This is a genomic window from Pigmentiphaga litoralis (assembly GCF_048632615.1).
Lineage (GTDB): Bacteria > Pseudomonadota > Gammaproteobacteria > Burkholderiales > Burkholderiaceae_B > Pigmentiphaga > Pigmentiphaga litoralis_B.
In genome coordinates, this window is record NZ_CP184479.1 from 4,713,892 (window position 1) to 4,771,562 (window position 57,671).

Below are 57,671 nucleotides of genomic sequence, written 5' to 3' on the forward strand. Positions count from 1 at the left end.
TTCGGGGTCCAGGTCCACACCTACCTGCGCGCCCAGGAACTTGCGCCAGGTTTCGGTATCCGGCGCCTTGGCCGGATCGCCCCATGAAATGAAATAGAAGGCCGTGTTGGTGTCGTCCATCGGAACGTTGATGTTCGCAACGTTGTACAGGTTGTTGGGTGGAATCAGCACCGTGGCGGGCGCCACGAACACGGTGGACCGCACATAGTTGTTCTCGGACGCCTTGGTGATCGGCCGACGGATCGCGGCGTAACGAAAGCCGTAGGTGCCCCACTGCACCTGCATGCGCGGCGCCTTGTCGGTTGAAGGACGCAACCAGTTCTTGCCTGTTGCTTCGGCGCCGCCGACCCGCGCGGGCAGGAAGTCGGAAGAGTGCAGGCTGTCGCTATGGGCGGAGTCGATGGCGCCTTCAAGGATCTGCGCCCAATTGCAAGGGATCAAGATCTTGGCGATGCTGACCTTGGTGTCCCTGGTCGGCGCCCAGGGCGGCGGCACGAATTCGGGCACGTTGTCCTGGGGGCCCATATAGGCCCACACACAGCCGCCCCATTCCTGCACCTTGTAGGCCTTGTGCTTGACCTTCTCGGTCATGGCGCTGGCCGACGGTTCGGACACCATTTCGATGACCGTGCCTTCCACGTCCATCTTCCAGCCGTGATACAGGCAGCGCAGGCCGCATTCCTCGTTGCGCCCGTAGACCAGCGACACGCGGCGGTGCGGACAGAACTCATCCATGACCCCCACGCGACCTTCGGTGTCGCGAAACACCACCAGGTCTTCACCAAATACCCGTGCCTTGATGGGCGTGCCATCGGGCTCGCTGACTTCTTCGCTCAGGCAGACCGGCGTCCAGTGCCGGCGCATCAGCTGGCCCATCGGGGCGTTGCCCTCGACACGGCACAACAGATCGTTTTCTTCAGTGGTCAACATGTCTCGCTCTCACCAGGTTGTTGCGGTCCGGTCCGGCAACCGGAACAGGCATATTCATTAGATATCTAATTAAATTGAAGTGTAGGGGACGCCGGCGCGTTTGTCCACCTGGCTGGCGTCCCCCGCTGTCGCCAAGGCGACGCGGCTTACTCCGCCTTGATGCCAGCCGCCTTGATCGCGCCTTCGTAGCGCTTGCCTTCCTCGGCAATGGCGGCGGCGTAACGATCCGCGGGCCCGCCGACGGGCTCGATGCCCAGCGTGTTCAATTGCTTGATGACCTCGGGAGTCTTGAGCGCGCGCGTCACCTCGGCATTGATGCGCGTCACCGCATAGGTTGGCGTTCCTGTTGCCGCCAGCACGCCCACCGTTACCGCGAAGTTGAAGCCGGGAATGATTTCCGAGATCGCCGGAATGTCCGGGGCCAATGCCGAGCGCGACGCCGAATTGGTCGCCAGGATTTTGACCTTGCCGTTCTCGGCAAAGCCCGACAGCGAAGGCAGCGCGGCAAACACCACGCCTACCTGGTTTCCCACCAGCGCCGGCACCGACTGGCCCGACCCACGGAAGGGCACATGGTTGATCTGCAGGTTCAACGCGGCCTTCATGGCTTCCATCGTCAGGTGATGGCTGCTCCCGATGCCAGACGATCCATAGTTCAGCTGACCCGGCTTGTTTTTGGCGAGCGCAACGAACTCCTGCAGCGTGTTGACCTTCAGTTCGGCATTGGCCGCCAGGAACAACGGCGACGTGGCGACCAGCGATACGGGTATGAAGTCCTTGGCCGGGTCATACGCCAGGTTCTTGTAGATGGCCGGATTGATGGACATCATCGATCCGTCGGTTACCAGAAAGGTATAGCCATCGCGCGGCGCGCTCGTCAGCGTCTGCGCCGCAATCACACCGTTCGCGCCCGGCTTGTTTTCGACGACGACGCTCTGGCCCATGTGTTCGGTCAGCCGCTGCGCCACCACGCGGGCCACCGTGTCGGGCAGACCGCCCGGGGCGTAGGGAACGACGAAACGGATGGTGCGGTTGGGGTAGCCGGCGGCGTCATCCGCGGCCGATGCCGGGGTGGGAGCGAGCGCCGCCATGATGCCGGTCAGCGATAGCGCCAACGCCAGAGCTTGCGCGCTTGGCCCGGCACAGGATGTCTGGCAATGCGCTCGGGCTGCGGCGTCGCGGCGTGTCGCGTCGGCGCGAGCGAAAGCTGCCGGCCCACTGGCCGGCGTTGGCGTGCGTGTCATCGGGATGTCTCCTGCTGTGTTTGTCGTTATGGGCCGCGGCGGTCATGTCGCGCGCGTGCTGAGCCAGATGGACCAGCGGCGCGCGCCGGCCATTCAACCCAAAGAGCGTCTGGCAAATTTACTTAGCTCTCTAATATAGATTAGGAGGGCCGGCAGCGAGGTGTCAAGCCGGCCGCGCCGGATGGGCGAGGGGAGTTACCCTTGCCGGCGGCGCCTGCGCGCCCATTGCCGCCGTTTATAGTGATTGCCTTGCAGCAGACCGGCTATGCTGTGGCCGGTCCGGCCGGAACTGCAGCGCAACCTGTCGACTTCCCTCTATACGAACGCCTTGCCAAGCATGAATTCAAACGAAGAAACGCGAAAAGTCCTCGACCATTGGCGCGAGGCCGTCCCCGATGATCGGCTGGCCCACCTCGTGAAAGACGCGACGCGCGCGTTGGTGCGCGGGCTGCAGATGCGGCTGACGGAACATGATGTGTCGTTCGGGCATTGGGCCTTTCTGCGGATCTTGTGGGAGTCCGACGGGCTGACGCAACGGGAATTGAGCGAGCAGGCCGGTGTGCAGGAACCAACCACCTATTCGGCAATGAAGGCCATGGAAGCGCTGGGCTACGTCGAGCGCAAGCACCTGCCAGGCAACAAGAAGAACGTGCATGTCTTCCTGACGCGCAAAGGCAAGGCACTGAAAAAGAAGCTGGTGCCGCTGGCCGAAGAGATCAACGACATTGGCACCCGGGGCTTGAAACCCGCCGAGATCACCACGGCGCGCAAGGTGTTGCTGACCATCATCGCCAACCTGGCGGAAGACGAAGCGCACGTGAACAATGCCGAGCGGCGCATGCCGTCAACGCGCGAGCTGTCGCGGCGGATTGCGGAGAGCGGCGACCTCTGACTGCGCGGCGCCGTGCCGCATCCTTCAAGTGCCTGGGCACGGCGCATTGCGGTCGCGTTCAGTTGCTCCCGGCCAGCCCGGCCGCAGTGACCGATTTGGCAAAGCGCTGCATTTCCTTCTGGATGTGCGCGGCATAGGCCTCTGCAGGCATGTCGGCGGCCAGGATGCCCAGTTCGTTGAAGCGGGCCAGGGTGTCAGGTTGCCTGAGCGCATCGGCCAGCGCATTCGACAGTGTGCGGATGACCTCGGGCGGCGTGCCTTTCGGGGCAATGACGCCGATGTCCGCCGACAGGTCGTAGCCGGGCAGTCCGCTTTCGGCGATGGTCGGCAACGAAGGTGCCTGCGGCGCGCGCTTCGATGTACTCACCGCAATCATGTTGAGGCGCTTGCCCCGCACAAACCCTTCGATCGAGGGCAGGCCGGCAAGGATCATGTCGACCTGTCCGGCGACGACCGGACCCGACGGCTGTTCCTTGAACGGGACGTGCAGCATGTCCATGCCTGTGGCGGCCTTGAGTTCTTCGAAAGCAATGTGGTGCAAGGATCCCACGCCGATCGTGCCGTAGGTGTGCTTGCCCGGCGCGGCTTTCACCATGGCCACCAGTTCCTGAAAGGTCTTGGCGGGCACATTCGGGTTGGTGACCAGGAACAGCGGCGCCACCCCCAGCATTCGCACTGGGGCAAAGCCATGGGCGGCATCGTAGGGCAGCTTCTTGTACAGGGTGGGGTTGATCGTCAGGGGACTCAGGTCCAGCAGCAGGACCGTGTAGCCATCCGGCGGCGCTTTTGCCACCGATTCCGTGGCGATGATGCCGCCGGCGCTGGGCTTGTTCTCGACGACCACGGCTTGGCCCAGGGACGTCGTCATGTGCTGCGCGACGATGCGGGCGATGACGTCGGGCAGGCCGCCGGTGGGCGCCGCGACAACCATCTTGATGGGCCGGGTGGGAAAGGCAGCGTTCGGTGACGCGGCGAAGGCGGGTGCCAGCGCAAGTGTGAGCAATGACGCGCCAAGGGCGCGGATCCAGGGCAGGGCAGACGGCATGGTGGATCTCCGGCAAGAAGCATCGGGCGCCTGGAAAGCGTCAGGCGGGCTGTTGAAGGCGCAGGTGCGCAAGCACGTCCGCCAGCGGCATGACGTCGGCGTATTTGGCCTGCAGGTCGAACAGGCTTTGTTCGTGCGACGCCCGGGATCGGTCGCCCACGCCTTCCCGGACGACGATCGGCCGCAGACCGTTCTGCACGGCGTCCACGACGGTCGCTCGCACGCAGCCGCTGGTCGTGCAGCCGGTGACGATGACGGTGTCCACGCCCTGCGAGATCAGCCGCGACAGCAGGTCGGTGCCGAAAAAACAGGATGCGTACTTCTTGATGAGTATCGGCTCGCCGGCCCGGTAATCCAGGCGCGCATCAAGCGCCACGTCGTGACTGCCCGCGCGCAAGGTGGTCGACCCCTTCATCTTGAGGCCCCACATGCCTGCGTCGGCCAGCCCGGCGTCGTCGTAGGCCGTCGTGGTGAACATGATCGGCAGGCCGGCTTCGCGCATCAGCGGAATGAGTTGGTTCGATGCGTCGATCTGCCCGTCCAGGTTCGCGCCCAGCGGGCGGCTGGGATCGGTGAATCCGTTGATGAGGTCGACGACAACGAGGGCGGCCCGCCGTCCGAATCCCAAGGTCTGGCCGAACCCGCGTTGCTCGAAGAAGGCCTCGTCGCCTGCGGCCGTGGTCAATGTGGTCATTGCTGTTCCTGTTCGTGTTCCTGCGCCGCCTGGGCGGCGCCAGGAGCCATTACAGACGCGACGGCGAGAGGCGTCCAATACGCTTTTGCGCTGGGAGCCATACGGCAAAGCGCAGAGCAGGGACGGTCAGGGTGACAGCACGAACGGTCCGAGCCGTTCCCGGATCATGGCAAGACACTGAACGACCAGGGCGTCGCGAAAGTCGCAGGAACCGTCCGCATCGGCATCCGCGCGCCGCCGCACCAGGCACAAGGTCATGGACATGGACGGCACCAGGCGGCGCGCGACGAGTTCTCCGGTTTCCAGCTCGCGCGCAACGGATCCATACGGAATCACGCTGGCAGCCAAGCCGCGCATCAACAGGTCGCGTATCCCCGCAATGGATTGGGTTTCATACGTGACCCGGCACGTCAGACGATGGGATGCTGCCGCATCCACCAGCAGCCGGCGTCCCACGTCCCGTTCGCCACCCATGGCAAGGTCGAAGGACAACGCATCTTCAAGCATCATGCTCGTGCCCGGCGGTGCGCGATCGGCCCGCACAACGAAGGGAATCTCTTCTTCAAGCAAGGGGTGGACCGCAAGACCAGGCCTGGCCGGGGCGCAGTACGCCAGGGCCAGGTCGATCTCCTGGCGTTCCAGCGCATCGACCAGAAGAAAGCTGGGTTCTTCGCGCAACTTGAGTGCCTGGCCGGGCGCGGCGCGCGACGCCCACACCATCAAGTCCGCGCCGATCAGGTGGACGAGGCTGGCGGTCAGTCCCAGCTTCACGGGACGCGCGTCGGTCCCCTGCAGTTCCCTGATGTCGGCCTCGGTCCGATCCAGCAGGGCAAGGACGTCCTGGGTGCGCTGGTAAAGCAGTTGCCCTGCCGGCGTGGCGTCCACGCCGCGTGAATGGCGATGCAGCAGCGGAACGCCCAGGTGGGCTTCAAGCTGCCGAAGTTGCGTTCCCAGCGCGGGTTGCGCCACGTGCAATTGCTCGGCGGCACGCGTAATGTTGCGGGTCTCAACCACCTTGGCGAAGTAGGTCAGCTGGCGAAGGGTAAGCATCATGGTGCCGTAAGTGCCCGAAGACCGCATGGTAGTGCACCGGAACCGGCAACGTACGACGCGTGGCGCTAAGGCAGATCGATGTCCTGCATCAGATACGACAGCGTTTTGCCATGCGCATCCAGCGCGAGCGAGATCGTCACGCCGCCGCCCAACGCATTCTGGATGACGAAATTGAGCGCCCTCAATTTTGGCAGCGCGTAGCGCGTGACCGGCCCGGCGGCCACATGGGCATATGCGGCGGCCACGCGGTCGACGGTCAGGTCGCGCTCCAGCCGCTGCCACGCGGCGTCGTCGTAGGCAATGACGGACACATTGGACGTATTGCCCTTGTCGCCCGCGCGCGAATGGCCGAGTTCCAGCACCTTGGTCATGACGAGGCTCCTTCCATGACGATTTCCGGCCGCACGTGTTCACGCGGCAACAGCAGTGACTTGACGCCGATCACCTGGCGCACGGCATTGGTGCCGCCGCCGCCCCGGCGGGGCCGTTGACGTTCAAGGTCCTGACTTCGAAGCCCACCGCTTCGGCGGCTTTGCGGTCCGGGCTGCGGGCGGCGACGCGCAGCCTGACTTCGTAGGGCTCGGGGCGGCCGGGCGCGTCGCCATGCAGGCTGGACACGCCGATGTAGTCGACGCGAATCTCGGGATAGCTGAAGCCGCGCAGCGCCAGCCGTTCGCGCACGATCTGCTCCGACAGGCGTGCTCGGGCCAGGGCATACGGACCGGCATAGCCGACCTCGCCTTCACCGATCCAGCCATCGTGGTAGCCGACAACCACCTTGTAGGTGCCGGTGCGTGACCGGGCGCGGGCGCCCGCCATGCGCACGCGGTCCGGTCCAAGCTGCTCGAAGCTCGCGTCGGTGATGTCCAGCACGCAGTCCGGCGTGATGTAGCGGGCCGGGTCGTGCAATTCGTATAGGGCCTGTTCCGTGCAGGTGGCGACGTCGAGCCGGCCGCCGGACCCCTCGACCTTGCCGAAGATGACCTGGCCGTCCTGTGTCACGTCGGCATAGGGAAAGCCCAAGCGCGCCAGGCCTTCCACCGGCTTGCGCGGAAAGTCCGCGAAACAACCGCCGGTCAGCTGCGCGGCGCATTCCAGCAGGTGTCCGGCAAAGGTGCCGGCGGCCAGGTTGGGCAGGTCGTCATAGGACCAGCCCAGGCCATGCAGCATGCATGCCAGGAACAGGGAAGGATCAGCAACGCGGCCTGTCACCACCACGTGTGCGTCGGTGTCGAGGGCTGCCCGGACGATGTCGGCGCCCAGGTAGGCATTGGCGGCCGCCAGTCGCGGCAGCAGCGATTCGACAGGCTCGCCGCTTTCCAGCAGGGGCAGTTGCGGATTCGCGCGGATGATCTCGGTGACGTCATCGCCCACGACCGCGGCGACGCGGGGCGGCGTCAGGCCCACGGCCTGCGCTTCTTCGCGGATCGCGCGGGCCGCGGCGATCGGATTGGCGGCCCCCATATTGGTCACGATGCGGATGCCCCGGCGCAGGCACTCGGGCAGAACCAGACGCATGCGTTCCCGCAGGAAAGGGGTGTATCCCGCGGCCGGGTTCTTCAGCCGCGCCAGGGTTTCGCGGGCAATGGTGCGCTCGGCCAGACATTCGAACACCAGATAATCGATGTCGCCTTTTTCGGCCAGTTCGAGCGCGGGCTCGAAGCGGTCATCGGAAAAGCCCGAGCCCGCGCCGATGCGGATGCGTGGTCTGCCTGTCATGCGGTCACTCCGGTTGGATGCCAGCGGCTTTGATGATCCGCGCCCACTTGTCGGTTTCGGATGCCTGGAAACGGCGCAGCATCTCGGCGTCGCCATACGACACTTCGGTGCCGGTCTTTTCCATCAACTGCTTGAGTTCGGGCGACCCCATGGCCTGTTTGAGCAGATCGGCAAGCCGAGCCGCGATCTCGGGTCGCGTGTTGCGGGGCAGATAGGCAGCCGTCCAGTACGACATCTCGTAGCCCTTGAGACCCGCCTCGTCCAGGGTGGGCAGGTCGGGAAGGATGTCGAGGCGCTTGTTGCTTGTCACGGCCAGGCCGCGCAGCTTGCCGCTTTTGACCGGGCTGAGCGCCGATGAGGTGTCCACGAACATCACCTGAACCTGCCCGCCGACCAGATCGGTCAATGCGTTGGGGTTGCTCTTGTAGGGCACATGCGTGATGTCTACGCCGGCCATTTGCCGATACAGCTCGGCCGATACGCGGGAGGATGAACTGCCGCTGCCGAAATTGAGTTTGCCCGGCTCGCGGCGCGCCTGCGCGGTGAACTCCGCGACAGTCGCCGCTGGAAAGTCCGGGCGCGTGACCATGACCAGGTAGCCCTTGCGCAGCAAGGCGACGGGCGTGAAGTCCTTGACCGGGTCGTAGGGCACATTCTTGAACAGGTGCTCGGCCGCGGCGTGCGTGCTGTTGGTGGTGAGGAGCATGGTGTAGCCATCGGGCGGCGCGTTCGCCACCGCCTGCGCCCCGATGAAGCTGTTGCCGCCTGGTCGGTTGTCGACCACCACGGTGACGTGATTGGCCTCGCTCATGGCCTGCGCCAGCGCGCGGGCGACTTGGTCCGTACCGCTGCCGGCCGCGAATGGCACGACCATCTTGATGGGCTGGCCGGCGGCGGGGTAAGTCTGCGCGAGGGCCGCGGGCGCGGCCGCCGCGGCGATGATCGCGGTCGTCACCGCGGATGTAAGCAGGGTGGTCAGCGGGATGCGAAAGGGGCGGGCAAGCGTGGGCCAGGTCATCGGGCGGTCTCCTAGAGCGTGACGGTAGCCAGCCAGGGAAGGGCCAGGTCCGCACGGATTGTGCACGCAGTGTAGGAAGCGCAGACTGATAGGTGAAGTGAATTTATCGCATTGATTTGATGCGTTTTGGACATCCATGCCCGTCTCCCGCACCGCGTTGACCGTCAACGAACTCGAAGCCTTCCTGTTGCTGGCGGATACCTGCAGCTTCCGCCAGGCTGCCGACCGGTTCCATGTGTCGCAGCCCGCGCTGAGCCGCATCATCCAGTCGGCCGAACGCAAGCTCGATGCGCGCCTGTTCGACCGCAGCACACGCCACGTGGCGCTGACGCCGTCGGGCGAAGAACTGCTGCCCATCGCCCGCCGGATCGTTGCGGAATTCCACGACTCGCTCAGCGACCTGTCGGAGTTCGTGGCGGGCCGCAAAGGGCGGATCACCATCGCCTGCCTGCCGTCCGCCGCCGCGGCCTTGCTTCCGCGCGCGATGCTGGCGTTCGAGCGGACCCATCCCCGGGTGACGCTGACCCTGGTCCCGATGTCGGACGAATACGTGCAGGAACGCGTGGCCGACGGGCGCGCGGACTTCGGCATGTCGGTCGCGCCTGCCACGGCCGGGCCGGTAGCTTTTGAGCCCGTCGCACAAGACGACTTCGTGCTGATCTGCAGCGCGGAAGATCCGCTGGCCAAGCGCGCCCGGGTGGACTGGCGCGTGCTGGCCAGCCGCCCATTGGTGGCCAGCGGGTCGTCCAGCAGCATCCGTCCCCTGGTGGATCGGGTGCTGGCCGAGACGGGGCTTGCCATCTCGCCGAAGTACGAAGCGACCAATATTTCGGTGGTGGGCGCCATGGTGGCGGCGGGGCTGGGCGTGGCGCCCGTGCCGCGCTTGGCGCTGTGCCTGATGGACGTCAGGGGCCTGGCCGTGCTCAAGCTCGGCCGGCCTGCCGTGCATCGCGAACTGGGCATCCTGACGCGCAGCGGACGGTCGCCGTCCGCCGCGGCATCGGCATTCCTGGCGACCCTGCGGTCGGAATCGGGCACGCGCCCGACGCTTTCTGGGCCGGATATTTCGCTGCGCGGAACGCGTCCGGTGCGCGATTGACGCAGCGCGGGCCCTTCCTAGGATGGGACAGTCGAAGGTCCGTCCAGGGCCCGCCGATGACTTGAATCCCGACGACCCATTGATAACGATAGACGGAGACCCCCGTGACCTACCTGTTCGCCCAACGCCGTGTTGCCTGGGCTGCGATGGCGCTTGCCGCCACAGCCCTTCCTTTTTGCCTTGTGACGACCGCGGCTGCGGCTGATTTTCCGGCGCGTGCCGTGACCCTGGTCGTGGGCTACACGCCCGGCGGAGCAATCGATCAGTCGGCCCGGCTGGTGGGCAGCGAACTGGCCAAACGGTGGGGGCAACCGGTTGTGGTTGACAACAAACCGGGCGCCAACGGGACCATTGCCGCGGGCACCGTGGCGGCAGCCAAGCCCGACGGCTACACCTTGCTGGTAACCGCGACCAGCCACAATCTCAACAAGTTCGTGAACAAGAACCTGCGCTATGACGTGACCACGTCCTTCACCCCCGTGGCCCTGACGGTGGAGGTACCCAACATCCTGGTCGTCAGCGCGGCGTCGCCATATCGGAATGTTGGCCAGCTGTTGACGGACATCCGCGCGGGGAAGAAGCCGTTCAGCTATGCGTCGCAAGGCATAGGCGGCGTGCCGCATCTGGCCGGCGAACTGTTCAAGCTGCGTACCCAAACCGACATTCTTCATGTACCGTACAAAGGCGCGGCGCAGGGCATGACCGACCTGGTCGGCGGCGTCGTGGACATGTCGTTCCCGTCACCGGCGTCGGCCACGGCTTTCATCGCGCAGGGCAAGCTGCGGGCGCTGGCGGTGGCGTCCAATCAGCGCATTGCGCAGCTACCCGACGTGCCCACCTTTGCCGAGGCAGGGGTGCCGGACTACGTGATCAGCACCTGGCATGGCATCCTGGCGCCCGCGGGCACCCCGCCCGATATCGTTGCCAAGATCAACAAGGACGTCATCGAGATCGTGCAGTCGCCGGAGTTCGCGAGCGCGCTGCAGGCACAGGGCAGCATCCCCGCGCCACCGCTCAGCCCGTCGGCGTTTGGCGCCAAGCTGGCCAAAGAGCTGAGCGCGTTCGAAACGATCTCGAAGAAGGTCGATCTGAGCGGCAATTGACATCGCTCGGCTGGGGGTCGGTACATACCCCTAGCCGTCACGTGTGGCGTTTGAAAGGAATTCGAAAGGCGCGCGTCCCTACAGTCATCCCCACCAACACAACGATAACGAGGGGACGATGATGAAACGACGCATGGCAATTCTGTCTGGGGCCGCAATGCTCGCCACCGTGGCCGGACTGGCGGCGTGTGGCGGGGATGGCGATGACACCCCGAGCACGCCTGATCCATTGGCCAACGCACCAACGCAAGTGCGGACCACCTGGTTCGGCATCAGCAACTGGCATTACCAGATCGGCGACAAAGGCTTCATCCTGGATGGTGAAGTCGTCAATTCCGGCCGCGCGCCGACGCCGGCCGCTGTCACCAAGGCATTGACCGCGCTCAAGAAGAAGGGGTCGGTCGACTTCTTCCTGGTCGGCCATGAACACGGCGATCATGCCCTGCAGATTCCCGAGTATGCCAAGCAGACCGGCAAGATGGTCTACGCGCCTGCAGCCGTGTGCGCCGCCGTCGTGGCCTATGGCAACCCGGCGTCGCAGTGCACGACGCTCAAGGGCGGCGAGACGATCAAGATCAATGACTTCGTGACCATCCGCAGCGTGCGCTGGTTGCACAGCCTGGATTGCGGCGAAGTCGGCAACGGCGTGGCGGGCGTCGAGACCTTCGGCTTCCTGATCTCCACCAAGACACGCGACAAGACGATGAACGTGTATGTGTCGGACAGCGGCGCGGGCGGCGTGGATCTCTTCATTCCGCGCGTGACCGGCAAGGGCACGGCCGCCGAGGTGGTGTATGGCTCGCCCTTCTCGAATCTTGCGGACGCCGTGCGGCAATCCGGGTCGCCAACCATCGATCTATGGCAGGGCGGCCCCGAATCACGTGTCGTGAATCAGGCCAGGGTGCTCATGCCCGCCTTCGGCATCAAGTATTTCCAGCCGCATCATCTCGGCACCCGGGCCACGCTGGTGGACGGCGTGAGCGTGGGCTACAAGCTGGAATACGGCCTGCACTTCCCCTACAACACGTCCGAAGTGCCGAAGCTGACCGACTACCTGAAGAGCGTCAACACGCTGGCCTTGAATCCGGTCAACTACTTCGACGCCTGGACGTTGACCAAGGACGGCTTCACGACAAGCGACAACGCGGTGGTCAAGGCGGACTATGGCTTGCCCGCGACCGGCCCCGGCCCTGGCAAGCAAGGTCCCAACCCGCGGTCCGGGCAGCTGGAGTGCACTGGCGACTGAGTCTGCGATGCCGCGGATCGCGTCGCAGTCCGGGCCGGATGCGCCCGCGCCGCCGGATGGCGCGGGCATTTGCGCTCTGATCGCCGAAGACGAAGCAGCGCTTGCCGAGGGGCTTGCGAAGGCGCTGTCGGCATTCGGCTTCGCGGTACGCGTGGTGGGCGATGGCGGCGCCGTGTGCCCCGCGCTTGCGGTGGGAGGCGTCGATGTACTGGTGCTGGACCTTGGCCTGCCCGTCATGGACGGCCGCGCCGTTCTGCACGCCTTGCGCGCGGCCGACGTGCGAACTCCCGTGCTGGTGCTGACGGCGCGGGACGCCCTGGCCGAATGCGTCGACGTGCTGAATGCGGGTGCCGATGACTTTTTGTCGAAACCGGTGGCGTTGCTCGAGCTGGCCGCGCGGCTGGTGGCGTTGGTGCGGCGTGCGCGGGGGTGGAGCGGGTGGCGCTGGCCTGCGGGCCATTGGTGCTGGATACGCTGCGGCGGCAGTTCACGCTCGATGGCCGGCCGCTGGAGTTGCCCCGTCGCGAATACGCCCTGTTATCCATGTTGCTTGCCAGGCAGGGTGAGCCGGTCGCCAAGCATGAGATCCATCGCGATGTGTTCGCCGAGGAACCGGCCCATGCCGAGGTGGTCGAACTGATGGTGCACCGATTGCGGCGGCGCCTCGGCGCGAGCGCGGTGCGCATCGTGACCGTGCGTGGCATGGGCTACCTGATCGAAACCACCTAGTTGACGCCGTCAACCACATCATTGATGAGCGCAACAATTTTGGTTACATGCATGGGGCGCATCAATGCATGCCAAAGATGCAATGGAGGAAATGCCTCCCGCCGGCCTATGATCGGTCTCCCTGCGCGCCGGCCCTGATCCCGCGCAGGTCATGACAACGACGGCGCCGCGTGTCTCGAGCGCCGCATGGAGACCGATATGACCGCAAGACATCCTTCCCGCGTCCTGCTCGCGCTGGGCGCAGGCGCACTGGCCACCGCTCTGGCCGCCTGTGGCGGCGGTGGCGACGACGCGCCCGCCGCGACCGCTCCGACGCCCGGGCCTACCGCCACGCCGCTGGCGGCGTGCATGGCCCTGAATGGGACTACAGTCGCCGCGGCCGACCTGTCATTGCCGACGCGTGGCGCGCTGATCACGTCGGCGGCGCTGGTACTGGCCAACGACCCCGGCAACACCAACGGCGAGTACTGCAGGGTGCTGGGGGCGATCAAGCCGATGGACGCCACGGCGCCCGACATCCGTTTCCAGGTCAATCTGCCAAGCACCTGGAATGGCAAGGCCCTGCAGTTCGGCGGCGGCGGCTACAACGGCAGCATTCCGAGCACGATCGGCAAAGCGCCGCTGGGTTCCGACACGGCGCCCGTGCCGCTGGCCCAAGGCTACATGACGCTGGCCAGCGACTCGGGGCACCAGGCTGCCGACGCCGACGACGCGTCGTTCGCACTGAACGATGAAGCGTTGCTGAACTACGGGTACATGCACATCAAGAAGACGCGCGACGTGGCGGTCGCGCTGGCCAATACACGCTACGGCAGCGCCCCCAAGCGTATGTACTACGCGGGCGGGTCTACCGGTGGACGGGAAGCGCTGACGGCGGCCCTGCGCTTTCCGGAAGCGTACGACGGCGTCATCAGCAACTACCCGACGGCCAACTTCCTGGGGCTGCGGCTGTGGGGCGCGGCGCTGGCCCGTGCGGTCTATGACAACAGTTCCGCCGGCTGGATTCCGCCGGCCATGGTGGCGGCCATTGCCGATCGCGCGCTGCAGCGGTGCGATGCGCTGGACGGCGTTGCCGACGGGCTGGTCAGCAACATGCCGGGCTGCCGGGCGATCTCCGCGCAACTGGTCAGCGACCTGAGCTGCAAGGCGGGCGAGACGGGCAATCCCACGACCTGCCTGACGCCCGTCCAGATCTCGAAGACGTTGTCGGTCTATCACGACGGCTACACGCTGCCGTACGCCTTCGCGAACAACGTGACCCGCTACCTGGGCTACAACAGTCTGGAAGGCATCACGATGCAGCTGGGTTCGCAGGCGGCGTACATCGAGCCGCCGGTCAGCGGACCCAACGCCCATCACGTCAGCCGTGCCGACCAGTTCGTGAAGTACTTCGTGGCCCGCAACCCGACGTTCAATTTGCTGACGCTGGACATCCAGAATCCCGGCATTTATCAGAACCGGATCGTCGAGTTGTCCGACACCATTGGCGCCACCAGCTCCGACTACACGAAGTTCAAGGATCGCGGCGGCAAGGTGCTGTGGGTCCAGGGCCAGGACGATCCCAGCGTGAGCCCTTATGCGAACGCCGAGTTGTACAGCGCGGTGGTGACGCGCTATGGCCAGGCTGCGGCAGATACCTTCATGCGCTTCTACCTGATCCCGGGCCTGGCGCACGGCAATGGCAAGTTCCTGCTGGCCTGGGACAACCTGGCGATCCTGGATGACTGGGTAGAGGGCCGGCAATCCCCGCCCGCCACGCCGGTCGGTTTCGACAGCAATACGGCGACCAAGGGACGCTCGCGTCCGGTCTGCGTGTACCCGACCTGGCCCAAATACAACGGCGCCGGTGACGTCAACGCAGCGGCCAGCTACACCTGCGTTCGTTCCTGATCGACGCAAGCACCATCACCCCGCGGGCCAGGCCATGGTCGTCATGATGGCAAGCTCGGCCTGGCGGGAATCCAGCCGGGTGTGCTGCACGACAATGGGCACGTCCGACTGGATCACGCTGGCGTAATCGGTTCCCGGCGGCACGGCCTCAGGCGTGGTCAGGTCGTTGAAGCGCATGTGCAGCGTGCGCCGCGGCGCGATGGTCATGCGGTAAGGCCCGGCGGGATCGCGATCCGAAAAGAACAAGGTGACCGTGACATGCGCCGGGGCGTCGCCCGTGTTGAGCATGCAGGCCGTCTCGTGGCTGATGAAAGCCTGGTCGCTGCCCGTACTGCCGGGCGGAATGTACCCTTCTGCAATGACCCAGGTCGTCTTTCCCAAATGTTCCATGCGCGCTCCTTGATCCGGCAATGCGATTCGCCGTCGTGAACGAGCAAGGATAGGAGGGCTCGCGCGCGCAACCCGCAACAAGGCGCAAGCCGCGGTAACCGGCCATCGCCAGCTCCGTCCGCGCGCCTGGCATCCGGTGTCACGCGCCGGGCGTATCGGGCAGCAGCAGTTCGAACGTCATCCCGTCCTGGGCCGTACCCGCCGTGCCGCGTTGCGAACTGAAATACAGCCGCCTGCCGTCGGGTGAAAAGGCCGGCCCGGTCAGTTCGCTGCGCTCGTGACCCAGCATGCGCAGCAACGGCTGCGTACTGCCATCCCGGCGCAGCACCGCCAGTTGCATGTTGCCGCCGTCCTCGGCGATCACCATGTCGCCGAAGGGGGTGGCCGTGATGTTGTCAGGTTCACTGAACGTGGGCAGGAACGACCCGTCGGACTTGCCGTGGTGGCGGACCGACAAGGCCTGACGGTCGATGTCATAGGCCCACACGCGGCTATCGTATGAGGTCACGAAGTACACCGTGTGCCCGTCGATCCACATGCCTTCGGCCTTGACGAACGCGGTGCCCGGCACCGGCTCGCCTGCCGCTCGCAACTGCGCGCGCACATGGTGCTGGCCCTGCGCGGGCTGGCGCACGGTTTCCCACGTGACGGCCATGGGCAGGGCGCCGACCCGCAAACGATGCGTCATGCCGGTCGCGTTGGCATCGCGATGCAGGCCGGCAATGCGCATCACCTGCAAGCGACCGTGCTGGTATCCGGCCGGCACCGGCGCGCCCGCAGGCCAGTCGGCATTGCCGCACACGTAGCGGTAGATGCGGCCGTCGGGCGCGTCTTCGGTCAGATACACCACGCGGTGGACGGCGTCGATGCAGACCGCTTCGTGTGCGAAACGGCCCAGTCCCGGATGGGCTTTCGGGGCGGAGGGACCGACGCCCGCGGCCCGATGGGGATCGCATTCCCAGACCTGCCCGGACGATTCCAACGAGGTCTCGAACTCCTCGCACGACAGCCAGGTCTGCCAGGGGGTTGGCCCGCCCGCGCAGTTCATGCTGGTGCCGCGAAGGATGGGATAGGCATCCACCACTTGCCCCGACGCGTCGAAAGCGAGCGCGCTGGCGCCGCCTTGTCCGTCGGGCAACTCGGCATTGCTGGCATAGACCCATCCGCCTTTGTCGTTGGCGAAGCATGCCCCACCGTCCGGCGCGCCGTGCCAAAGAAAGTTGCGCGTCGCAACCGGTGCGGCCCCGCTGCGCGCGACCAGCCGTAGCTGGAATCCATCGGGCAGCATGGCGCCGTTGCGATCCGGGGCGCGCAGGTCGGAAAGGCGCGCCAGCGGATTGAAGGCTGCGCCGCGCCGGTGGGCTGATGGCAGGCCGACCCCGTTCTCCGCAGCCGTCGCCGCCCAGGCCGCTGACGCGCCCCGCAACGCCATCGATGTCGTGAGTGACAAGGCGCCCGCGGTCAGCAGAGTGCGGCGTGGAAAGGAGGGGGCTGCTATCGGAGGTGGAGGCTTGGGCATGGCTGCACGGTAGCACTCCCTTACCTGCTCGACCATAGATCAAGCGGCTCCCCAGCGTAAACCCTGGAAGCGGGGAGACTCATGCTTGAAGTGGTGTGAAGTAGACTTACTCATCCAGCAGAGTAGGGCGGGGCAGGGCGTCCGGCACCGCTCGCGGGCATGTTGCCGAGGTTTCTATGTTCTCGAATCGCGTGGTGGTGGTCGGTGCATCGGCTGGCGGAATCGGCAGTCTGATCCAGCTCGTCAAACAATTGCCAGCGGATCTGCCTGCCGCGGTGCTGATGGTGCAGCACCTGCCGCCGCACCATCCGAGCGACCTGCCGGCGATCCTGAGCCGGGCTGGCGCGCTGCAGGCGGTGCATCCGGTGGACGGCGAAACGCTGCGGGACGGGCGGATCTATGTGGCGCCGCCGGACCGGCATCTATTGATCGAAGACCAGCGGATTGCCGTCAAGCGGGGACCGAAGGAAAACCGGTTTCGCCCCTCTGTCGATGCCCTGTTCCGTTCTGCTGCATACACCTATGGCGAACGCGCGATCGGCGTGGTGCTGTCGGGTGCGCTCGACGATGGTACATCGGGCCTCTGGAGCATCAAGCGCCTGGGCGGTGTGACCGTGATCCAGGATCCGGCCGACGCCCAGTTCGACTCCATGCCTATCAGCGCCCTGGAGCAGGTCGAGATCGATCACATCGTGCCGGCCGGCGACATGGGCGCGCTGATCGCGTCTTTGCTGGCCCGGCCGACCACCCCGATGTCGGACAAGGGCGACGACGCGGTCCGCAAGCGCCTTGCGTTGGAAACGTCCATCTCGGCAAATGGCGATGCGTTCGCCAAAGGCGTAACGGACCTTGGCGAGTACACGCCGTTCACCTGCCCGGAGTGCGAGGGAGTGCTGGTCCGTATAAAGGAAGAAAAGAACATTCGCTTTCGCTGTCACACAGGCCACGGACTGTCACGGGAAGCATTGCTGTATGGCGTGGTCGAAAAGGTCGAGATGCGCTACTGGGATGTCATGCGCAGTCTCGAAGAGGCCGCGATGTTGCTTGAAGAGATGGGCCATACTCTGGACGGTAATGGACAAAGCCGCGCCGCCTTGCGCTTCCGCGCTAACGCCAGCCAGGCCGCCCAGCAGAGCCGTCAGGTGCGCGAGCTGGTGATGGGCGAGGCTGCGCTGGGCAGCGACACACTGATGGAAGAGGCGGCGGTGCGCCGTCGTTGATGTCTGGCTGCGGGCGGTCGCCTATCTGCGGCCCTGTGCTGCTACCGATCTGCGGGTTGCGCAGTTGCTGACCTGCAGTCACGCCGTCCTTCCTTGCGCTTTCTTGCGGCGTCGCCGCAGCACATCCGTACCAAAGCCGGCGTTTCGTTCTATCGGACCGGCGCCGATACGTCCATAGTTCGCACCTGTCGCGCCGGCCTTCGGCGCGCCCACGGAGCGCATCCATGTATCTCGTTTCGATCGCGATCGGCATGCCCAACGGCATGCCGTCTGCCCGGTTGCGCGTGCGCCTGCCCGCGCCTCCCGCTTTCGCTTGTAGGAGCCTGTCATGAGCGCTTCCCTGATCCTGGTCAACGGCCGTTTCCATACGGTCGACCGTTCGAATCCCCAGGCGGACGCCGTCGCCATTGCGGACGGCAAATTCCTTGAGGTCGGTGACGCGCAGTCCGTCATGCGCCATCGCGGCGCGGACACGCAGGTCGTCGACCTGGGCGGGCGCACCGTCATTCCCGGCCTGAACGACTCGCACCTGCACCTGATACGCGGCGGGCTGAATTACAACCTCGAGCTGCGATGGGAAGGCGTGCCGTCGCTGGCCGATGCCCTGCGCATGCTGAAGGATCAGGCGCAGCGCACGCCGCACCCGCAATGGGTGCGGGTCGTGGGCGGCTGGACCGAATTCCAGTTTGCCGAACGCCGCATGCCAACGCTCGACGAACTGAATGCGGCCGCGCCCGAGACCCCGGTGTTCGTGCTCCATCTGTATGACCGCGCGCTGTTGAATCGCGCGGCGCTGCAGGCGGTGGGCTACACCCGGGACACGCCCAATCCGCCGGGCGGGGAGATCCAGCGCGACGCGTCGGGCAACCCGACCGGCATGCTGATCGCGCGGCCCAACGCGATGATTCTGTACGCCACCCTGGCCAAAGGTCCAGCCCTGCCGCGCGAGCATCAGGTGAACTCCACGCGCCAATTCATGCGCGAGTTGAATCGGCTTGGCGTGACGAGCGTGATCGACGCTGGAGGCGGCTTTCAGAATTTTCCGGAGGACTACGCGATCGTCGATGAACTGGCTCGCGAAGGCCAGTTGACGGTGCGCATCGCCTATAACCTGTTCACCCAGAACAAGGGCGCCGAACTGGAAGATTTTCAGTCCTGGACCCAGCAGATCACGCCCGGCGATGGCGATGATTTCTACCGGCACAACGGGGCAGGGGAGATGCTGGTCTTTTCGGCGGCCGACTTCGAGGACTTCCTGGAGCCGCGGCCCGAACTGGCCGACGGGATGGAAGACGAACTGGAAAAGGTGGTGCGGCATCTGGTCAGCCAGCGCTGGCCGTTCCGCCTGCATGCGACCTACGACGAGTCGATCAGCCGCATGCTCGACGTGTTCGAGAAGGTGAATCGCGAGATCCCGTTCGATGGCCTGCACTGGATGTTCGATCATGCCGAGACAATCACGCCGCGCAACATCGAACGCGTCAAGGCATTGGGCGGCGGCATCGCGATCCAGCACCGCATGGCCTTCCAGGGCGAGTATTTCGTGGACCGCTACGGGGCGGATGCGGCGCGGCAGACGCCGCCCGTGGCCCGCATGCTCGACATGGGCGTGCCGGTCGGTGCGGGCACTGACGCCACGCGCGTGGCTAGCTACAACCCGTGGACGGCGCTGTACTGGCTGGTGTCCGGGTGCACGGTGGGTGGACTGCGGCTCACCGGGCCGGAAGGGCAACTGTCGCGCGACGTCGCGCTGGAACTGTGGACGGCGGGCAGCGCCTGGTTTTCCAACGAGCAGGCCAAGAAGGGGCGCATCCAGGCCGGGCAATTGGCCGATCTGGCTGTGCTGTCGGGCGACTATTTTTCAGTCAACGAAGACGAAATCAGATCGCTGGAATCCGTGCTGACGGTGGTGGCGGGCAAGGTGGTGTACGGCGCCGATGACTTCGCGCCGCTGGCGCCGCCGGCCTTGCCCGTGCTGCCCGACTGGTCGCCAGTCAAGACGGTACCGGGACACCATCGGGCACTGGCCATATCACGCATGCGTGCCCTGCCGCACCTGTGCGCGGGCGCGTGCGGCGTGCATGGTCATGGTCACGCCGCCGCGCGGGCGTCGGATGTGCCGGTGGCTGACGTGACCGGATTCTGGGGCGCCCTCGGGTGCAGCTGCTTTGCCTTCTGACATGCAAGCCACTCCCGCCACCACACCCTGGTCCCCGCTGCGCGTCGGTGTCTTCCGCGCGCTGTGGATCGCCACGGTCGCATCCAACGTGGGGTCGTGGATGCACGATGTCGGCGCCAGCTGGATGATGACGTCGCTCAGCCCCGATCCCCTGATGGTCGCCCTGGTGCAGGCCGCGGGCAGCCTGCCCATGTTCCTGTTCGCGCTGCCGTCCGGCGTCATGGCCGACATCGTTGATCGCCGCAAGTATCTGCTGTTCGCGCAGCTGTGGATGCTGGTGGCGGCCGCCACCCTGGGCGTGCTGGCGATCGCCGGACTGGTCACGCCAGGCGTGCTGCTGGCGGCCACCTTCGCCCTCAGCGTGGGCGCGGCCATGAGCGCGCCCCCTTCCAGGCCATCGTTCCCGACCTGGTGCCGAAGGCGGAACTGCCCGGTGCGATTGCGCTGAACTCGCTTGGGATCAACATCAGCCGCGCGATCGGCCCGGCCTTGGGTGGCGTGATCCTTAGCCTGGCGGGACCCCCGCCGTGTTCCTGCTCAATGCCGTGTCGGTGCTCGGCATTCTGGCGGTGCTGTGGCGCTGGAGGTCGGAACCCGTGGTCAAGCGGCTGCCGCCCGAGCACTTCCTGCCTGCCGTGCGTGCCGGGATGCGTTACGTGCATGCCGCGCCGCTGCTGCGGGCAGTGATGGCGCGGGCGATTGCCTTCTTCCTGTTCGGCAGTGCGGCGTGGGCGCTCTTGCCCATCATTGCCCGGCGCGAGCTGGGGCTGGGACCGGGCGGTTACGGTGGCCTGCTCGCGGCCATTGGCCTGGGCGCCATCGCCGGCGCGCTGCTCTTGCCAAGGCTGCGCACGAAACTGTCGGCCGATGCGCTGACGGTGGCGGCCAGCCTGGTGTTCGCGGCATCGACCCTCGCGCTGGGCCTGGTGCGCAGCCCGTGGGTCATTGCCGGCGTGTTGCTGTTTTCGGGGTTCGCCTGGATCGCGGTGCTGTCGACGCTGAACGTCGGGGCGCAGCGCAGTTCCGCGGGGTGGGTCAAGGCCCGCGCGCTGGCGGCCTATCTGATGGTCTTCTATGGCGCCATGACGGCAGGCAGCGCGTTGTGGGGCAAGCTGGCCGCCCTGGTGGGCACGCCCATGTCGTTGATTGTCGCAAGCATCGGCATGGCGCTGGCGTCGGCCACCGCGCTGCGGTGGCGGCTCGACATGACGCCGGACCTGGACCTGAGTCCGTCCGCCCATCTGGGCGAACCGCTGCTGGCGGCCGAACCGGCGGACGATGCGGGGCCGGTCCTCATCACTGTCGAATACCAGGTGCAGCCCGCCGACACGGCCGCCTTCATTCGCGCGGTCCACGGCCTGCGCAAGGTACGCCGCCGCGGAGGAGCGCTGAGCTGGGGCATCTATGAAGACAGCGCGGCACATGGGCGCTTCATCGAGACCTTCGTGGTCGAGTCGTGGCTGGAGCATCGCCGCCAGCACGACCGCTTCACCCGCAATGACCAGCGCATCAAGGAACAGGTGGATGCCTTCCACGCCGGGTCCGGCGGCCCGCGGGTGTCCCATTACGTTGCACCTTCCGGCACATTTTCCGTCCGGTCGCCTCTGTCGCGCGATCGGCATTCACCCCTGGAGCCAACATGAGCGATCCCAAACTCGACGTCCTGACCCCGCACAACTCGCAGATGATCTTCATCGACCATCAGCCCCAGATGGCCTTCGGCGTGCAGTCGATCGACCGGCAGGTGCTGAAGAACAATACCGTTGCGCTGGCCAAGGCCGCCAAGGTCTTTCAGATCCCCACCGTCATCACGACCGTTGAAACAGAAAGCTTTTCAGGCCACACCTACCCTGAACTGCTGGACGTGTTCCCGACCCAGGACATCCTGGAGCGCACGTCGATGAATTCGTGGGACGACCAGAAAGTGCGCGACGCGCTGGCCGCCAACGGGCGCAAGAAAGTCGTGGTGGCCGGCTTGTGGACGGAAGTCTGCAACAACAGCTTCGCGCTGTGCGCCATGCTGGAAGGCGGCTACGAAATCTACATGGTGGCCGATGCATCGGGCGGCACCAGCAAGGAAGCGCACGACTATGCCATGCAGCGCATGATCCAGGCCGGCGTGGTGCCCGTGACATGGCAGCAGGTCATGCTGGAATGGCAGCGCGACTGGGCCAACCGCGACACCTATGACGCCGTGATGGACATCGTCAAGGAACATTCCGGCGCCTACGGCATGGGGGTCGACTATGCGTACACGATGGTGCACAAGGCCGCCGCGCGGTCGGTCGGATCGCACGCCACGCTGGCTCCCGTCCACGCGCCCGTGCGGTAAGGCGCAGGCACGGCCGCGTCATGACCCGGACCGTGCTGTTCATCCATGACGCGGGCGCCACGCCGGCCATCTGGGGCTCCTTCGTTCGCCGCTATGAGGCCTGCGGCTATCGCTGCCACGCGCCTGCCTGGCCCAAGGCCGCCCCGCACGACCCCGGCCGTGTGGCCAGCCTGGCCCGCATCATCGAGGCGCACGCCGCGATCGCGCGCACCTTGCCGGATCCGCCGCTGCTGATCGGGCATGGCATTGGCGGTCTGATCGTGCAGGTACTGCTCGATCGCGGCATCGGCGCCGCGGGCATCGCCATCGCGCCGTTCAGTTCGGGCGGCGGATGGCGCGGTCTGCCGGCTTTCCTGCGTGTCGCGATGTTCACCGATCGCGGGAGGATGCGCCTGTTGTGGCAGGCCGCCTTCGGCCGCGACGCGGTCATTGCATTCGACAACGATCATCGCGCGCCGCTGCTGCTCATCGCGGCCGAAAATGACCGTACTATCGGAGCCGGCGCTGTCGCGGCGACCTATCGGCAGCATCGTCTGTCGGTCGCCGCCACGGCCTTCCGACGCTTCCCCGGGCGCAGCCACTGGCTGATCGCCGAGCCCGGCTGGGAAGCCGTCGCCGATGACGGAATGCAATGGTTTCAGCAACAATCGGGGCTCTCCTGAGGACCGCCGCGGGCGCACCTGGCCCACGGCGGCGCAGGCGTGTGTCCATGCTGTCCCGCCTACTCGCGTTTGGCGTGATGGTTGTCACCGTCAACGTGGCTGCCCGCGGCTTCGACGATCTCGAGCATCGCCGGTGGGCGGCGGCCGACGGCGGGCCAAGCCAGGTCGGTGCGCTGGCGCAAACGCCGGATGGTTACCTGTGGCTCGGCACCAATGCGTCGCTATACCGGTTCGATGGGTTCCGCTTCACGTCCTACCAACCCACCGCTGGGGCGCCGCTGGGCATCGTCTCTTCCCTGCTCGCGACCGATGCGGGCTTGTGGATAGGCGAGCGGGCTGGCGGAATAGCCGCGCTGGCCGACGGCGTGCTGCGCCGTTACGGATCCCGCGAAGGGGTGCCGGACGGCGTGGTGTACGGCCTGGCCCAAGGCAAGGACGGTTCGATCTGGGCGGCGGTCAACGACGGCCTGGTGCGTCATGACCAGGGTGCATGGCGGCCCGTGGGCAGGGACTGGGGCCTGCCTGGACGCTACAGCCGCGCGGTGTTCGTGGATCGCGACGGGGGCGTATGGGCGGCGGACGAATCGGCGCTGTTCTATTTGCCGTCCGGCGCTCGCCGCTTCGTGGCAACCGGCATCGCGGTCGATTGGGCAAGCCAGATCGTGCAGACGCGCGATGGCGCCGTATGGGTCGCCGAAAGATATGGCGGCGTGTTGCACGAAGTGCGCAGCCAGGCGGCCGGTGCGCCGTCGGTATCTTCGGTTCAGCCGGGCACGCGCTTCACCGTGCGTGATGTGCCGGTCGGCCAGGGCGTCAATGGCATGCTTGTCGATCGGGACGGCGCGCTGTGGGTCAGCACGGCGGGGCAGGGCGTGATCCGGATCGACCCCGGCGACACGGATCGCTGGGCCGGGACGGCGCGCCCTGCGTCTGCCGCGACGCCTGTGGGCATGGCAACCTTCGGCGCGCGCGACGGCCTCAGCGCCGACTCCATCTGGCCGCTGCTGGAAGATCGCGAGGGCAATGTGTGGGCCGGCACCAGCCGCGGCCTGGACCGTTTCCGCCGCCGTGCCCTGATGCCGGCGGGCTTCCCCACCGATGCGCTGAACGTGGCCCTGGCTGCGGGGAGTGACGGCGCGCTGTGGGCTGGCGCCAGTACCCGCGCCGCCATGCGCCTGCATGAAGGCAGGCTGGAGACGCTGTCGGCGCCTGCGCCGCTGACCAGCGCCATGACTGACCGCGCCGGCGTGGTCTGGATGGGCGGACCGGGTGGCATCTGGCGATCGCGGGGATCGCACCTTGAACACGTGGCCGGCTTGCCCGCCCACGCTGCGCCGGACTCGTCGGTGCGCGCCATGGCGCTCGACCCGGCCGGCCGTTTGTGGGTGTCGATCAACCGCGCCGGCCTGTACGTGCTGGAAGAGGGTAGTTGGACGCGGCACCCCGCGCCCTCCACCCGCCCCAGTCAACGCATGCCGGTCACCGCGTCGACGGACCTGGAAGGCACGCTGTGGTTCGGCTACCGCGACAATCTGATCGTCACGCGGGATGCCGTGGGCGACAGGGTGTGGGGCGCTCCGGATGGCTTGAACGTCGGGCACGTCACCGCCATGGCGCACGGGGAAGGCAAGACCTGGATCGGCGGGCAGTATGGTGTGGCCCTGTTCGACGGCACCCGGTTCCATGACGTGCTGCGGCCCGCCAATGACGCATTCGACAACGTCTATGCGCTGATCCTGATCCCCGGCAAGCCAGGCGAACCCGGGGCGGGCGACCTGTGGATTCAGGCCAAGGCGGGCATTTTCCATGTTCCTGCGGCAGACCTGAACGCCGCGCTGGCCGATGCCCGCACGCCCGTCCGGTACCGGTCGGTCGACCGGATCGGCGGCCTGGCGAACGATCCCTATCAAGTCCTGCCGCTGCCCACGGGCGTACGCGCCGCGGATGGCCGCTTGTGGTTTTCAACGAGCGGCGGCGTCGTCGGCATCGACCCGGCGCAACGTCGCCCCGCCGACATCGGGCCCACGGCCGTGATCGAAACCTTGAGCGCCGATGGCATCGCGCTGTCCACACGCCATGCGTTGAATCTGCCCGCGGACACCCGCCGTATCAATGTCGACTACACCGCGCTCAGCCTGTCCTCGCCCGAAAGCCTGCAGTTCCAATACCGCCTGGACGGATACGATCGCGAGTGGCAGGACGTTGGGTCGCAGCGGTCCGCCATCTACACGAGCCTGGGCGCAGGCAGCTACGTTTTCCGGGTACGGGCGTTCGACAAGGATGGCCTGCCCAGCGTGACGGAAGCCTCCTTGCCGTTCACCGTAGCGCCGGTCTTTTACCGGCAGTGGGCTTTCCTGCTTTTCGTGGGGGCGGTGCTCAGTACACTGCTTTGGCTGATCTACCGGATGAAGCTGCGGCGATCGGCCGGCCAACTGCGGGCGCGGATCGAAGAACGGTACGCGGAACGCGAACGCATTGCCCGTGAATTGCATGACACGCTGCTGCAGGGCGTGCAAGGATTGATGCTGCGATTCCAGGCCGCCGCCGACAAGCTGCCTGCCGATGCGCCGGCGCGGGTCGAGCTGGAACGTGCGCTGGACCGCGCCGACCAGGTGCTGGTCGAAGGCCGGGACCGCGTGCGTGACCTGCGCCGCCAGCCGGCCGATGACCACGACGACCTGGCCGCCGTGCTGGCAAAGCTGGCCGATGATCGCGTGCAGCCGGGCCAGCCGACCCTGTATGTGGGCGTGGAAGGTCTGCCTGTTCCCTTGCACCCGCTGGTGCGCGACGAGGCCGAGCGTGTTGCGCGCGAAGCTATCGCGAACGCTTGCACGCACGCGCACGCGACACGCATCGATGTCGTGCTGATCTACACGTCGCGCGTGTTCGAGCTGCGGGTCGACGATGATGGGCGTGGCATCGATCCAGCGTGGTTGACGCCGCGTGGCCGCCCCGAACACTGGGGCCTGCGCGGCATGCATGAACGCGCCGAGCGGATCGGCGCAACCCTGACCCTGCGCAGCACTCCCGCGTCCGGCACGCAGATCCGTTTTTGCGTGGCGGCATCGCGGGCCTATCGCCGCGCGGCGGACCGGCGCCCACCTTTGCCCCTATCCGGAGTCTCCGACACGTGACCACAACCGCTACTCCCATCCGCGTGCTGGTGGTGGATGACCACCCCTGCTGCGCGAAGGCATTGCCGCCGTGCTGGCAGGCCAACCCGACATGGTCATGGTGGGCGAGGCCTGCGATGGCAACGAGGCCGTCAGGCGCCATGCCGAACTGCAGCCCGATGTGACGCTGATGGATGTGCAGATGCCGGACGCCGATGGCATCCAGGCCATCCGGGCCATCCGCGCGGCATCACCCCAGGCCCGGATTGCGATCCTGACCACCTATCGCGGCGACGTGCGCGCGCTGCACGCGATCGAAGCCGGCGCGCAGGGCTACCTGCTCAAAAGCGCGCTGCGCAAGGAATTGATCGAAGCCATCCGCACACTCGCCGCGGGCCGCCGGTACTTCCCGGCTGAAATCGCTGCCGAATTGGCCAACCACATCGGCAAAGACACGCTGACGCCGCGCGAAGTGCAGGTGCTGCGGTTGCTGGCGGGCGGCTACGCCAACAAGCAGGCCGCGTCAGAACTGGGCGTGTCCGAAGACACGATCAAGGGCCACGTCAGCAGCCTCATGGACAAGCTGGGCGCCACCAATCGCACGCACGCCGTCGCGCTCGGTATCGAGCGGGGCATCATCGCCGTGTAGCGCGCAGACGGCCGACCCCCCATTCGTGGGGGATGATTTCCCCCTGGGGGAGTGTGGGCGCGCAGCATCAGGGCGGGCATCATCCGTGGCGTGCGGCCGCGCCAGCCGGCCGCCGTGCAAGGAGCGCGCCGCATGGGCCGAGAGCAAGCCAGCGTCCTCGAAAGAGGTATCGACGACGGGGTCGTCAACCCGACACATTCCGTGGGCGTGACCGCCGATGTCGAGGCCCTGCTGTCCGACGCGCAGGCCTTGCTTGGCACCGACGCCGCCATGGCGTACGAGTATCTGGCGCGCGCGCTGGCGTTGTTGCGTGCATCGGCAATTGGCGGTGGCGCGCCGCGGACGCCGCGAACACCGCAAGGGCCGCAGACGCCGCAGACGCCGGATCGCAGCCGCGGCCTGGCGGCCTGGCAGCTCAAACGCCTGACCACGCACATTGACACGCACCTGGGCGCCCGGCTGCGCACCGCCGACCTTGCCGCGATTGCAGGCTTGAGCGTCAGCCATTTCTGCCATGCGTTCAAGACGACGGTCGGTGTGCCGCCCGCCGCCTACGTCGGACGCCGCCGCATCGACGCCGCCCGCGCCATGATGGAAACGACCGACGAGTCCCTGACCCGCATCGCGCATCTGCACGGTTTCTGCGACCAGTCGCACTTCACGCGGACCTTCCGCCGCGAGCTGGGCATGGCGCCGCAGGCGTGGCGCCGATGGAAGGGGGCACGGCAGTCGGCGTAATGCCTGTCTCGGCCGCCTGCTCGCGCAGCCACGCCCGAAATTGCAGCAAGACCGGCAGGGTGCGGTTGGCGGGCGGGTAAACGAGGTAGTAGGGCATCGCTGACGTCACAACCGGTCCGAACGGCGACACCAGCTTGCCGCTGGCCAGTTCATCAAGTATCAGAAAGCGTGGCAGGACGGCAGCGCCGAGGCCCGCCGCCGCGGCTTGGGACACCATCGCATGCAATTCGAAGCGGGGGCCGGCCGATGCGTCAGGCAAGTCGACGCCCGCGACGGCTGCCCAGTCATGCCAGGCATGCGGCCGAAGCGACAGATGCAGCAACGTTACCCGTGCAAGGTCCGACGCCTGCTTCAACACCGTAGCGGCCATCGCTGGCTGACAGACGACCAGCATTTCCTCATCCATCAGATAATCAGCCACCGCACCGGGCCAGCGCGCGTTGCCCAGATTGATCGCGGCATCGAGGCTGTTGTTCGTGAAATTGAACGGTAGCCGTGTCACCAGTTCCAGCGTGACGTCAGGATGCTTCGCGTAGAAGTCGCCCATGCGCGGGATCAGCCACGCTGCAGCCACCGTGGGAACCACGCCCAGTCGCAAGCAGCGTGGCAGAGGCTGCGTCGCCATCGCGTCTCGCAACGCTGTTTCCAATGCATCGAGCGCCGGTGTCAACGTTGACAGGAATGACTGGCCTGCCTGGGTCAATCGCAGGCGCTTGCGTACGCGTTCAAACAACTGCACGCCCAGGTACTGCTCGAGTCCAAGGATCTGGTGGCTGATGGCGCTCTGCGTCAGGTTGAGGGTTTTGGCGGCATCCGTAAAACTCAGGCTGCGGGCAGATGCCTCAAAGGCTTGCAGCATCATCGGTGACGGAATCTTGCGGCGCACGTCATTAGCCCTCTTCATGAATTCATGACGATTCATCGGTTGTGAATGGGAGGCCCGATACTTATCGTGGAATCAGTGTATGACGCAAGCCGCCAAAGGGTCACCATGCTTCCCACCGCCCGCAAGTTGTCGTTTTCCGAAGTGCCCGTGGTTGATCTAGGGCCGGCCTGGTCCGATGGCGAGGATGGACGCCGACGGGTGGCCCAGGCCATCGCCAGTGCGGCAGGCACCGTCGGCTTCTTCTACATTTGCAACCACGGACTGGCGGCGGCCGATATCGACGGCATTTTCGAGACCGCCAAGGCCTTTCACGACCTTCCGCGCGAGGCCAAGATGGAAGTGTCGATGACGCTGAATCAGCATGCGCAAGGCTATCTGCATGGCATGACGAAAGGCAGCGATACGAGTCTGAAAGAGAATTTGCAAGAGGCCTTCCAGATCCGGCGCCCCCTGGACGATGACGATCCGGGCCTGCTTGCGGGTAAGCCGCTGCATGGCGTCATTCCGTGGCCGTCCGCCATGCCCGATCTGAAGCCACGCATGCTGGCTTACTACGACCGCATCAATGCGCTGGGCTATGCCATGCTCGATCTGTTCGAGCTCAGTCTGGATCTTCCAGGCGGCATGCTGCGAGCGAGCTTCGCCAAGGATATGAACTCGCTCAGGCTGCTTCACTACCCACCACAGCCCCCGAATGATGGCGGCGAGCATCTGGGGGCGCGTGGCCACACCGATACCAATGCGTTCACCCTTCTTGCCCAGGACCACAACGGCGGGCTGGAAGTGCGCAATCGTGACGGCGAGTGGGTAGCGGTGCCCCCGATCCCAGGTACGTTGGTCGTCAACGTGGGCGAGGTACTCAAAGTCTGGTCGGACGGAGTTTTCACATCGGCGGTTCACCGCGTCGTTAACCGGTCGGGGAACGAGCGCTATTCGATTCCCTTCTTCATGTACCCCAGCTACGATGCGCTGATCCATCGGCTGATAACCAATCCCGATCCCGGTAACGTCGCGCCTGAAGACCTCCATACCTCGTTTCCGCGCGACCAGCCCTTCATCTACGGCGAGCTGAAGTCCCGCAGTACCGCACGCATCATGCCGCGCAAGGCCGAACCGGCCTGAACGCCACCTTCTGCCGTCATCCGAAACAGTATCCAACCGCCCTTCGTCTGCGTTTGCCCAGGAGTTTCCGCATGGACCGTCGAGAGCTGTTACGTTGGGCCGGCGCTGTTGCAGCTGCCGGAATGACGCCGTCCGCGCGTACGCAAGACGCTTTTCCAAACCGGATGATGCGGGTCGTCGTTCCCTATCCGGCGGGAGGCATTACCGACATGCTCGGCCGAGTGATCGCCGACATCCTGTCCAAGGAAGTCGACAAGCCGGTCATTGTGGAGAACAAAGGCGGAGGCACCGGTACGTTGGCACAGCAGTACATCCTGCAGCAGCCGCACGATGGACACATGCTGCTATCGGGCGGACTGGGCGGGCTGATCCTGCCGACGATCTTGAACCCCAACCTGCCGATCAATCCGCAGGACAACTTCGTGCCTGTTGCGCAGCTGGCCGAGTTGATGAACGTGCTGGTGGTGGGCAGGGACGTCAGGGCGCGGTCCTTGCAGGAATTGATTGCATGGGGCAAGGCCAATCCCGGGAAGTTGAACTACGCAACCAATGGCGTTGGGACCTTGGCGCACTTTGCGTCGGCGCTGTTCAACGAACGCGCGGGAACACAGTTCATGCACATCCCCTACCGGTCCAGCGCCGAGATCATCACGGGCTTGCGCAATGGCGACATCCACATCTCGTTTGCCAACGCACCCACCGTCGCGGCGCTGGTGCAGGCCGGCGCCTTGCGTGCCATTGCCGTCACGGGCGCCGAACGAACCACGTCGATGCCCGACGTGCCCACTATGATCGAGGCGGGCATGCCTGATTTTGTCGCCACCGGTTGGCTAGGTGCCTATGCGCCGGTGGGCACACCCCAGGCAGTGATCACACGGCTCAGCGACATTCTGGTCCGTGGTGGCCGCCAGCCCGACAACATCCACAAGCTCGAGACCGCGGGCTTTCAGTCGTCAGTTCGCGATAGCGCAGCATTCGGCGCCTTCAACCGGGCGGAGTTCACCCGCTGGAACGACATCGCACGCAAAGAGAACATCAAACCGGAAGTCTAGGCGTGATCCAGCGGCGGCGCGTCGATCACGACCAGACGCAGATTGGTGTGCCCGGCTCGCACCCGTTTGGCGGCCTGGTACTCGGGGGAGGCGTACCACCGCCGCGCACTGTCAGCCGTGTCGAATTCGATCAGCAAGATGTTGTGAGCCGGCCCGCCTTCGAGCACAAAAGGCGTCGCGCCCCGCGCCAGATACCGGCCGCCATACCGCCGCACCGCGTCGGCCACCATCTCACCGTAGCCAGCGATCGCCGCGCGATCGAGGATCTGGACTTCGCCAATTACATAAGCCGGCATGCGACCTCCGTAAGCATGGACACGACCGGCATCAGCTGGTCATGGCGTCAAGGTAGGCTCGGCCAAGCCTGTCCGCAAGCGACAGATCGTCATGACGTCATCGATCCGGTTCATGATGTATAACCTTAGGCCATGTCCGTACATACCTAGGAGAAATGCATGTCAGGCTCAGTGACTTCCGTCCTTGCGATTGGCGCATCCGGCAAGAACGCAGGCTTCGTGGTTCCCGAACTGGCGCGGCGCGGCGTCGCCGTACGGGGTATGGTGCGCGACGCGGCCACGACGCAGCGTGTGCTGAAGCAAGGCGCGGGCGAGGTCGTCGTCGGTGACCTGCGTGATCACGCCAGCCTGGTCACGGCCATGCTCGGGATGGACGCCGTCTACTACATGGCGCCGGCATTCTTCCCCGACGAATCCGACGTCGGCAAGGGGTGGTTGCGGCTGCCGTGGAAGCCGGTGTGCAGCGCTTCGTTTTTTCCGGCGTGATCCATCCGATGCTGAGCCGCCTTGTCAATCACGCGGCCAAGCCGCCAGTCGAAGAAGCGATCATCGCGTCGGGAATGGCGTTTACCTTGCTGCAGCCGGCCGTGTTCTACCAGAACCTTGCGCACGCCTGGCACAAGGTCGTCGAGACCGGCGTGCTGGCCGAGCCCTGGGCGCTGTCCACCCGGCACACCCGGGTGGATTACCGCGATGTGGCCGAGGTCGCCGCCATCGCCTGCACGGATGACCTGCTGGTCAATGGCACCTTCGAACTGGTGGCGACGGACCCGATGACACGGGGCGATGTGGCCGCCCTGATGGGCGACGTGCTGGGCCGTGACGTGCGGGCGGACGTGTTGCCGGTCGAGACGGCGGTGGCGCCGTTTCCGCCAGCACGCCAGGCTGCCATGGCGAAGATGTTCGCCTGGTACGACGAACATGGGCTGATGGGAAACCGCCTTGCGCTCAAGACGATACTGGGCCGGGAACCCCGCACGCTGCGCGCCTTCTTCGAGGAACTGGCGGCCGCGCCCGCGCATTGATCGCACAGCGGCCCAGTCGGGCGCGCAACTTGCTGAGCATGGATGAGTACCGATCTTATTTTTGGAGCACACCATGCGAATTACCCATGCGGTCCTGGGCGCCAGCGCGTCCTGCCTTGTCCTGATGTCATCGAGTCTGATGGCGCAATCGACCGCACCCGCCGGCTCGTCGGCCAGCAAGGCGCCCACGGCAACGGCGTCGAAGGCGGCCGCGGAATTGTCGGCCGGCGACAAGCGCTTTCTGGAAAACACGGCGCAGTCGGGCTATTCGGAGATCGAAGGCAGCAAGCTTGCGCTCGACAAAACCAAAAGCCCCAAGATCCGCGCGTACGCGCAGCGCATGATCAAGGATCACGGCGCCATGCAAAAGGACCTGGAAGCGCTGGCCAAGCGGAAAGGGTTCGAACTTCCGACCGAGCCATCGTTGGCGCAGCGTGCCCAGCTCAAGGCCCTGGGCGCGCTGAATGGCACCGAGTTCGAAAAGATGTATTCGAGCCATATTGCCATCGCGGGTCACGACAACACCGTGCTGGCGTTCCAGAACGCCACGACGCAAACCGAAGACCTGGATGTCCAGGCCTTCGCCAAGAAGCATATCGGCATGCTGCGTGATCACCTGGACGGCGCGCGCCAGATCGGACCCACTGACCACGGCATGTAAGCCGCCCTTGCGTTGCGGCCTGCGCCGTCAGAGCCCTGATGGCCAGGTCTCCGCAGCGCCGTCGCCGCGTGGGCCTGGCAGGGGTGTCACCGCGCGCGTCTCTGCAATCCACACCAACGCGTCGAATTGGTCCGCCAGACACGCGCTGGCATAGTGGCTCAGCAATTCGGTCTCCGGCCGATAGATCACCCCGATGAAGCGTTCCAGACGCGACGTGGCCAGGTAGCCGCGTAGCGGCCGCGCCGCGCGGCCTGCAGATCCAGCATGAAACGCGGCAGACCCGTCTGGTACAGGCAGTGCTCGTGGCTGTCATCACGCGATGGCCGCACCTGCTTGATCTCCATGGGTCCATCCCAGTCCGATGCGGCAGCGACGGTGCCGGTGTGTGTGCCAAAACCGATCAGCGCCGCGTCGTCGCCATAACGTTCCCGGCACAATTGTCCAAGATTGAATTCGTTGCGCCGGCGGCCCATGTCGGTGGCCGCGGCGTTGCCGATGTGCGAGTTGTGCGCCCAGACCACCGCCTTGGCATCGGGTCCGTTGGACGAGAGCAGGGTGTCCAGTGTCTCGAACATATGGGTATCGCGCAGGTTCCAGCTGTGGGCGGAGCCCTGGTACAGCGTGCGGTAATACCGTTCGGCGGATGCCACCAGGCGCGCATTCTGGGCAGCATCGAAGTAGCGGGGATCCTTGCGGACGTAGTCCAGACGCTTGTCCAGCAACGCCTGCAGTTGCGCCAGGACCGGCGCTTCGCAGGTATCCCGTGCGCGGTCCCACGCGGAGCTGGCGTAGCGGACCGGGTCGTCGCGCCAGCGCTCCAGGCAGCTGTAGCGTTCCCGCGCTTCGGCCGCGGCCGCCGGATCGACGTCCTGCAGGTAGGCCAGCACCGCCGACATCGAACTGCCCATGCTGTACATGTCGAGCCCGAAGAAGCCCGTACGTTCACCAAGCGGAAGGCTGGCGTTGAAATCGTGGAGCCAGTCAACGAAATCGCGCACATCGGTATTGCGCCACATCCATTCCGGGAAACGGCTGAACGGCGCCTGGCCATCCCGCAAGGCAGGGCGGGCGCGCACATGCGCATCGACGACGGCCGCATCCGGCCAATCCGCCTCCACTGCAACCAGGCGAAAGCCATGTGCCTCGATCAATCGCCGGGTGATGGCGGCGCGGGCTTGATAGAACTCCGACGTGCCATGACTGGCTTCGCCGAGCAGCACGACACGGGCGTTTGCATAGCGATCGAACCATTTCTGGAACGTGGGCGAGTCGAAGTCGGTGAACGGCACGGCGGCTTCGCGCAGCAAGGCTTCAGGCCGCGACGAGATCGATGAGGAAGAGGAGGCAAAGTAGGACATGGGCGGCGCTTCCGGATCAGGACATCACGACAGCAAGTACGCATTGCCCATGCCTGCCCACCCCTAGCCGGGACAGGGATCACACTGTGATGACGATAAATATATTGACGTGCCGCAAGTCGTATATTTATAGTGACCTGACTTCCTTGTCACCGGTACGGGCGTTCCGCGCGGACCGGTGACGCCACGCCGCAGCGGCGTTCTTGCCGCCTGCGGGACGCGCTTCATCCCTCAGTTTCCGCCGGGTGCCACCGGCAGTCTTGATCCTTTGTGCCTTGCTGCGCAGGCAGTCCTGCGCGCGTCCGTTTTCGCTCCACACGGCAGTGCCATAAGAAAACTCCAGCATCACGGAGGAGACGTAACGGTATCCATGACTCGACGCATACGGGGAACACCATGAAAGTGACGCACTTCCTGAGCTTGTCCGCAACGATCTGTCTGCTGGCCGGCGCGACCGCTGCCCAGGCGCAATCCTGGCCGCAACGTCCCATCCGTTTTGTCGTGCCGTTCGCGGCGGGCGGCAGCACCGACAGCATTGCCCGCATTACGGCCGAACGGCTGTCGGTGGCCCTGGGTCAGCCCGTGGTGCTGGAAAACAAGCCCGGCGCGAGCGGCCTGATTGCCGTACAGACGGTGCAGCGCGCGCCTTCCGACGGCTACACGCTGCTCGTGGCCGCGATGCCGGTCATCGTGATCCTGCCCAAGATTTCCCCGGTGCCGTTCGATCCGCTCAAGGATTTCGTGCCGATCACCAACTTCGCGACCAACCCCTTCCTGCTCGCCGTGAGCAAGAACGTGCCCGTCAACACCGTGAAGGAATTGGTCGACTACGCGAAGCCGCAAGCGGGCAAGCTCAACTTCGCATCGGGCGGTTCGGGCAGCGTGTCGCACCTGTCGGGCGCCTTGTTCGTCAAGCGCGCCGAACTCGACATGATGCACATCAGCTACAAGGGTGACGTGCCTGCCGTGGCCGCCATGATCGCCGGCGATGTCACCATGTACTTCGGCAACGTGCCTGTGCTCGCGCCGCAGGCCAAGGCCGGCAACATCAAGCTGCTGGGCGTGACCAGCGACAAGCGACTGCCGGAACTGCCCGAGGTACCCACGATTGCCGAGACCTTCCCCGGCTTTCGCACGTTGACCTGGAACGGCCTGATGGCGCCTGCCGGGACACCCACCGCCATCGTCGACCGGATTGCGATGGAAGTGAAAAAGATCGCCGCCGACCCGACCTATCAGGAACGCATGAAGCAGCTGGGCGTGCAGATCGTGGCCGATACGCCCGACGAATTCCGCAAGGCGATCAGCGCCGATATCGATCTGTTTGCCGACGCGATCCGGTCGGCCAACCTCAAAGTCCAGTGAGCCGGTCCATCCGCATGGGGACATCCACGATCCCGTCCGCGCTGGACGTAATGACCTACGATTACGTGATCGTGGGCGGAGGGTCGGCCGGCTGCGTGCTTGCCAACCGCTTGACCCAGGACGACGGCGTCACGGTGCTGTTGCTCGAAGCCGGGGGTGGGACAACGACCCGTTGATCCACATTCCCCTGGGCCTGGGCCGGATGCTGCAGAAGCGCTCGCACGATTGGGGATACGCGAGCGAGGCGCAAGACGAAACGGCGGGGCGCCGCATCGAATGCGCGCGCGGCAGGGTGATTGGCGGTTCATCGTCCATCAACGCGCTGGCTTATGTGCGCGGGCATCGCAGCGACTTCGACCGGTGGGCGGCGCGTTACGGGCTGACGGAATGGGACGCGGCGCACACGCTGCCGTACTTCCTGCAATTGGAAGACTGGCAGGGCCCAGCGAGCCCGTGGCGCGGCAAGGGCGGGCCGATCACGACCCGCTATTCGACCTACCAGGATCCGTTGATCGCTGCGTATCTGAACGCGGCCGGCGAAGCGGGACATGTCTTGCGGGACGACCTGAACGGCGAAGAACTGTCGGGCTTTGGCCGCTCGCAGGTCACCATCCGCGGCGGCCGGCGTTGCAGCAATGCGGTGGCCTACCTGCGGCCCGCGATGAAGCGTCGCGGGCTGACCGTGCGCACCCACGCAATGGCCACCCGTGTCGAGATGGCGGGCGGCCGTGCCACGGGCGTGGCCTACGTCCGCCACGGCAAGCGTCACATCGCACAGGCGCGGCGCGAGGTGCTGCTTGCCGGGGGCGTGATCAACACGCCTCAATTGTTGATGTTGTCAGGCATCGGCGATTCGGAGCAATTGGCGCCGCACGGCATCGACACCCGCGTGGCCTTGCCCGCGGTCGGCCGGAATCTGCAAGACCACATTGCGGTGCTGCTGAGTTTTTCACGCAAGACGCCCGGGCCCTTTCCGGATCGCATGCGCGCCGATCGCGTCGTGGGCGATCTGGCGCGTGCCTGGCTGTACGGGGCGGGCGCGGCCACGAACGTGCCAGGGGGCGCGGCAGGTTATGAGGCGACGCGGCCGGGACTGGAAGGGCCTGACGTGCAGTACCTGCTTGCCGCGGCGCCGTTTCATGCGCAGCCATGGCTGCGCCCGTGGCGCGCGCCGTTCGACGACGGCTTTGCGGTACGCGTAGTGGCGCTGCATCCGGAAAGCCGGGGGCGAGTGACGCTGGCGAGCGCCGCGCCCGACGATCTGGCGGTCGTGCATCAGAACTTCCTGGCGCACGAGAGCGAGTGGGCCAGCCTGCGCGCGGGCATCCGGTCGGTTCGCCGGATCATGACCCAGCCTTCCATGCAGCCCTACGTGGCCGAAGAACGCATGCCCGGCCCCGACTGCCTGGACGACGCCGCGTTGAACGCCCACATCCGCAAGACGGCCATTACCGTCCACCATCCTTGCGGCACCTGCCGCATGGGAACCGATGACGATGCCGATGCGGTAGTGGATGCGCGGTTGCGGGTGCGTGGCGTGCAAGCCTTGCGTATCGTGGACGCCTCGGTCATGCCCGATCTGATCGGCGGCAACATCAACGCGACGGTGACCATGATTGCCGAGAAAGCGGCGGACCTGATCCGCGGCCGCGCGCCGCTGGCGCCCTGGCTTCCCGAAGGCGCGACGCCTTCGCCCCACTGAGGAGAAATGCATGACACTGCCGGCGGCAAAACTGCTGATCCATGGCGAACTGGTCGGAGCGTCGGACGGCGCCGAGATGGACTCGGTGAATCCTTCCGACGAATCGCTGCTGGGCCGCGCCGCGCATGCCACGGCCGCCGATGTCGCGGACGCGGTCAAGGCAGGCGAGACGGCCTGGCCCGCATGGCATGCGCTGGGTGTGGACCGGCGCGCCGACGTCATGCGCACGCTGGCCGCGCGCATCCGCGACCGCAAGGAAGAGATCGCCCGCACCGAAACGCGCGACACCGGCAACCTGTACCGCGCGATGCTTGGCGACGTGGAGCGTGCCGCGTCGCGCATCGAGTTCTATGCCGGCCTGGGTCACGCCATGACGGGCCACACCTATCCGGCCACGCCCAACCACGTGCACCTGTCGGAGCGCGAACCGTTCGGCACCGTCGGCCGCATCGTGGCTTTCAATCATCCCTTCTATTTCCTGGCGTCGCGAGTGGGCGCGCCGTTGATCGCCGGCAACGCGATGGTGCTGAAGAGTCCGGACCAGGCCCCGCTGTCGGGCGGCATCTTTGCCGAGATCTGCCGTGACGTGCTGCCGCCCGGCGTGGTCAACATCGTGCACGGCAGCGGCGCGCGAACCGGCGACGCGCTGGTGCGCGATCCGCGCGTCAAACGGCTGGGCTTCATTGGGTCGGTCGGGACGGCCAAGGCCATCCAGCGGTCCGCCGCCGAGGTGGCCATCAAACACATCACGCTGGAACTGGGCGGCAAGAACATGATGGTCGTGCTGCCCGACGCGGATCTGGACAAGGCCGCGGCCTTGGCCGTGGCTGGCATGAACTTCGAATGGCAGGGCCAGTCCTGCGGGTCGACCAGCTGCCTGATGCTGCACGAGTCGATTCATGATGCGGTGCTGGAGCGCATCGTGGCCCGCATGAAAATGATCAAGGTCGGCGATCCCTTCGAAAGCGGCTCCGGCATGGGGCCGCTGATCAGCGCCGGCCATCACGGCAAGGTCATGTCCGCGATCGACAAGGGCACGCAGCAGGGCGCGCGGTTGCATGTGGGCGGCGCGCGGCCGGCCGGCAGCGCCTTCGCCAAGGGGTATTGGGTCGCACCCACGCTGTTCAGCGACGTCGCTCCGGATAGCGCATTGGCGACCGAAGAAATCTTTGGCCCGGTCCTGAGCGTGGTGCGCTGGTCCACCCCCGACGACGTGCTGAAGATGGATGCCGCATCCTCGCTGGGCCTGACCGCGTCGGTCGTCGCGACCGACGTGAGCAAGGCCATGGCCTTCGCGCGGCGCCTGCGTGTCGGCTACGTGTGGATCAATTGCGTGGGTCCCCACTACACCGGCGTGCCGTATGGCGGCTTCAAGAACAGTGGGGTAGGCCGTGAAGAAGGGCTGGAAGAAATTCTGAGCTACACCGACCTGAAGTCCATCACGATCGCCGTACCGGAGTTGTAAGCGGGCTGGCCACCGCTTTAGGATGAGGCTGTTAGGTGGACGGCCCAAAGCCGGATGCAGGATGGGCGGGCGTAGGCATGCGGTTTACGCTGCAAGGGTCGGGTAAGTCGCGGTGTGCGGTTGCCCTCATTGCCCGCTTCCGGGAGCCGCCTCATGCCCATCCAGTCCATTCTGACATCGCCTGCCGTATCCCTTGCCCTGCCGGTGCTGCGCGATCCGTATTCCGTTGCCTACCTGCGCGGTGGTGCGGTCGACGCCGTCCGCACCGCCATCTTCGTGCTTCTTGAACGCGGGGCGCTGATCCAGTCCGGACCGATGCTGGTGCGCGCTCGCCGCATCGACGCGTTCGGGCTGCGGCCACTGGAACGCCGGGTGCTGGACCGCTACAGCGTGCCGCACACGCTGGGCACCGTGCTGCACGACATCCCCTTTCTGGAACACGCCACGGCCGACTGCGACGCCACGCTCAAAGCGGCGGGTTTGCTGGACCGGCGCCCATCGCCCGACCTTGCGACGCAGCGAGCACTGCGATGGGCGCTGGTCTGTCTGCTCGGCATCTTTGCCGTTGGCGTGGCCTGGATGTCGCTGGGCTGGATCGCCGGCGCTTGGATGGGCGCCGCGGCCTCTCCCGGCGGCGGCGCCGTCGTGGGCCTGGCGGGATGGACCGCGCAGGCGGCCAGTCTGCCGCTGGCCGCGACCGCGTATCTGATGTTGAAGCCCGCGCGGCGGCGCGTGACCCGCGCCGGCCGCGACGCGCTGGCCGAGGTCAGCGAACAGCACCGGTTCCGGCTGGCGCTGGGTCCGCAGGAACACGCCGGGATGGATGATGCCCTGTGGCTGGCGGCAGTAGTCGGCGTGGCCGCCTTGCCCGCCGATCACTATCCCGCGGCGCAGATCGTCATGCCGCGCGCCGCGGGCCAGCAGCCTGTCGTTCAGCGCAATACGCGATCCAGAAGCCCGCGCACGCCGCCGCGCCGCTTGTCGGGCGTCTCGAACACGACGTTGAACAGCCTGCGGTAACGGTCAGCCGGACAGGTCAGCGCACGCACGCCGTGCCAGGCATCCGCGGTGTTCTTGAACAGGAAGCTGCGGTTGTCGCGAATGTCCATCGCCGTCTCGGCGCGGAAATCCCCGAAGTCGGGGTTCATGGCCGGCACCTGTTTGCCCTCCAGCGCCAGGATGCTGCCACCCCATTCCTCACGCCAGTCTTCTTTCGTATTGAAGTAGAAGATGTGGGTGCCGACCTTGTCGCGCGCATCCAGGTGGGGTGATACCTCGGATCCCGTCGTGCCGACGTGCCACGCGAACCGCGTTACGATCCGGTCGGTGCCAAGCGCCTTCACGATGAAGCGGCGGTAGGTCTCATCTGTTTTCAACTCTTCGATGAATGCCTGCCAGACATCGGGCAGGCGATCGTGTGTCATGCTGCCGGTGTCGCCGGTCAGGCCGTAATCGCCCTTGCCCTGCCGATGGTAGATCGAGGTCTCGTACGCCAGGTAGTAGCGATCGTGTGGCCGCTGCCCATGGCTGCGCACCAGCCCGTCGTGGCGCTCGAAGGCGGTCAGTGGCGGAAAGGTGGCGTTGAGTTCGGCAAAGGCGTCGTCCGTCAGCATCTGGCTGAAGTCGGCCCAGGGGAAGGCGGAACGCGTGGCAAGGCGCTGGGCCTCGGCATCGGTCAGGGCGGAATCGCGAAGAAAGCGGGGCATGGCGGCAACCGGAAAAAATCGAGCTTGCTGATCATAATCCCGGCGGCCGGGTGCCGGCGGATTGAAAATGTCGAATTTGTGTCGAATGTGAGGGAGCCAAAATTCGACACGCTCTCCGGAAAATGCAGGCGGTCGTGGTCTCCTGAGTCCGTCATGCCGCTGTCCCTCCCGCTTGCCTTGCCCCTGTCCGGCCTGCGCGCCGCCGCGCACGGCGTCTGGCGCCGCCTCGATGACGTCCTGGCGGCGCCCCGGTCGCCGCAGCGCGTCGTGCTGTGGTTGACCGTATGGTTGATGGTCTCCAGCAACTGGACTTTGTGGCTAAGCATTGCCCGCCTGAGCGCCACCGGGGCGTCGGCCGCGCAGGCGCTCGCGGCCATGGGCATGCTGGTGGGTGGCGCAACCGCGGCCATGCTGGCGCTGACCGCATGGCCGCGCGGCATGAAGCCGCTCTGGTTCGCCATCGTGCTGATCGCGGCGTTCGCACAGCACTACATGCTGGCCTATCACGTGGTGATGGATCCCACGATGATGGTGAACGTCATGCAGACGGACGTGCATGAAGCGCGCGACATGCTCAGCACCCGCCTGGTGGTGGACGTGCTGTGGGTGGCGGGGCCTGCGGCATGGGCGCTGCGGCGCGTACGCATCGCGCCCGCGCGCGCCTGGACCCACGTCTGGCGCAACGCTGTCTTGCTGGCGGCCGCGCTGGCGATCGGACTGGCGGCAGGGCTAGCAGGATTTCGCGTGCTCGGCCCGCTGATGCGCAACAACGTGGAGCTGCGCTACACGGTCAATCCGTTGTCCACCCTCTATTCAACGATCAGACAGGCAACCGACTCGGCGCGCAGCAAGGGGCCGCTTGCAATCATTAGCGGCGACGCGGCGCTGGGGCCGACCTATGCGGGCAATGCCCGGCCCCCGCTGTTCGTACTGGTGGTCGGCGAGACGGCGCGGGGCGACCATTTCAGCCTGAATGGCTATGGGCGCCCGACCAATCCGCGCCTGGCGCGGGCCGGCGTGCTCAGCTGGAGCCGCCTGCAATCCTGCGGCACGAGCACGGCGGCGTCCGTGCCCTGCATGTTTTCGCCGCTGGGCAAGGCGGGATTCGAAGCCCGCAAGAACGACACCGAAAATCTGCTCGATGTGCTGTCGGCGTCCGGCCTGGCCGTGCTGTGGGTCGACAATCAATCGGGCTGCAAGGGCGTGTGCGCGCGGGTGCCGACGGCATCGACCGCCTGCAACGCCGACGAATGCCTGGATGACGTCCTGCTGCAAGGGCTGGATGCCCGCATCGCTGCCTTGCCGGCCGAACGGCGCGCCAGGGGAGTCGTTGTCGTTCTCCACCAGATGGGCAGCCATGGCCCGGCGTACAGCCACCGGTCGGGGCCATCGTCCAAACACTTCCTGCCGGAATGCCGGAACGTGACGCTGTCGGCCTGTACGCCTGACGAGCTGCGCAACGCGTTCGACAACAGCATCGTGGCTACCGACGCGATGCTGGCCGACACGATTGTCTGGTTGCGCGGACAATCGGCGCACTTTGATACCGGGATGCTTTACGTCAGCGATCATGGCGAGTCATTGGGAGAGAATGGCCTGTACCTGCATGGCATGCCCTATGTGTTCGCGCCCGATGAGCAGAAGCATGCGGCCATGATTGCCTGGCTGAACGGTGGACTGGCGGCGCGCACCGGGCTGCGCACCGAGTGCGTCGCTCAGGGCCTGGGGCAGCCCATCAGCCACGACGTCATGTATCACATGGTGCTGGGGCTGATGGACGTGCGCAGCGCCACCTATCAGCCCTCGCTGGACGTGCTGGAGGCGTGTCGCAGCGCGGGGTAGGGCGGGCGAAGGGACGACGCGGGCGCCGGGTTTTACACCTGGTTGCGCCGCCGGGGGCGATGGCCGTGCGAGGATAGCGCCTGCCGGCCCCGTGCCCCCTGCATCGTCTCGAAGGATCCGCTCCATGATCGAAGTTCACCACCTCAAAGAATCCCGCTCGCGCAGGATCACCTGGCTGCTTGAAGAGCTTGGCCAGCCTTATACCGTCATCAGCTACGACCGTGATCCAGCCACGCGGCTGGCGCCGCCCGAACTGAAAGCCATCAGCCCGCTCGGCAAGGCCCCGGTGATTCGCGACGGTGGCCGCGTGCTGTTCGAGTCCGGCGCCATCATCGATTACCTGGTCCGCCGCTACGGTGCCGGCCGCCTCGCGCCGCCGGTGGACAGCGACGATTACGACCGCTACATGCAGTTTCTTCAGTACGCGGAAGGATCGGCCATGTTGCCCGTCATGCTCAAGCTGTACGTGGGCCGGCTGAAGGAAGCCGGCGCGCCGCTGCATCCGCGTATCGAAAGCGAGATCGATAACCACATGGGCTTCCTCAACGACGAGCTGGGCAAGCGCGACTATATCGCCGGCGACGATTTTTCCGCCGCGGACGTGCAATTGTCGTTCGTGGCGCAGCTTGCGCTGCAGTTCTATGGCAAGGATAAGTGGCCCAACGTGACCGCGTATGTGGACCGCCTCGAGAGCCGTCCGGCCTACAAGAAAGCCATTGCCGAACACGGCGCATGAGCAAGCCATCTCGCCTGGCGACTACGAAGGCGAGGGCAGGCATCGCCTTGCCTGCAATGTGCCTGGGAGCCGTGTTTGCGCCCGTCCTGCAGGCCGCCGATGCGCCTGCCGTGCTGGCTCCGGTGGTGGTGACGACGTCCCGCACCGAGGCCTTGCTGAAAGACGTTCCCGCCTCGGCCAGCGTGGTCGATGGCGAGACCATGCGCGACATGCGACCGCAGATCAACCTGTCGGAAAGCCTGGGCGGGGTGCCCGGGCTGCAGATCCAGAATCGCCAGAACTATGCGCAGGACCTGCAGATTTCCATCCGCGGCTTCGGCGCCCGGTCGACCTTCGGCATTCGCGGCTTGCGGGTGTATGTGGACGGCATTCCGGCCACCTTGCCCGACGGGCAGGGACAGACGTCGAACATCGACATCTCGTCGGCGGACCGCGTCGAGATCCTGCGCGGACCCTTCTCGGCCCTGTACGGAAATTCCTCGGGTGGAGTGATGCAGGTCTTCACGCAGGATGGCAAAGGGCCGCCCACGCTCGGCGCTTCCTTCTCGGCCGGCAGCTATGGCACGTGGCGCTACGGGCTGAAGGCGACCGGAGAGCTGGGCACGGCCGGCCGCGCGGGCCAGTTCGACTACGTGCTCGATGTGAATCGCATGACGACCGAGGGCTATCGCGATCACAGCGCGGCCCGCAAGAATCTGGCGAACGCGCGGCTGGGCTGGCGGCTGGATGACGACAGCACCCTGACCATGACCCTGAACAGCGTCGACCTGACCGCCCAGGATCCGCTGGGACTGACCCGTGGGCAGTTCGATACCTCGCCCCGTACGGCAGCGCTGGCCCAGCAGTACAACACGCGCAAGACGGTGTCGCAGACGCAGGGCGGCCTGCTGTACGAGCGCCGCATTGACGCCGACAACGACTTTCGCGCCATGCTGTATTACGGATCGCGCTCGACGACGCAGTATCAGTCCATCCCGCCCGCGCCCCAGCTCAATCCGACCCATGCCGGGGGCGTGATCGATCTGGATCGCGACTATGGCGGGGCCGACGTGCGCTGGACGCATCGCCGCACGATGGGCGGCCGGCCCGTCATGTTGATCGCAGGCCTGGCCTACGACACGCTGGCCGAGCGCCGCAAGGGCTACAACAACTTCACGGGAACGGGCGCGCAGCAAACGGTGGGTGTCATGGGCGCGCTTCGGCGCGACGAAGACAACACGGTCAGCAACCTGGACCCGTACGTGCAGGCGTCATGGCAATTCCTGGACAAGTGGACGCTGGAAGGCGGGCTGCGTTACAGCACCATCCGGTTCAGGTCGGACGACAACTACATCGTGGGCGCCAATGGCGACGACAGCGGCAGCACGCGCTTTCGCAAGGCCTTGCCTGTCGCGTCGCTACGCTACGCGGCGACCGACAGGCTCAACCTGTATGCGACCGCGGGACGAGGATTCGAGACGCCGACGCTCAATGAATTGTCTTACCGTCCCGACCAGACGCCAGGGCTGAACTTTGCCCTTCAGCCCGCCACCAACACCACGGTTGAAGTCGGCGCCAAATCGACTCTGGCCGGCGGCCTGCTGACCGCCGCGCTGTTTCGCACTACCACCGACGACGAGATCGTAACGGCCTCGAACACCAATGGGCGCGCCACCTTCCAGAACGCCGGGCGCACGCGGCGTCAGGGTGTCGAATTGGGATGGGACGGCTACTTCCACGATCAGTGGCGCGCCCAGGTCGCCTACACCTGGCTCGATGCGCAATACCGCGACACGGTGTGCGCGCAAGCGCCGTGCGCCAGTCCGGCCATCACGTCCGGGGCGCGCATGCCCGGCGTGGCTCGCCAGTCGGCGTTTGCGTCGGTCGGCTGGGTGCCGCCCAAGGGCTTCCGCGCCACGGTCGAGGGGCGCTATCTGAGCAGCGTGTTCGTTGACGATCGCAACAGTGACGCATCGCCGTCGTACGTCGTGGCGGCACTGGCAGCCGGCTATGTCGCGAATGCCGGCCCGTGGCGGCTGAACCTGTCTGCACGAGTGGACAATCTGTTCGACCGCCGCTACGCTGGGTCGGTCATTGTCAACGAGTCGAACGGGCGGTATTTCGAACCCGCGCCCGGCCGCAACTGGATGGTGGGCGGCGGGGCGAGCTACACGTTTTAAACCCTTATCCTTCTAACCAAGAGGAATGCACCGACATTCCCTGCCCATGGAGACCCCGTGCAAGAACCTTCGACCCAGTCCGGGCCGGCGCGCGCCTATGCGGACCCGGCCTACCAACCCTTGTGCCAGACGCTGGCCGATGTCCGCCAGAACATCGACGCACTGGATGACCAGATCGTTGCGCTGATCGCGCAGCGCGCGATGTACGTCAAGGATGCCGCGCGCTTCAAACGTGATGCCTACCAGGTGTCGGCGCCAGCGCGTCAGGAAGAAGTATTCGCCAAGGCGCGCGCACTGGCGCAGCGCCACGATCGTGGCTTTGCGCATCTGGATGACGTGGTCGACGCCACCTACCGCGCCATGGTGGCTGCCTTCATCGCGAACGAGCAGCGCTACTTCGAAAAGATGGTCCCGGCGGGAGACGCAGCATGAGCCGGTTCCCGATCGTTGCGGTCGTCCACCAGGCTGCCGGTACCAAGGCGCCGTCCACCCGGCGCCGTGCCATGTTGACGCTGGGAGCGTGCCTGATCGCCGCCGCCCTGGGGGGCGCGGCGCTGCCGGCGCTGGCCGCCGACGCGTTTCCCTCGCAGCCCTTGAAACTGGTGGTGCCCTTTGGCCCGGGCTCGAGTCCGGACCAGGTGGCGCGCATCGTGGGCGAGAAGGCTGGCGCGCTGCTGGGCCAGACCATCGTCGTCGAAAACAAGCCGGGCGCCAGCGGCAATATCGGCACGAATGCCATCGCCATGGCCAAGCCCGACGGCTACACGTTCGGGGTGTCCATCACCGGCCCGCTGGTCAACAACACGCTGCTGTTCGACAAGCTGCCCTATGACCCGGTCAAGGACCTGTCGCCGTTGACACTGGCCGTGCACCAGCCCAATGTCCTGGTCGTGCGCAGCGACTCCGGCATCGCCACCATTGCGCAGTTGCTGGACATGCTGAAGAAGCAGCCGGGCAAGTCCAACTTTCCGTCCACCGGGGCAGGCACCGTGTCGCACCTGTCGGTCGAACTGATGCTGCAGCAGATCGGCAGCAGCGCCACCCATGTCCCTTACCCGTCGTCGCCCGCGGCATTGACGTCGCTGGTCGCCGGGGACACGCAGTTCGGTGCGCTGCCACCGGTGGCCGTCATGCCGATGGTGAAGGAAGGGCGCCTCAAAGCCCTTGCCGTTACGTCATCGCGCCGGTCGGCGCTGCTGCCCGACATTCCCACCCTGGCCGAGGTGGGCGTGCCCGGGATCGAAGGGTCCGCATGGATAGGCTTCGTGATCGGCTCCAAGGTGCCAGCGCCTATCCAGAAAACCCTGTCGGACGCCCTGATCGCCGCCCTGCAAGACCCTACCGTCCGCAGCCGCCTCCAGGCCGTGTACATGGACCCGGTAGGCGAATCCCCCGCGGCGTTCAGGAGCTACATGGACGACGAACTGAAGCGCTGGGGCCCCTTGATCAAGAAACTGAACCTGAAATCTGAATGATTGGCCCCCCTAGGCGCTGCGCGCCTCCCCCAGGGGCGGCACTGGCGGACTGGCGAAGCCAGATCCGCTGTGCCCTGGGTAGGGCAGGATTGCCCCCTAGACGCTTCGCGTCTCCCCCAGGGGCGGCACTGGTCGACCGGCAAAGCCGGATCGTCTGTGCCCTCGAGCGGCCGGAGAAACGCGGTCACCTGTCATGTAGCTGAAAGGGCAGTCTTATAGAGTGCGTCATCACTCACGAAAGGATGACGCATGGACCGCAGGACGTTTGGAAAGAAAGTCAGTGTGATCGCCGCCGCGCTCGCTGGATCGGGCGCGCTGGCTGCCTGCGGGGGTGGCGACGACGACAGTGTCGGCACCAACCCGACCACCCCGCCCACCACGCCCCTGGCCCCGTTGCCCACCACGCGTTTCAGCAGCGACCGCCTCGTGCTGTCCGAACCCATGCTGCAACTGCCCACGGCCGATACGGTGCGTGTCGTGTGGTTCACGGAATTCGAAGGCAAGGACCACCAGGTCCGCTATGGCGCATCCCTGGATCGCGCGGTACCCGCCACCTCGCGCAAGATGTCGCGCATGTACGAAGACAAGACGTCCAAGGTCACCGGCCGCACCTACACCGGCGTGACCGAGCGCGATATCTGGCGCCACGAAGCCACCGTGACCGGTCTGACCGCGGGCGTGCGTGTGCCCTATGTGGCAGTCAGCAGCGATGGCACGAAGGCCATGCGCAGCGACGACAACACGCTGCAGGCCCTGCCCACCGCCGGCCAGACGACCCGGCTGTTGCTGACGTCCGACCTGCAGCTGAAAAAGATGGCCGCCGCCAATTACGAGCGGGTTGCAGAGACGCTGGCCCCGATCGACGGCGTGCTGTTTGCCGGCGATCTGGTCAACGTGCCGAATCGCGCGTCGGAATGGTTCGACAACAACGTGCCCGATGCGCCACCGTTCTTTGCCGCGATGCAGGGCACGATGACCAAGTGGCAGCCCACGTCCACCTACACCGGTGGCGCGCTGCTGCAGAATGCGTGGATCATGCCTATTCTGGGCAACCATGAATACTCGGGCCGGTGGCGTCCACAGACCAATGACCTGGGCACCATGTTCAACGATCCGCAGCCGCTGTGGTATGCCGAGATGCGCTATGCGCAGCAGGCCGCAACGATCAACCCCACCAACGATCCCAAGGTCCGCGCCACCTGGATTGCCGACAATTCCTTCGAAACGATCTCGTACGAGGAAATGTTCACGCTGCCCGAGGGGCCGGAAGGCAAACGCTACTATTCGCAGCGCCTGGGCGACGTCCATGTGATCGCGATGGATGGCAACCGCATCTGGCGCGGGTGGGGCGCCAACAGCAAGGGCAAGCTGAGCGAAACGCTTGCGGATGTCAACAATCCCGACGCCTGGGGCTTCGGCGACTTCCAGTTCTGGCCGTTCGGCAAAGCTCGCGCCAGTACGCCTGGCTGCAGGGCGTACTGGAAAGCGCCGAGTTCAAATCGGCCAAGTACAAGATCGTGATGGTCCACCAGTCGGTCTTTGGCCTGGGCGACAACGCCATTCCGACCATGGCGCAAACCAAGGTCAGCTTCGATTATGAAGACGCCAACGGCCAGCGCCGGATCCTGGGCCCGCTCGCCCTGCCGATCAGCGCCGCCACGTGGGCATCGGACATCCAGCCCATCATCGCGGCCAAGCGCATGCGTTACGTGAAATACGATTATCCGCTGGCCGAAGACGTCTGGAAGACGGACATCGAACCGCTGCTGGTGGCGGCGGGCGTCCAGCTCGTCCACGTGGGTCACTCGCACCTGTGGTGCCGATCGAAAGTTGGCAACCTTAACTACATTGAGACGTCCAACGTCGGCAACACCTACGGCGCCTATGTGGCCGGTCTGGCCCCCAAACGGACGGCGATCCCCGCGCTGTCCGCCACCCAGCCCCACACGGCGCTCACCTGGAACCAGGCCGATTACCCCTGGACGGCGATCCCCACGGCCGCCCCATCGTCGCGCCCAACCTGCGCAACGTCATGGCCGAACTGGCCGGTACCGGCAACGTCCCGTTCCTGTCGAGCAACGACATCACGGCCTACAGCGTGTTCGATTCCAAAGCCGGCACCGTCAGCAGCTATGCCTTCGACACCCGCTACCCCGCCCGCACGCCCATCAAGTTCGACGAGTTCCCGCTGATCGGCTGATAAAGAGCAGCCCCCGCACTGAGACAACCCACTAAGGGCACAGCGGATCTAGCTGCGCCAGTCCACTGGTGCCGCCCCGGGGGCGGCGCGCAGCGCTGAGGGTGGACTTACCTCCCACGTCGCGCGCTGAGACACTGCCCCTTAGGGGCACAGCGGATCTGGCTTCGCCAGTCCGCCAGTGCCGCCCCTGGGGGAGGCGCGCAGCGCCGCGGGGGGGCATAATGCATGTATGCCATCAGACAACAACAGCGCCGGGCTCAGCCGGCGCCAGTCCATCTTCATCTTTGCCTGCTTCGCGATCGCGTATTTCTGTTCGTACGGCCTGCGATCCGTCAATGCCGTCCTTGCGCCCTACATCACGCAGGACCTCAAGCTCAACACGTCCCAATTGGGCTGGCTTTCGTCAGCCTTTTTCGTGTCGCTGGCCGTCATGCAAGCCCCACTTGGCGTATGGCTGGACCGGTATGGTGCGCGGCGCGTCGAGTCCAGCCTGTTGGTGGTAGCCGCGATCGGATCCTTCGTGCTGGTCGCGGCGGACGGCTTTGCGCTGACCTCGCTCGGACGCGCGCTGATCGGGTGCGGCGTGGCGGCCAGCCTGATGGCGCCGTTCTCGTATTTTCGCCGGTGCTATCCGGCTGACCGCCAGCCGCAGCTGGCCTTGTGGATCCTGGTGGCGGGCACCGGCGGGGCGGTGTTCTTCACGACGCCGGCGGCTGCGCTGGCCGCGGCATGGGGCTGGCGCAGCGTACATCTGGCGTCGGGCATCTCGCTCGCGGTCATCGCGGCGCTGCTGTGGCGATTCGTGCCCGATGCCGACGTGCAACGGCTGCCGGCCGGACAGGCGTCCGAAGACCTGTCGTTGCGCCGGCTGTTGCGGCATCCGGTCATCCTGCGCGCCATGCCGCTCGCGGCGGTCGGGCAGGGCAGCATCATCGCCTTGCAAACGCTGTGGGCCGGACCCTGGATGACCGACGTGCTTGGCATGAGCGCCAGCGAAAGCGCGACGGGGCTGTTGTGGTCCATGGTCGCGATGATGGCAGGCTACGTCGGAATGAGCGTGCTCAGTCCGCCCCTGCAGCGGCGCTTTGGCCTGACGCCGATTGCCCTGGTCGGTTACGTGATCTGCATTTCGGCCATCTTCCTGATCGCCGTGTCGCCCATGCGCGAAGCCTGGATGTTGTGGCTGGTGGTGGGCGTGGGCGTCGCGCCCATCATGTTGATGCAGCCCGCCCTGGCCATGCAGTTTCCCAAAGAAGCCGCGGGGCGCCTGGTGACGCTCTACAACATGTTCGTGTTCGTGGGCGCCTTCATTGCGCAGTGGTCGGTCGGCCTCGTGGTCGACCTGCTGCGGGAGACGGGGCTGTCCCGCCCGCAGGCGTTCATGCTGACGTTGGGCGGTGTGGCGGTTCTGCAGACTGCAGTCCTGCTGTGGTTTCTGCATCAGGAGCGCAAAGCGCGGCGGAACGCCACTTGCTGAGCTTGACGGCATTGCCATCCACAGGGGAATGTCATGTCGCTCACCACATTGGCCATCAATTGCACGCTCAAGCCGTCACCGAACGATTCGTCATGCGGACTGCTGTTGTCGCGGACCATGGAACTGTTCAATCAGGCCGGCGCGCCTGGCGAGATCATCCGGGCCGTCGACTACACGATCAAACCGGGCGTGACGGCCGACGAAGGTGAGGACGACGACTGGCCAGCGTTGCGAGACAAGGTGCTTGAAGCAGACATCCTGTTGTTGGGAACCCCGATCTGGCTTGGCCATCCGTCCAGCGAATGCCAGCGCGTGCTGGAACGGCTGGACGCCATGTTGAGCGACAGGGACCAAGGGGGCCGCATGCTGACCTTTGGCCGGGTGGCGGCAGTCGCAGTGGTAGGCAACGAAGATGGCGCGCATCACGTTGCGGCCGAGCTATTCCAGGCCTTGAACGACGTCGGATACACCATTCCCGCGTCCGCTACGGCGTACTGGGTGGGCGAGGCCATGCAAGGCGTCGATTTCAAGGACCTGCCCAAAACGCCTGAAAAAACGCAGGGTGCCATGGAAGTGCTGGTCAACAACTGCGTGCACCTGGCTAAGCTGCTCAAGCAGGGGCAGTATCCCGAAGTGAAATAGAAAGCGGCCCGCCGATAGGGCGGGCCGTTGACCATGCACGCGGCTCTCTAATACTGCGAGCCGCTGCGGCTTACACACGGCCCCCGAAAGCAAGGCCGTGCTTCGGCTTACGAACGGCCCCGGCAACGGGGCCGTGCGCCTTCGGCTTACCGGCTCTTGGGAGCCGGCGCCTGGGGCGCGCCCTGCATCTGGCGCAGCATTGCGCTGCACTTGCTGTCGTCCTCGCCAGCGCTCGGAGCGATCAGCGCCAGCAGGCCAGCGGCCGGGGCGGCAACCACACCCAGTGCCACCATGCCAGCTGCGCGCGCGGCCAGCGGACCCACGTGCACGCCGGGCTTGGGATCCTTGAAGGTCCCACGCACATACAGCGGCGAACGCAGCGAGAAGATCCGGAAGCCCTTGCTCTTGGGCGTGATGTCCAGGTCCATGGCTTCGGTCTTGAAGTTGGTTTCGCCCGTGACGTTGATAATCGCGTTCTCGGTGTCGAAGACGAACATGTTCGGCGTGGCCAGGCCATCTTTGATCGCGATGTCCGACGCGGCGCAATTGATGTTCACTTCGTCGTCGCCGAACAGTTTGCTGACCACGTAGTTGCCCACGTTCAAGCCGGCGATTTCCATCAGGCTCTGGCTGATGACGCCATCATTGACCAGCAATTTGACTTCGCCGTTCGAAGAACCCAGCAATGCCGCGACGGAATTGCCCGTACCGGTGATCGCCGCATCGCCATTCATCTCGCCCAGGCTTTTCTCCATGGCCTTGGCATCGGCAAACAGCTGCTTGAGCTGCAGCTTGCGCGCACCGATCTTGACCCGTCCCTGCATCGGCGTTTTGGAACCGTCCAGTGCGATGGTCGAGCGCATGGTGCCGCCCGCCATGCCGAAGTTCAGGGGATCCAGCGTAAGCTTGCCGGCGTCCAGCACAGCATGCACGTCCAGGTTGGAGAGCGGCAGCTTGGCGCCATGCACGATGCGTTTGGCGGCCAGCGTCACGTCGGCGTCCATGTCTGCCCAGCGTTCCGTGCGGAATTCCTGCACTGGCAGGGCCTTGTTGGCAGGCTGCTTGGTCGCGCTGTCGTCAGGCTTTTTGGCGCCGCCCGATTGCACACCCACCAGCGGACCGAGATCCTCCAGGCGCAGCAGATTCGAGGTCAACCGGCCTGCCAGCTTGGGCCGGGGCGTGATCTTGTCGAACGAGATTTCGCCGTGGATATCGCTCTGGCCCACCTTGCCGTTGAAGCCACGGTATTCGAAGTGGCCGCCTTCTGGCCGGCTGATTTCCGCGACCAGACGTCCGTCCGTCGAATAGGGCGGCGTATCCGGAAGCGCCACGCCGATCAGCGGGAACAAGTCGGCCATGCTGGCGCCCGACAGCTTCAGCTTCACGTCAAGCTTGCCCAGGTGCATCGGGTCCGTGAAGGTTCCGACGACCGACCCACGCGTGTCGCCGACCTTGACGTCGGCCTGCAAAGGGAAGGGCACATCGGTTTCTTCAAGCGCCAGCCTGCCGCCGATCTTGCCTTCGCCGCTCAAGGACTGCGCGTTGTACTTGCCCTTCACGGCCCATCCATAGACGTAGTCGCGCAAGTCGGCCTTGCCAATGCTGCGCGCGTCGTTCGCGGCGGCCTCACCGGCGATTTCGGCGTAGGGAATCGGCTTGCCCAACGGATCGATCAACACTTCCAGATCGGCCTTCAGGGTCTCATCCACAAACGCAACACGCCCCTTGTCGAACAGGACCTCATTCAGGTCGATGACCCACGAGGACGGCTCTTCGCTGCCGTCGTCCTTCATCTGGAAGTTCCAGTTGGCCCGGCCATCCGCCAGCCGCTGCAAATCCGCGGACGGACGGGTCAGCTGGACGTGACGGATGACCACGCGATGCGCCAACAGGGGAAGGGGCGAGAGACTGAATTCGCCGCGCTGCAGGCTGGCGAACAGGGGGCTTTGCCCCAGTCGGTATTGGCAACGGTGATGTCGTTGGCGGTGACATGCGGCCAGGGAAACCAGCCGCGCCATCCGGTCGTATCGGCATCCCGCGCCCAGCGCACGCTCAGATCGCCATTGATTGCGAACTGGCGGCCGATTGCATCGGAAACTTTTTCATTGATCGTCGGCTTCAGCCGGTTCCAGTCGAAGGTAGCGATCACGATCACAAGGATCACAATCAGCAGGACCAACGTGCCAACGATTCCCGCGGCAATCTTCTTGTTTCGCGTCATTCGTCAGGTTTCCTTAGAGCACAAGGTGCGGTGAGGCGTCGAGGCAGCGCCAGACGTTGGCGCTGTGAGTCTGTCACCTCAGCAAGTCTTGTGCCCAACAGTAGCCGGAAGCGACGTGTCAGGACCTGGCCTTGACGGCATCGGCCAACGCCTTGCCGTATTGCACGGCGTCTTCGTAGAGCTTTTGATAGTGATCCGCCTGCTCATCCGTCATCTCGACATCGGGGTCGGTCAGAAAGGGGAACAGGAAACGCGCGGCTTCGCCGTACGTGTCAGTTGACGCCATCCACTTGTCGTAAATGTCGGGATGCGTGTCTTGCAGGCCGGCAACGATATCTTCGTGACGCGCCCGAAGCGACGCAGGCTGGTTCAGGGTCTTGAGCAGACGCCGGGCTTCGGCCGTGAACAGCGCCTGCAGTTCTTCTTCGGTTTCGACGTGATCGTCGCCGTCTTGGGGATTGGGGGTAGTCGTCATGAAAGGCTCGCTTTGAAAATCAGATCTTGTCGGCGTTTTCGTCGTCGCCATGCAAGAGCATGTCGTCGAGTTGCTGGACCAGCAGAAACTTGTCGATCAGGTTCAGGAAGGGGCTCGACACGTGGCGATGCCGGACCGCCGTGGCCACCTGCATCGCGTTCTGGCCCTCGTTGTTCTCAAGCGCAAAATCCGCGCCCAGTTTGATGAGCGTGGTCACCAAGGCAGCGTAGCCCGTCGACGAACCGTCCAGGAAGCGGCTCGTCTGGGTCAGGCCGGCAACGAGGTGCGCCATGGTAAACGAAAGCCGTGTGACCAGCCCGCCCTGAAGGCTTTCGGCATGGCCGTAGACGTTGATCCCCTGGCCCAGGTCATCATCGGCAAGCAGCGAGAGCGATTCGGCCACCTGGTGGAGATCCGCAGACTTCAATTGAGGACGTGCCATCTCGGCCAGTAGCCAGTTGGCGGCGTTGAAGCCGGCCAGCAGGGGCGGCGGCAGACGTTGTGCCGCGGCCACCGCGGCATCGGGATCACTGCGCAAGGCGCCAAGGAAGGCCTGGATGTCCGGTCCCTGCACATCCGGTGCAGCGCGGCCGGCTTCCGGAAGATCGAACGGCGCGGGAATGCGCAGGATGCGGAAGCCGACGGGATCTTCGGCGTGGCGCAGCGAGGTCAGAAAGTCGTCTTCCGCACCGTCGGCATAGGTGAACAGCGGGAACGCCGTGCGCAGCCGCGCCGCAGCGTCAAGGTCGCCGTCGCGCCCATCTTCGTCGGCATGGGTCGGCCCAGCCAATACCGCGCCCAGGCGGAATCGGGGCAGGGGCTCGGCCGCGTGGACCGTATGGGTTTCGGCAGGCAGACGCCAGGCATCGAGCCGGTCGGCAGGCACCCCCTTGAGCGCGCTCAAGGGATCCGGCGCGAGTCGCGCGTGATGGAGCGCGGTGACGTGGGCGGCCGACAATGGCGTGTCGGCGGGCAGCGCCGCCAGGCGCTGAAGCAGGTCATTCTGTAGCATGGAGCTGGCCTCCGTCATGGCAGGCGTCCATCATGGCACAACTCAAATGGGTCCCAGCATCTGGCCATAGAAACGGTCGACGTCAGCCTGGGCGCCAGCTTTCATGCGTTCGTTGCGTACCTGACAACTCGCATCGTTCTCGAGTCCCCCGGCTTCGCCCACCTTGCGCGACACGTCCTGCACGAACGCGCAGCGCGGATAGCGGCGCTCGCCAAAGGCCTGCAGGGTGTGTGTCAGCGGGGTGTCGGGCGTCCGGGTGCGCAGCATGTCGGCCAGCACCACGGCGTCTTCCAGCGCCATGGCGCCGCCTTGTCCCATGAAGGGGGTCGAGGCATGCGCCGCGTCGCCAATCAGTTGCACGCGTCCACGATGCCAGGGCAATGGCAGGCGCACCTCTTCGACCGAGGTATAGAGCGTTTCGGTCTCCGGCGACAGTTGCTCGAGATAACGGCGCGCCGGACCCTGGAATTCGTCGAACTTGGCGCGCATGTGCGCATGCCACGTGTCGGGCGCGTACCAGGGCCGCCCGGGTTCGTTGCTGGTGGCGTAGACATACAGCGTGTCGTGCGAGATCGGCATGACGCCGAAACGTTTGCCCACGCCCATCATCAGGAGCTTGCTGACGACGTCGGCGGGCCGTTCGTGAATGCTGCGCCAGACCCCAAATCCGGTGTACGTCGGTTCGATGGCGCCCAGGAGCAGGGTCCGCACGTGCGAGCGTATGCCATCGGCGCCGACGACCAGATCGCAGGCAATGGTTGCGCCGTCACTGGTCCGCACCCTGACGGGACCGAGTCGCGGAGCGTTGGCGGCGCCTTGCGTCGCACTGCCTGGCGCGGTGTCGGGCGCGCCGGCAGCGGTACTGTTCGCTGCCGTATGCATGGCGTCGTCCAGGATCGCGTCCACGCTCGTGCCCAGCCGCACTTCCACGCCCAATGCCTGCATGCGGGTCGCCAGCACTCGGTGCATCTCGGCGCGCTTGATGCCGATGACCGGGGGAATGCGGCCGCCGTCCGCGGCAGGGTAGAACACGTCGACGATAGGGTCGCCATGATGATCGAGATAGATGTTTTCGCCATCTTCCACGACAAAGCCCGCGGCCAGGATCTCGGGCAGGACACCGATCCGGTCAAGCGCGACCAGGCCGTTGCTGTAGATGAAAATGCCGGAGCTTTGGAAAGCCCACTTCGATTGCTTTTCGAGCACGGTGACGCGGTGGCCGTCCGAGGCCAGGGCAATAGCGAGCGCGGATCCGGCAATGCCGCCGCCGACGATAAGAGTATGAAGCGGGGACGAGGCGGTCATGGCGGCAGGTTGAGCGTGCTTGAGGAAAGTCGTTATTGTTGGCGACCGTTCGCGGCCGGGCAACCGCTTGCCGGGCCAAACACCCCGCCTTTCGTCCCGCGGCCGGCAGGCAAGTAATTGCGGATACCCAGAGTTGTCCGATGCAAGGTCTGTCGAACGCAATGGTTGCGATCTTCACCGTTGCGGCTTACAACCGTTGCGGCTTACAACGATGCGGCCGGCAACGATGCGGACCATGCAGGATCGAACAGGGGAGGCGCGGTGGATGTTCTGAGCGACGTATTGGCCGATTGCCGGGCAGACCGGGCCGTGACGGCGCGCTTTCGCCTGCGGGGTCCCTTTGCGCTCGAGTCCCTCGGCGTCGAAGGCGCGTTGATCCGCATGTCCACCGGCGGCGGATACTGGATTCGCATGGCGGACGAGGCGCCGCGCTGGATCGGCCCGCGCGATCTGGTGTTGCTGCCCTTGGGCAGCGCGCATTCGGTGTCGTCCGATCCCGCGCTGCCGCCGCAGCCGATCGCGTCGTTGATCGCACGGCACGCGGTGGGCGAACACGGCGATGCGCCCCTGGTGTTCGACACCGGCGAAGGCGACGCGCACATCGAGTTGTTCTCCGCCCACGTGTGGCTGTCGGCCTATGGCCGCGATACCGTGATGCGCCTGTTGCCACCGATCATCCACGTGGCGGACGCCGCATCGCCCACTGTCGGTCCGCTTGCGGCGATGATGCAGACCCTGGTCGATGAAACCCTGGTGCAGCAGCCGGGGTGGAAATTGTCGGCGGCGCGGATGGCCGACCTGCTGCTGGTGCAGGTGCTGCGGGCGCATCTTGCCCAGTCCGGCATGCAGCACGCCGGCTGGCTGCGCGGCCTGACCGATCCGGCGATCGCCCGGGCCTTGATGGCTATCCATCGCGCGCCGGAGCGTCCGTGGACGCTGGATACGCTGGCGCGCGAGGCCGGCATGTCGCGCACTCGTTTTGCCGCCCGCTTTCGCGAACGGGTCGAGGTGTCGCCGATTCAGTATCTGGCCACGCATCGGCTGACCTTGGCAGCGGATCGGCTGGCGCAAGGTGGTCAACGCGTGTCGGAGGTGGCCCGCCGTCTCGGGTTCACGTCGGACAAGGTGTTTGCCCGGGCCTTCACGCGGTGGGCCGGCGTGGCGCCGGGCGCATATGGAAACGGGCAACGGAAGGGGCCGGCTGGCGCGACGGGCACCGCAACGTCCGCTACTGAGTTCCTGGTCACGAAGGTTTCTGCCACGGACATTTCGGCCGCTTCAGCCCCTGCCGCTAAGATGTCGCCCTGACCAGAATCCTGCTCCTTCATGACCCTTTCCCTCCTTGCGTCGCGCTATCTGCTGACGTTGCTGACCTGCCTGGCGCTGGCCGTCGGTCCCTTCCTGCACATCCCGTGGACGATCGACGCGTCGTACCACAACAACCAGCGCCTGATGCAGGTCCTGGTGCTGGTGATCGCGGCCGTGACGGTCCTGGCGCGTCAGCACCGCCACGGCGGGGCCTTGGCCTGGCCAGGCAACGCGGGCGCTGCCTGGCTGGGACTGTGGTTGCTGCTGGGCATCGTGTCCGGCACGCAGGCGCTGTCGCCAAGGCATGCTTTCTACGAATGGGGGTCATTGACGCTGCTGATCGTGCTGGCATTGGCCATTGCGGCCGAATGGACACGGGATGCCGACGGTGGTCAGATCGCAGCCCGCATGCGCCGCATGGCGCTCTGGTGCGGCTACGGCTGCGTGGCGTATATGTTCCTGGCGATGGCCTATTACCTGATCACGGTCATCGGCCGCGTGCAGCCATCGCAGTTGATCCTGTCGCCCGGCTATGACAACCACCGTTTCCTGAATCACGTGCAGACCATCAGCCTGCCTTTCCTGGCCTGGCTGGCGTTGCCGGCGGCGGGCGTGGCCGACCATCCGGCGCATCGCGCCATGTGGTGGCGCATGACGGCGGCCTGGTGGATGCTGTTGTTTGTCACAGGCGGCCGCGGCACGGTGTTCGGCATCGGT

At 65.7% G+C, this 57,671-nt stretch carries 50 protein-coding genes and 4 pseudogenes (2 of these 54 only partly in view); 35 read left to right on the forward strand and 19 right to left on the reverse strand.

The window, feature by feature from the left end:
* On the reverse strand, positions 1-930 hold the 5' portion of the coding sequence (locus ACNANG_RS21745; protein ID WP_420224755.1) for a Rieske 2Fe-2S domain-containing protein. The gene continues 387 nt to the left of window position 1, outside the view; 930 of the gene's 1,317 nt are visible here — the first part of the coding sequence; the start codon lies at positions 928-930; its stop codon lies off the left edge, out of view.
* 146 nt (positions 931-1,076) lie between these two features.
* Positions 1,077-2,021 (reverse strand): Bug family tripartite tricarboxylate transporter substrate binding protein, encoded by a 945-nt coding sequence (locus tag ACNANG_RS21750; RefSeq protein ID WP_420227628.1) that lies wholly within the window; start codon positions 2,019-2,021, stop codon positions 1,077-1,079.
* A 490-nt stretch (positions 2,022-2,511) separates the two neighbouring features.
* Between ACNANG_RS21750 and ACNANG_RS21755 the strand changes: the two genes are divergently transcribed.
* The gene (locus ACNANG_RS21755) at positions 2,512-3,066 is read left to right on the forward strand and encodes a MarR family winged helix-turn-helix transcriptional regulator (protein ID WP_420227629.1); all 555 of its coding nucleotides are present in this window, start codon (positions 2,512-2,514) and stop codon (positions 3,064-3,066) included.
* A 58-nt stretch (positions 3,067-3,124) separates the two neighbouring features.
* On the opposite strand, the gene ACNANG_RS21760 is transcribed toward ACNANG_RS21755, so the two are convergent.
* The 6 genes from ACNANG_RS21760 to ACNANG_RS21785 form a co-directional block, all read right to left on the reverse strand.
* The gene (locus ACNANG_RS21760) at positions 3,125-4,111 is read right to left on the reverse strand and encodes a Bug family tripartite tricarboxylate transporter substrate binding protein (protein WP_420224756.1); all 987 of its coding nucleotides are present in this window, start codon (positions 4,109-4,111) and stop codon (positions 3,125-3,127) included.
* Between the two features lie 40 nt (positions 4,112-4,151).
* Positions 4,152-4,805, reverse strand: a complete 654-nt coding sequence (locus ACNANG_RS21765) for an isochorismatase family protein (protein WP_420224757.1) — start codon at positions 4,803-4,805, stop codon at positions 4,152-4,154.
* A 126-nt stretch (positions 4,806-4,931) separates the two neighbouring features.
* Positions 4,932-5,858, reverse strand: a complete 927-nt coding sequence (locus ACNANG_RS21770) for a LysR family transcriptional regulator (RefSeq protein WP_420224758.1) — start codon at positions 5,856-5,858, stop codon at positions 4,932-4,934.
* A 65-nt stretch (positions 5,859-5,923) separates the two neighbouring features.
* Complete coding sequence (locus tag ACNANG_RS21775) at positions 5,924-6,229, reverse strand: AtuA-related protein (protein ID WP_420224759.1); 306 nt, start codon at positions 6,227-6,229, stop codon at positions 5,924-5,926.
* 70 nt (positions 6,230-6,299) lie between these two features.
* The gene (locus ACNANG_RS21780; protein ID WP_420224760.1) at positions 6,300-7,577 is read right to left on the reverse strand and encodes an acyclic terpene utilization AtuA family protein; all 1,278 of its coding nucleotides are present in this window, start codon (positions 7,575-7,577) and stop codon (positions 6,300-6,302) included.
* Positions 7,578-7,581: 4 nt separating this feature from the next.
* The gene (locus tag ACNANG_RS21785) at positions 7,582-8,595 is read right to left on the reverse strand and encodes a Bug family tripartite tricarboxylate transporter substrate binding protein (RefSeq protein ID WP_420224761.1); all 1,014 of its coding nucleotides are present in this window, start codon (positions 8,593-8,595) and stop codon (positions 7,582-7,584) included.
* 136 nt (positions 8,596-8,731) lie between these two features.
* Here ACNANG_RS21785 and ACNANG_RS21790 point away from each other — a divergent pair, with 136 nt between their 5' ends.
* The 5 genes and pseudogenes from ACNANG_RS21790 (at position 8,732) to ACNANG_RS21810 (ending at position 14,662) form a co-directional block, all read left to right on the forward strand.
* Positions 8,732-9,694: a LysR family transcriptional regulator gene (locus ACNANG_RS21790; RefSeq protein WP_420224762.1), complete on the forward strand. Its 963-nt coding sequence runs from the start codon at positions 8,732-8,734 to the stop codon at positions 9,692-9,694.
* A gap of 104 nt (positions 9,695-9,798) precedes the next feature.
* Positions 9,799-10,797 (forward strand): Bug family tripartite tricarboxylate transporter substrate binding protein, encoded by a 999-nt coding sequence (locus ACNANG_RS21795; RefSeq protein WP_420224763.1) that lies wholly within the window; start codon positions 9,799-9,801, stop codon positions 10,795-10,797.
* A 133-nt stretch (positions 10,798-10,930) separates the two neighbouring features.
* On the forward strand, positions 10,931-12,043 hold the full coding sequence (locus tag ACNANG_RS21800; protein ID WP_420224764.1) for a hypothetical protein: 1,113 nt from the start codon (positions 10,931-10,933) through the stop codon (positions 12,041-12,043).
* Between the two features lie 67 nt (positions 12,044-12,110).
* Positions 12,111-12,772: pseudogene (locus ACNANG_RS21805) on the forward strand (response regulator).
* A 198-nt stretch (positions 12,773-12,970) separates the two neighbouring features.
* Positions 12,971-14,662: a tannase/feruloyl esterase family alpha/beta hydrolase gene (locus tag ACNANG_RS21810; RefSeq protein ID WP_420224765.1), complete on the forward strand. Its 1,692-nt coding sequence runs from the start codon at positions 12,971-12,973 to the stop codon at positions 14,660-14,662.
* A gap of 15 nt (positions 14,663-14,677) precedes the next feature.
* Here ACNANG_RS21810 and ACNANG_RS21815 read toward each other — a convergent pair whose 3' ends face one another.
* Positions 14,678-15,052, reverse strand: coding sequence for a sensory rhodopsin transducer (locus tag ACNANG_RS21815; protein WP_420224766.1), 375 nt, complete (start codon positions 15,050-15,052; stop codon positions 14,678-14,680).
* A gap of 139 nt (positions 15,053-15,191) precedes the next feature.
* Positions 15,192-16,502 (reverse strand): alkaline phosphatase PhoX, encoded by a 1,311-nt coding sequence (locus ACNANG_RS21820; RefSeq protein WP_420224767.1) that lies wholly within the window; start codon positions 16,500-16,502, stop codon positions 15,192-15,194.
* A 245-nt stretch (positions 16,503-16,747) separates the two neighbouring features.
* On the opposite strand from ACNANG_RS21820, the gene ACNANG_RS21825 reads away from it, so the two are divergent.
* The 9 genes and pseudogenes from ACNANG_RS21825 (at position 16,748) to ACNANG_RS21865 (ending at position 27,464) form a co-directional block, all read left to right on the forward strand.
* The gene (locus tag ACNANG_RS21825; protein ID WP_420224768.1) at positions 16,748-17,791 is read left to right on the forward strand and encodes a chemotaxis protein CheB; all 1,044 of its coding nucleotides are present in this window, start codon (positions 16,748-16,750) and stop codon (positions 17,789-17,791) included.
* 328 nt (positions 17,792-18,119) lie between these two features.
* A complete protein-coding gene (locus ACNANG_RS21830) occupies positions 18,120-19,970 on the forward strand; it encodes an amidohydrolase (RefSeq protein WP_420224769.1) in 1,851 nt (616 codons plus the stop codon).
* Between the two features lies 1 nt (position 19,971).
* Positions 19,972-20,425 (forward strand): annotated as a pseudogene (locus ACNANG_RS21835) (MFS transporter); the annotation flags it as partial.
* A 72-nt stretch (positions 20,426-20,497) separates the two neighbouring features.
* Positions 20,498-21,613 (forward strand): MFS transporter, encoded by a 1,116-nt coding sequence (locus tag ACNANG_RS21840; protein WP_420224770.1) that lies wholly within the window; start codon positions 20,498-20,500, stop codon positions 21,611-21,613.
* Positions 21,610-22,302, forward strand: coding sequence for a hydrolase (locus ACNANG_RS21845; RefSeq protein WP_420224771.1), 693 nt, complete (start codon positions 21,610-21,612; stop codon positions 22,300-22,302). The genes ACNANG_RS21840 and ACNANG_RS21845 overlap by 4 nt, the downstream gene beginning before the upstream one ends.
* Positions 22,303-22,322: 20 nt before the next feature.
* On the forward strand, positions 22,323-22,964 hold the full coding sequence (locus tag ACNANG_RS21850; protein ID WP_420224772.1) for an alpha/beta hydrolase: 642 nt from the start codon (positions 22,323-22,325) through the stop codon (positions 22,962-22,964).
* A 47-nt stretch (positions 22,965-23,011) separates the two neighbouring features.
* Positions 23,012-26,098: a sensor histidine kinase gene (locus ACNANG_RS21855; RefSeq protein ID WP_420224773.1), complete on the forward strand. Its 3,087-nt coding sequence runs from the start codon at positions 23,012-23,014 to the stop codon at positions 26,096-26,098.
* Between the two features lie 70 nt (positions 26,099-26,168).
* The gene (locus ACNANG_RS21860) at positions 26,169-26,726 is read left to right on the forward strand and encodes a response regulator (protein WP_420224774.1); all 558 of its coding nucleotides are present in this window, start codon (positions 26,169-26,171) and stop codon (positions 26,724-26,726) included.
* A 132-nt stretch (positions 26,727-26,858) separates the two neighbouring features.
* Positions 26,859-27,464, forward strand: a complete 606-nt coding sequence (locus ACNANG_RS21865; protein WP_420224775.1) for a helix-turn-helix transcriptional regulator — start codon at positions 26,859-26,861, stop codon at positions 27,462-27,464.
* Here the strand turns inward: ACNANG_RS21865 and ACNANG_RS21870 are convergent.
* On the reverse strand, positions 27,385-28,368 hold the full coding sequence (locus ACNANG_RS21870; RefSeq protein ID WP_420224776.1) for a LysR substrate-binding domain-containing protein: 984 nt from the start codon (positions 28,366-28,368) through the stop codon (positions 27,385-27,387). The two genes, ACNANG_RS21865 and ACNANG_RS21870, sit on opposite strands and share 80 nt — an antisense overlap.
* A gap of 87 nt (positions 28,369-28,455) precedes the next feature.
* On the opposite strand from ACNANG_RS21870, the gene ACNANG_RS21875 reads away from it, so the two are divergent.
* A complete protein-coding gene (locus ACNANG_RS21875) occupies positions 28,456-29,472 on the forward strand; it encodes an isopenicillin N synthase family dioxygenase (RefSeq protein ID WP_420224777.1) in 1,017 nt (338 codons plus the stop codon).
* A gap of 71 nt (positions 29,473-29,543) precedes the next feature.
* The gene (locus tag ACNANG_RS21880; RefSeq protein WP_420224778.1) at positions 29,544-30,524 is read left to right on the forward strand and encodes a Bug family tripartite tricarboxylate transporter substrate binding protein; all 981 of its coding nucleotides are present in this window, start codon (positions 29,544-29,546) and stop codon (positions 30,522-30,524) included.
* Here ACNANG_RS21880 and ACNANG_RS21885 read toward each other — a convergent pair.
* Entirely contained in the window at positions 30,521-30,820 is a 300-nt protein-coding gene (locus ACNANG_RS21885) for a DUF1330 domain-containing protein (protein WP_420224779.1), read from the reverse strand. The two genes, ACNANG_RS21880 and ACNANG_RS21885, sit on opposite strands and share 4 nt — an antisense overlap.
* A 159-nt stretch (positions 30,821-30,979) precedes the next feature.
* Between ACNANG_RS21885 and ACNANG_RS21890 the strand changes: the two are divergent.
* Together ACNANG_RS21890 and ACNANG_RS21895 are read left to right on the forward strand one after the other, a co-directional pair.
* Positions 30,980-31,845, forward strand: a pseudogene (locus ACNANG_RS21890) (SDR family oxidoreductase).
* A gap of 73 nt (positions 31,846-31,918) precedes the next feature.
* Positions 31,919-32,506, forward strand: a complete 588-nt coding sequence (locus ACNANG_RS21895) for a DUF4142 domain-containing protein (RefSeq protein WP_420224780.1) — start codon at positions 31,919-31,921, stop codon at positions 32,504-32,506.
* Positions 32,507-32,533: 27 nt separating this feature from the next.
* On the opposite strand, the gene ACNANG_RS21900 is transcribed toward ACNANG_RS21895, so the two are convergent.
* Entirely contained in the window at positions 32,534-32,695 is a 162-nt protein-coding gene (locus ACNANG_RS21900; RefSeq protein WP_420224781.1) for a hypothetical protein, read from the reverse strand.
* The gene (locus ACNANG_RS21905; protein ID WP_420224782.1) at positions 32,692-33,864 is read right to left on the reverse strand and encodes an erythromycin esterase family protein; all 1,173 of its coding nucleotides are present in this window, start codon (positions 33,862-33,864) and stop codon (positions 32,692-32,694) included. Before ACNANG_RS21905 ends, ACNANG_RS21900 begins: the two co-directional genes overlap by 4 nt.
* A gap of 396 nt (positions 33,865-34,260) precedes the next feature.
* Between ACNANG_RS21905 and ACNANG_RS21910 the strand changes: the two genes are divergently transcribed.
* The 5 genes from ACNANG_RS21910 to ACNANG_RS21930 all read left to right on the forward strand — a co-directional run bounded on the left by ACNANG_RS21910 (position 34,261) and on the right by ACNANG_RS21930 (position 39,416).
* Positions 34,261-35,229 (forward strand): Bug family tripartite tricarboxylate transporter substrate binding protein, encoded by a 969-nt coding sequence (locus ACNANG_RS21910; protein ID WP_420224783.1) that lies wholly within the window; start codon positions 34,261-34,263, stop codon positions 35,227-35,229.
* A gap of 14 nt (positions 35,230-35,243) precedes the next feature.
* Positions 35,244-35,405, forward strand: coding sequence for an NAD(P)-binding protein (locus tag ACNANG_RS21915; protein WP_420224784.1), 162 nt, complete (start codon positions 35,244-35,246; stop codon positions 35,403-35,405).
* The gene (locus ACNANG_RS21920) at positions 35,402-36,931 is read left to right on the forward strand and encodes a GMC family oxidoreductase (RefSeq protein WP_420224785.1); all 1,530 of its coding nucleotides are present in this window, start codon (positions 35,402-35,404) and stop codon (positions 36,929-36,931) included. The genes ACNANG_RS21915 and ACNANG_RS21920 overlap by 4 nt, the downstream gene beginning before the upstream one ends.
* A 10-nt stretch (positions 36,932-36,941) precedes the next feature.
* Positions 36,942-38,396, forward strand: a complete 1,455-nt coding sequence (locus tag ACNANG_RS21925; RefSeq protein ID WP_420224786.1) for an aldehyde dehydrogenase family protein — start codon at positions 36,942-36,944, stop codon at positions 38,394-38,396.
* A 153-nt stretch (positions 38,397-38,549) separates the two neighbouring features.
* Positions 38,550-39,416: a TIGR04222 domain-containing membrane protein gene (locus ACNANG_RS21930; RefSeq protein ID WP_420224787.1), complete on the forward strand. Its 867-nt coding sequence runs from the start codon at positions 38,550-38,552 to the stop codon at positions 39,414-39,416.
* Here ACNANG_RS21930 and ACNANG_RS21935 read toward each other — a convergent pair.
* Positions 39,329-40,102 (reverse strand): 2OG-Fe(II) oxygenase, encoded by a 774-nt coding sequence (locus ACNANG_RS21935; RefSeq protein ID WP_420224788.1) that lies wholly within the window; start codon positions 40,100-40,102, stop codon positions 39,329-39,331. The genes ACNANG_RS21930 and ACNANG_RS21935 overlap by 88 nt on opposite strands.
* Before the next feature lie 153 nt (positions 40,103-40,255).
* On the opposite strand from ACNANG_RS21935, the gene ACNANG_RS21940 reads away from it, so the two are divergent.
* From ACNANG_RS21940 to ACNANG_RS21980, 9 genes are all read left to right on the forward strand, one after another.
* Positions 40,256-41,944 (forward strand): phosphoethanolamine transferase, encoded by a 1,689-nt coding sequence (locus ACNANG_RS21940; RefSeq protein ID WP_420224789.1) that lies wholly within the window; start codon positions 40,256-40,258, stop codon positions 41,942-41,944.
* Between the two features lie 124 nt (positions 41,945-42,068).
* On the forward strand, positions 42,069-42,680 hold the full coding sequence (locus tag ACNANG_RS21945; RefSeq protein ID WP_420224790.1) for a glutathione S-transferase family protein: 612 nt from the start codon (positions 42,069-42,071) through the stop codon (positions 42,678-42,680).
* 56 nt (positions 42,681-42,736) lie between these two features.
* Positions 42,737-44,839: a TonB-dependent receptor family protein gene (locus tag ACNANG_RS21950; RefSeq protein WP_420227630.1), complete on the forward strand. Its 2,103-nt coding sequence runs from the start codon at positions 42,737-42,739 to the stop codon at positions 44,837-44,839.
* Between the two features lie 57 nt (positions 44,840-44,896).
* Positions 44,897-45,271: a chorismate mutase gene (locus ACNANG_RS21955; RefSeq protein ID WP_420224791.1), complete on the forward strand. Its 375-nt coding sequence runs from the start codon at positions 44,897-44,899 to the stop codon at positions 45,269-45,271.
* A gap of 71 nt (positions 45,272-45,342) precedes the next feature.
* Positions 45,343-46,314, forward strand: coding sequence for a Bug family tripartite tricarboxylate transporter substrate binding protein (locus ACNANG_RS21960; protein WP_420227631.1), 972 nt, complete (start codon positions 45,343-45,345; stop codon positions 46,312-46,314).
* Positions 46,315-46,563: 249 nt separating this feature from the next.
* Positions 46,564-47,835, forward strand: coding sequence for a fibronectin type III domain-containing protein (locus tag ACNANG_RS21965; protein WP_420224792.1), 1,272 nt, complete (start codon positions 46,564-46,566; stop codon positions 47,833-47,835).
* A 511-nt stretch (positions 47,836-48,346) separates the two neighbouring features.
* Positions 48,347-48,514, forward strand: coding sequence for a hypothetical protein (locus ACNANG_RS21970; RefSeq protein ID WP_420224793.1), 168 nt, complete (start codon positions 48,347-48,349; stop codon positions 48,512-48,514).
* 229 nt (positions 48,515-48,743) lie between these two features.
* Entirely contained in the window at positions 48,744-49,991 is a 1,248-nt protein-coding gene (locus ACNANG_RS21975; protein ID WP_420224794.1) for an MFS transporter, read from the forward strand.
* 33 nt (positions 49,992-50,024) lie between these two features.
* Complete coding sequence (locus ACNANG_RS21980; protein ID WP_420224795.1) at positions 50,025-50,633, forward strand: flavodoxin family protein; 609 nt, start codon at positions 50,025-50,027, stop codon at positions 50,631-50,633.
* Positions 50,634-50,779: 146 nt separating this feature from the next.
* On the opposite strand, the pseudogene ACNANG_RS21985 reads toward ACNANG_RS21980, so the two are convergent.
* From ACNANG_RS21985 to ACNANG_RS22000, 4 genes and pseudogenes are all read right to left on the reverse strand, one after another.
* A pseudogene (locus ACNANG_RS21985) lies at positions 50,780-52,854 on the reverse strand (AsmA family protein).
* 118 nt (positions 52,855-52,972) lie between these two features.
* Positions 52,973-53,329 carry a hypothetical protein gene (locus ACNANG_RS21990; protein WP_420224796.1) on the reverse strand — a complete coding sequence of 119 codons (357 nt, stop codon included), beginning with the start codon at positions 53,327-53,329 and terminating at the stop codon, positions 52,973-52,975.
* 19 nt (positions 53,330-53,348) lie between these two features.
* Entirely contained in the window at positions 53,349-54,341 is a 993-nt protein-coding gene (locus ACNANG_RS21995) for a hypothetical protein (protein WP_420224797.1), read from the reverse strand.
* Between the two features lie 42 nt (positions 54,342-54,383).
* Complete coding sequence (locus tag ACNANG_RS22000; protein WP_420224798.1) at positions 54,384-55,646, reverse strand: FAD-dependent oxidoreductase; 1,263 nt, start codon at positions 55,644-55,646, stop codon at positions 54,384-54,386.
* Positions 55,647-55,907: 261 nt separating this feature from the next.
* Between ACNANG_RS22000 and ACNANG_RS22005 the strand changes: the two genes are divergently transcribed.
* Together ACNANG_RS22005 and ACNANG_RS22010 are read left to right on the forward strand one after the other, a co-directional pair.
* Complete coding sequence (locus tag ACNANG_RS22005; RefSeq protein ID WP_420224799.1) at positions 55,908-56,954, forward strand: AraC family transcriptional regulator; 1,047 nt, start codon at positions 55,908-55,910, stop codon at positions 56,952-56,954.
* Between the two features lie 18 nt (positions 56,955-56,972).
* Positions 56,973-57,671 carry the 5' portion of an O-antigen ligase family protein gene (locus ACNANG_RS22010; protein WP_420224800.1) on the forward strand. It continues 801 nt past the right edge of the window, so the window shows 699 of its 1,500 coding nt (coding positions 1-699); its start codon is at positions 56,973-56,975; its stop codon lies off the right edge, out of view.

Coding starts and splice junctions, on each gene's coding strand:
- ACNANG_RS21880 (WP_420224778.1), top strand. CDS start 29,544: ATGGACCGTCGAGAGCTGTTACGTTGGGCCGGCGCTGTTGCAGCTGCC.
- ACNANG_RS21950 (WP_420227630.1), top strand. CDS start 42,737: ATGTGCCTGGGAGCCGTGTTTGCGCCCGTCCTGCAGGCCGCCGATGCG.
- ACNANG_RS21925 (WP_420224786.1), top strand. CDS start 36,942: ATGACACTGCCGGCGGCAAAACTGCTGATCCATGGCGAACTGGTCGGA.
- ACNANG_RS21750 (WP_420227628.1), bottom strand. CDS start 2,021: ATGGCGGCGCTCGCTCCCACCCCGGCATCGGCCGCGGATGACGCCGCC.
- ACNANG_RS21815 (WP_420224766.1), bottom strand. CDS start 15,052: ATGGAACATTTGGGAAAGACGACCTGGGTCATTGCAGAAGGGTACATT.
- ACNANG_RS21775 (WP_420224759.1), bottom strand. CDS start 6,229: ATGACCAAGGTGCTGGAACTCGGCCATTCGCGCGCGGGCGACAAGGGC.
- ACNANG_RS21850 (WP_420224772.1), top strand. CDS start 22,323: ATGACCCGGACCGTGCTGTTCATCCATGACGCGGGCGCCACGCCGGCC.
- ACNANG_RS21935 (WP_420224788.1), bottom strand. CDS start 40,102: ATGCCCCGCTTTCTTCGCGATTCCGCCCTGACCGATGCCGAGGCCCAG.
- ACNANG_RS21870 (WP_420224776.1), bottom strand. CDS start 28,368: ATGAAGAGGGCTAATGACGTGCGCCGCAAGATTCCGTCACCGATGATG.
- ACNANG_RS21940 (WP_420224789.1), top strand. CDS start 40,256: ATGCCGCTGTCCCTCCCGCTTGCCTTGCCCCTGTCCGGCCTGCGCGCC.
- ACNANG_RS21975 (WP_420224794.1), top strand. CDS start 48,744: ATGCCATCAGACAACAACAGCGCCGGGCTCAGCCGGCGCCAGTCCATC.
- ACNANG_RS21960 (WP_420227631.1), top strand. CDS start 45,343: ATGTTGACGCTGGGAGCGTGCCTGATCGCCGCCGCCCTGGGGGGCGCG.
- ACNANG_RS21785 (WP_420224761.1), bottom strand. CDS start 8,595: ATGACCTGGCCCACGCTTGCCCGCCCCTTTCGCATCCCGCTGACCACC.
- ACNANG_RS21845 (WP_420224771.1), top strand. CDS start 21,610: ATGAGCGATCCCAAACTCGACGTCCTGACCCCGCACAACTCGCAGATG.
- ACNANG_RS21770 (WP_420224758.1), bottom strand. CDS start 5,858: ATGATGCTTACCCTTCGCCAGCTGACCTACTTCGCCAAGGTGGTTGAG.
- ACNANG_RS21885 (WP_420224779.1), bottom strand. CDS start 30,820: ATGCCGGCTTATGTAATTGGCGAAGTCCAGATCCTCGATCGCGCGGCG.
- ACNANG_RS21895 (WP_420224780.1), top strand. CDS start 31,919: ATGCGAATTACCCATGCGGTCCTGGGCGCCAGCGCGTCCTGCCTTGTC.
- ACNANG_RS21995 (WP_420224797.1), bottom strand. CDS start 54,341: ATGCTACAGAATGACCTGCTTCAGCGCCTGGCGGCGCTGCCCGCCGAC.
- ACNANG_RS21875 (WP_420224777.1), top strand. CDS start 28,456: ATGCTTCCCACCGCCCGCAAGTTGTCGTTTTCCGAAGTGCCCGTGGTT.
- ACNANG_RS21905 (WP_420224782.1), bottom strand. CDS start 33,864: ATGTCCTACTTTGCCTCCTCTTCCTCATCGATCTCGTCGCGGCCTGAA.
- ACNANG_RS21765 (WP_420224757.1), bottom strand. CDS start 4,805: ATGACCACATTGACCACGGCCGCAGGCGACGAGGCCTTCTTCGAGCAA.
- ACNANG_RS21970 (WP_420224793.1), top strand. CDS start 48,347: ATGGCCGAACTGGCCGGTACCGGCAACGTCCCGTTCCTGTCGAGCAAC.
- ACNANG_RS21930 (WP_420224787.1), top strand. CDS start 38,550: ATGCCCATCCAGTCCATTCTGACATCGCCTGCCGTATCCCTTGCCCTG.
- ACNANG_RS21910 (WP_420224783.1), top strand. CDS start 34,261: ATGAAAGTGACGCACTTCCTGAGCTTGTCCGCAACGATCTGTCTGCTG.
- ACNANG_RS21800 (WP_420224764.1), top strand. CDS start 10,931: ATGGCAATTCTGTCTGGGGCCGCAATGCTCGCCACCGTGGCCGGACTG.
- ACNANG_RS21865 (WP_420224775.1), top strand. CDS start 26,859: ATGGGCCGAGAGCAAGCCAGCGTCCTCGAAAGAGGTATCGACGACGGG.
- ACNANG_RS21855 (WP_420224773.1), top strand. CDS start 23,012: ATGCTGTCCCGCCTACTCGCGTTTGGCGTGATGGTTGTCACCGTCAAC.
- ACNANG_RS21980 (WP_420224795.1), top strand. CDS start 50,025: ATGTCGCTCACCACATTGGCCATCAATTGCACGCTCAAGCCGTCACCG.
- ACNANG_RS21810 (WP_420224765.1), top strand. CDS start 12,971: ATGACCGCAAGACATCCTTCCCGCGTCCTGCTCGCGCTGGGCGCAGGC.
- ACNANG_RS21990 (WP_420224796.1), bottom strand. CDS start 53,329: ATGACGACTACCCCCAATCCCCAAGACGGCGACGATCACGTCGAAACC.
- ACNANG_RS21915 (WP_420224784.1), top strand. CDS start 35,244: ATGGGGACATCCACGATCCCGTCCGCGCTGGACGTAATGACCTACGAT.
- ACNANG_RS22000 (WP_420224798.1), bottom strand. CDS start 55,646: ATGACCGCCTCGTCCCCGCTTCATACTCTTATCGTCGGCGGCGGCATT.
- ACNANG_RS21830 (WP_420224769.1), top strand. CDS start 18,120: ATGAGCGCTTCCCTGATCCTGGTCAACGGCCGTTTCCATACGGTCGAC.
- ACNANG_RS21945 (WP_420224790.1), top strand. CDS start 42,069: ATGATCGAAGTTCACCACCTCAAAGAATCCCGCTCGCGCAGGATCACC.
- ACNANG_RS21755 (WP_420227629.1), top strand. CDS start 2,512: ATGAATTCAAACGAAGAAACGCGAAAAGTCCTCGACCATTGGCGCGAG.
- ACNANG_RS21780 (WP_420224760.1), bottom strand. CDS start 7,577: ATGACAGGCAGACCACGCATCCGCATCGGCGCGGGCTCGGGCTTTTCC.
- ACNANG_RS21760 (WP_420224756.1), bottom strand. CDS start 4,111: ATGCCGTCTGCCCTGCCCTGGATCCGCGCCCTTGGCGCGTCATTGCTC.
- ACNANG_RS21825 (WP_420224768.1), top strand. CDS start 16,748: ATGTTCTCGAATCGCGTGGTGGTGGTCGGTGCATCGGCTGGCGGAATC.
- ACNANG_RS21965 (WP_420224792.1), top strand. CDS start 46,564: ATGGACCGCAGGACGTTTGGAAAGAAAGTCAGTGTGATCGCCGCCGCG.
- ACNANG_RS21790 (WP_420224762.1), top strand. CDS start 8,732: ATGCCCGTCTCCCGCACCGCGTTGACCGTCAACGAACTCGAAGCCTTC.